This is a genomic window from Actinacidiphila acididurans, assembly GCF_016918855.1.
Classification (GTDB): domain Bacteria; phylum Actinomycetota; class Actinomycetes; order Streptomycetales; family Streptomycetaceae; genus Actinacidiphila; species Actinacidiphila acididurans.
On record NZ_JADKYB010000008.1, the window covers coordinates 1 to 57,671 of the forward strand.

The 57,671-nt window shown below is 73.8% G+C and carries 45 protein-coding genes, 2 rRNA genes and 2 pseudogenes (1 of these 49 running past the window's edge); 38 read left to right on the top strand and 11 right to left on the bottom strand.

The features are described 5' to 3' along the window. The 3 genes and pseudogenes from ITX44_RS16110 to ITX44_RS42615 form a co-directional block, all read left to right on the top strand. Positions 1-1,173 (top strand): 23S ribosomal RNA (locus ITX44_RS16110); the annotation flags it as partial. A gap of 131 nt (positions 1,174-1,304) precedes the next feature. Further along, positions 1,305-1,421, top strand: a 5S ribosomal RNA gene (rrf, locus tag ITX44_RS16115). Positions 1,422-2,749: 1,328 nt separating this feature from the next. Further along, positions 2,750-3,470 (top strand): annotated as a pseudogene (locus ITX44_RS42615) (hypothetical protein); the annotation flags it as partial. 444 nt (positions 3,471-3,914) lie between these two features. Here the strand turns inward: ITX44_RS42615 and ITX44_RS16125 are convergent. Then, positions 3,915-5,254 (bottom strand): annotated as a pseudogene (locus tag ITX44_RS16125) (DUF1015 domain-containing protein). Between the two features lie 85 nt (positions 5,255-5,339). Here ITX44_RS16125 and ITX44_RS16130 point away from each other — a divergent pair. Beyond that, positions 5,340-6,359: an HAD-IIA family hydrolase gene (locus ITX44_RS16130; RefSeq protein ID WP_205357932.1), complete on the top strand. Its 1,020-nt coding sequence runs from the start codon at positions 5,340-5,342 to the stop codon at positions 6,357-6,359. Between the two features lie 183 nt (positions 6,360-6,542). On the opposite strand, the gene ITX44_RS16135 is transcribed toward ITX44_RS16130, so the two are convergent. Continuing rightward, positions 6,543-7,397 carry a siderophore-interacting protein gene (locus tag ITX44_RS16135; RefSeq protein ID WP_205357933.1) on the bottom strand — a complete coding sequence of 285 codons (855 nt, stop codon included), beginning with the start codon at positions 7,395-7,397 and terminating at the stop codon, positions 6,543-6,545. 4 nt (positions 7,398-7,401) lie between these two features. Next, entirely contained in the window at positions 7,402-8,457 is a 1,056-nt protein-coding gene (locus ITX44_RS16140) for an ABC transporter substrate-binding protein (RefSeq protein ID WP_307795294.1), read from the bottom strand. An 81-nt stretch (positions 8,458-8,538) separates the two neighbouring features. Here ITX44_RS16140 and ITX44_RS16145 point away from each other — a divergent pair, with 81 nt between their 5' ends. The 3 genes from ITX44_RS16145 (at position 8,539) to ITX44_RS16155 (ending at position 11,751) form a co-directional block, all read left to right on the top strand. Continuing rightward, positions 8,539-9,594, top strand: a complete 1,056-nt coding sequence (locus tag ITX44_RS16145; protein WP_205357935.1) for a FecCD family ABC transporter permease — start codon at positions 8,539-8,541, stop codon at positions 9,592-9,594. Then, a complete protein-coding gene (locus tag ITX44_RS16150) occupies positions 9,591-10,625 on the top strand; it encodes a FecCD family ABC transporter permease (RefSeq protein ID WP_205357936.1) in 1,035 nt (344 codons plus the stop codon). The genes ITX44_RS16145 and ITX44_RS16150 overlap by 4 nt, the downstream gene beginning before the upstream one ends. 217 nt (positions 10,626-10,842) lie before the next feature. After that, a complete protein-coding gene (locus ITX44_RS16155; RefSeq protein ID WP_205357937.1) occupies positions 10,843-11,751 on the top strand; it encodes an ABC transporter ATP-binding protein in 909 nt (302 codons plus the stop codon). On the opposite strand, the gene ITX44_RS16160 is transcribed toward ITX44_RS16155, so the two are convergent. Then, a complete protein-coding gene (locus tag ITX44_RS16160; protein WP_205357938.1) occupies positions 11,699-12,046 on the bottom strand; it encodes an alkyl sulfatase C-terminal domain-containing protein in 348 nt (115 codons plus the stop codon). The two genes, ITX44_RS16155 and ITX44_RS16160, sit on opposite strands and share 53 nt — an antisense overlap. Before the next feature lie 142 nt (positions 12,047-12,188). Here ITX44_RS16160 and ITX44_RS16165 point away from each other — a divergent pair, with 142 nt between their 5' ends. The 7 genes from ITX44_RS16165 to ITX44_RS16195 all read left to right on the top strand — a co-directional run bounded on the left by ITX44_RS16165 (position 12,189) and on the right by ITX44_RS16195 (position 20,306). Beyond that, positions 12,189-13,514 (top strand): hypothetical protein, encoded by a 1,326-nt coding sequence (locus tag ITX44_RS16165; protein WP_205357939.1) that lies wholly within the window; start codon positions 12,189-12,191, stop codon positions 13,512-13,514. After that, complete coding sequence (locus ITX44_RS16170) at positions 13,507-13,920, top strand: hypothetical protein (RefSeq protein ID WP_236060762.1); 414 nt, start codon at positions 13,507-13,509, stop codon at positions 13,918-13,920. The genes ITX44_RS16165 and ITX44_RS16170 overlap by 8 nt, the downstream gene beginning before the upstream one ends. A 7-nt stretch (positions 13,921-13,927) precedes the next feature. Continuing rightward, on the top strand, positions 13,928-14,734 hold the full coding sequence (locus ITX44_RS16175; protein WP_307795295.1) for a TlyA family RNA methyltransferase: 807 nt from the start codon (positions 13,928-13,930) through the stop codon (positions 14,732-14,734). 59 nt (positions 14,735-14,793) lie between these two features. Continuing rightward, positions 14,794-15,735, top strand: a complete 942-nt coding sequence (locus tag ITX44_RS16180) for an NAD kinase (protein WP_205357941.1) — start codon at positions 14,794-14,796, stop codon at positions 15,733-15,735. Positions 15,736-15,789: 54 nt separating this feature from the next. Then, on the top strand, positions 15,790-17,541 hold the full coding sequence (gene recN, locus ITX44_RS16185; RefSeq protein ID WP_205357942.1) for a DNA repair protein RecN: 1,752 nt from the start codon (positions 15,790-15,792) through the stop codon (positions 17,539-17,541). 296 nt (positions 17,542-17,837) lie between these two features. Next, a complete protein-coding gene (locus ITX44_RS42620) occupies positions 17,838-19,010 on the top strand; it encodes a hypothetical protein (RefSeq protein WP_205357943.1) in 1,173 nt (390 codons plus the stop codon). A 156-nt stretch (positions 19,011-19,166) separates the two neighbouring features. Beyond that, positions 19,167-20,306, top strand: coding sequence for a glycosyltransferase family 4 protein (locus ITX44_RS16195; RefSeq protein WP_205357944.1), 1,140 nt, complete (start codon positions 19,167-19,169; stop codon positions 20,304-20,306). Positions 20,307-20,399: 93 nt separating this feature from the next. Here ITX44_RS16195 and ITX44_RS16200 read toward each other — a convergent pair whose 3' ends face one another. Next, the gene (locus ITX44_RS16200; RefSeq protein WP_265934226.1) at positions 20,400-22,208 is read right to left on the bottom strand and encodes a glycoside hydrolase family 15 protein; all 1,809 of its coding nucleotides are present in this window, start codon (positions 22,206-22,208) and stop codon (positions 20,400-20,402) included. A gap of 463 nt (positions 22,209-22,671) precedes the next feature. Between ITX44_RS16200 and pyrG the strand changes: the two genes are divergently transcribed. From pyrG to ITX44_RS16245, 9 genes are all read left to right on the top strand, one after another. After that, positions 22,672-24,339 carry a CTP synthase gene (pyrG, locus tag ITX44_RS16205; RefSeq protein WP_205357945.1) on the top strand — a complete coding sequence of 556 codons (1,668 nt, stop codon included), beginning with the start codon at positions 22,672-22,674 and terminating at the stop codon, positions 24,337-24,339. 1 nt (position 24,340) lies between these two features. Continuing rightward, complete coding sequence (locus ITX44_RS16210; protein ID WP_205357946.1) at positions 24,341-24,967, top strand: NUDIX domain-containing protein; 627 nt, start codon at positions 24,341-24,343, stop codon at positions 24,965-24,967. Between the two features lie 313 nt (positions 24,968-25,280). Then, positions 25,281-27,641 (top strand): tetratricopeptide repeat protein, encoded by a 2,361-nt coding sequence (locus ITX44_RS16215; RefSeq protein WP_205357947.1) that lies wholly within the window; start codon positions 25,281-25,283, stop codon positions 27,639-27,641. A 297-nt stretch (positions 27,642-27,938) separates the two neighbouring features. Continuing rightward, complete coding sequence (gene ald, locus ITX44_RS16220; RefSeq protein WP_205357948.1) at positions 27,939-29,063, top strand: alanine dehydrogenase; 1,125 nt, start codon at positions 27,939-27,941, stop codon at positions 29,061-29,063. Between the two features lie 348 nt (positions 29,064-29,411). Next, complete coding sequence (locus ITX44_RS16225) at positions 29,412-30,386, top strand: ParA family protein (RefSeq protein WP_205358218.1); 975 nt, start codon at positions 29,412-29,414, stop codon at positions 30,384-30,386. Next, the gene (locus ITX44_RS16230; protein WP_205357949.1) at positions 30,371-31,039 is read left to right on the top strand and encodes a hypothetical protein; all 669 of its coding nucleotides are present in this window, start codon (positions 30,371-30,373) and stop codon (positions 31,037-31,039) included. Before ITX44_RS16225 ends, ITX44_RS16230 begins: the two co-directional genes overlap by 16 nt. Positions 31,040-31,208: 169 nt before the next feature. Then, the gene (locus ITX44_RS16235; RefSeq protein WP_205357950.1) at positions 31,209-32,363 is read left to right on the top strand and encodes a segregation and condensation protein A; all 1,155 of its coding nucleotides are present in this window, start codon (positions 31,209-31,211) and stop codon (positions 32,361-32,363) included. Then, positions 32,360-33,061, top strand: a complete 702-nt coding sequence (gene scpB / locus ITX44_RS16240) for an SMC-Scp complex subunit ScpB (protein ID WP_205357951.1) — start codon at positions 32,360-32,362, stop codon at positions 33,059-33,061. Before ITX44_RS16235 ends, scpB begins: the two co-directional genes overlap by 4 nt. Continuing rightward, a complete protein-coding gene (locus ITX44_RS16245) occupies positions 33,061-34,275 on the top strand; it encodes a pseudouridine synthase (RefSeq protein ID WP_205357952.1) in 1,215 nt (404 codons plus the stop codon). The genes scpB and ITX44_RS16245 overlap by 1 nt, the downstream gene beginning before the upstream one ends. Positions 34,276-34,303: 28 nt before the next feature. Here the strand turns inward: ITX44_RS16245 and ITX44_RS16250 are convergent, their stop codons facing one another. Continuing rightward, positions 34,304-35,104, bottom strand: coding sequence for a nucleotidyltransferase domain-containing protein (locus tag ITX44_RS16250; RefSeq protein ID WP_307795296.1), 801 nt, complete (start codon positions 35,102-35,104; stop codon positions 34,304-34,306). 686 nt (positions 35,105-35,790) lie between these two features. Between ITX44_RS16250 and ITX44_RS16255 the strand changes: the two genes are divergently transcribed. From ITX44_RS16255 to der, 4 genes are all read left to right on the top strand, one after another. Beyond that, positions 35,791-36,876: a prephenate dehydrogenase gene (locus ITX44_RS16255; RefSeq protein ID WP_205357954.1), complete on the top strand. Its 1,086-nt coding sequence runs from the start codon at positions 35,791-35,793 to the stop codon at positions 36,874-36,876. A 185-nt stretch (positions 36,877-37,061) separates the two neighbouring features. After that, positions 37,062-37,739, top strand: a complete 678-nt coding sequence (gene cmk, locus ITX44_RS16260) for a (d)CMP kinase (RefSeq protein ID WP_307795297.1) — start codon at positions 37,062-37,064, stop codon at positions 37,737-37,739. 242 nt (positions 37,740-37,981) lie between these two features. Further along, entirely contained in the window at positions 37,982-38,647 is a 666-nt protein-coding gene (locus tag ITX44_RS16265) for a lysophospholipid acyltransferase family protein (RefSeq protein WP_205358220.1), read from the top strand. Between the two features lie 62 nt (positions 38,648-38,709). Continuing rightward, entirely contained in the window at positions 38,710-40,155 is a 1,446-nt protein-coding gene (der, locus tag ITX44_RS16270) for a ribosome biogenesis GTPase Der (RefSeq protein WP_205357955.1), read from the top strand. Positions 40,156-40,218: 63 nt separating this feature from the next. Here the strand turns inward: der and ITX44_RS16275 are convergent, their stop codons facing one another. Then, a complete protein-coding gene (locus tag ITX44_RS16275) occupies positions 40,219-40,464 on the bottom strand; it encodes a hypothetical protein (RefSeq protein ID WP_236060770.1) in 246 nt (81 codons plus the stop codon). Between the two features lie 314 nt (positions 40,465-40,778). After that, complete coding sequence (locus ITX44_RS16280) at positions 40,779-41,651, bottom strand: DUF8842 C-terminal domain-containing protein (RefSeq protein WP_205357957.1); 873 nt, start codon at positions 41,649-41,651, stop codon at positions 40,779-40,781. A gap of 269 nt (positions 41,652-41,920) precedes the next feature. On the opposite strand from ITX44_RS16280, the gene ITX44_RS42625 reads away from it, so the two are divergent. The 3 genes from ITX44_RS42625 (at position 41,921) to ITX44_RS16295 (ending at position 44,400) form a co-directional block, all read left to right on the top strand. Continuing rightward, the gene (locus ITX44_RS42625) at positions 41,921-42,589 is read left to right on the top strand and encodes a LysM peptidoglycan-binding domain-containing protein (protein WP_205357958.1); all 669 of its coding nucleotides are present in this window, start codon (positions 41,921-41,923) and stop codon (positions 42,587-42,589) included. Positions 42,590-42,810: 221 nt separating this feature from the next. Further along, complete coding sequence (locus ITX44_RS16290; protein ID WP_205357959.1) at positions 42,811-44,091, top strand: glycosyltransferase; 1,281 nt, start codon at positions 42,811-42,813, stop codon at positions 44,089-44,091. A gap of 87 nt (positions 44,092-44,178) precedes the next feature. Next, positions 44,179-44,400 (top strand): proteinase inhibitor I78, encoded by a 222-nt coding sequence (locus ITX44_RS16295; protein WP_205357960.1) that lies wholly within the window; start codon positions 44,179-44,181, stop codon positions 44,398-44,400. 230 nt (positions 44,401-44,630) lie between these two features. On the opposite strand, the gene ITX44_RS16300 is transcribed toward ITX44_RS16295, so the two are convergent. After that, positions 44,631-45,668 carry a phosphatase PAP2 family protein gene (locus tag ITX44_RS16300; RefSeq protein ID WP_307795298.1) on the bottom strand — a complete coding sequence of 346 codons (1,038 nt, stop codon included), beginning with the start codon at positions 45,666-45,668 and terminating at the stop codon, positions 44,631-44,633. Positions 45,669-46,047: 379 nt separating this feature from the next. On the opposite strand from ITX44_RS16300, the gene ITX44_RS16305 reads away from it, so the two are divergent. Continuing rightward, complete coding sequence (locus tag ITX44_RS16305) at positions 46,048-47,241, top strand: acyl-CoA dehydrogenase family protein (RefSeq protein ID WP_205357961.1); 1,194 nt, start codon at positions 46,048-46,050, stop codon at positions 47,239-47,241. 100 nt (positions 47,242-47,341) lie between these two features. On the opposite strand, the gene ITX44_RS16310 is transcribed toward ITX44_RS16305, so the two are convergent. Then, complete coding sequence (locus ITX44_RS16310; RefSeq protein ID WP_205357962.1) at positions 47,342-47,797, bottom strand: cell division protein SepF; 456 nt, start codon at positions 47,795-47,797, stop codon at positions 47,342-47,344. A 478-nt stretch (positions 47,798-48,275) separates the two neighbouring features. Between ITX44_RS16310 and ITX44_RS16315 the strand changes: the two genes are divergently transcribed. From ITX44_RS16315 to ITX44_RS16340, 6 genes are all read left to right on the top strand, one after another. Beyond that, positions 48,276-49,541, top strand: coding sequence for a DUF5685 family protein (locus ITX44_RS16315; RefSeq protein ID WP_205357963.1), 1,266 nt, complete (start codon positions 48,276-48,278; stop codon positions 49,539-49,541). Between the two features lie 621 nt (positions 49,542-50,162). Continuing rightward, positions 50,163-51,320 (top strand): LLM class flavin-dependent oxidoreductase, encoded by a 1,158-nt coding sequence (locus tag ITX44_RS16320; RefSeq protein ID WP_236060772.1) that lies wholly within the window; start codon positions 50,163-50,165, stop codon positions 51,318-51,320. Beyond that, positions 51,317-52,342 carry an LLM class flavin-dependent oxidoreductase gene (locus ITX44_RS42630; RefSeq protein ID WP_307795299.1) on the top strand — a complete coding sequence of 342 codons (1,026 nt, stop codon included), beginning with the start codon at positions 51,317-51,319 and terminating at the stop codon, positions 52,340-52,342. The genes ITX44_RS16320 and ITX44_RS42630 overlap by 4 nt, the downstream gene beginning before the upstream one ends. Positions 52,343-52,442: 100 nt before the next feature. Then, on the top strand, positions 52,443-53,198 hold the full coding sequence (locus ITX44_RS16330; protein WP_205358222.1) for a DUF1684 domain-containing protein: 756 nt from the start codon (positions 52,443-52,445) through the stop codon (positions 53,196-53,198). A 207-nt stretch (positions 53,199-53,405) separates the two neighbouring features. Next, positions 53,406-54,284 carry a S1 family peptidase gene (locus ITX44_RS16335; protein ID WP_205357965.1) on the top strand — a complete coding sequence of 293 codons (879 nt, stop codon included), beginning with the start codon at positions 53,406-53,408 and terminating at the stop codon, positions 54,282-54,284. 128 nt (positions 54,285-54,412) lie between these two features. Beyond that, positions 54,413-55,390 carry a helix-turn-helix transcriptional regulator gene (locus ITX44_RS16340; RefSeq protein WP_205357966.1) on the top strand — a complete coding sequence of 326 codons (978 nt, stop codon included), beginning with the start codon at positions 54,413-54,415 and terminating at the stop codon, positions 55,388-55,390. On the opposite strand, the gene ITX44_RS16345 is transcribed toward ITX44_RS16340, so the two are convergent. Then, positions 55,371-55,835, bottom strand: a complete 465-nt coding sequence (locus tag ITX44_RS16345) for a PPOX class F420-dependent oxidoreductase (protein WP_205357967.1) — start codon at positions 55,833-55,835, stop codon at positions 55,371-55,373. The two genes, ITX44_RS16340 and ITX44_RS16345, sit on opposite strands and share 20 nt — an antisense overlap. A gap of 369 nt (positions 55,836-56,204) precedes the next feature. On the opposite strand from ITX44_RS16345, the gene ITX44_RS16350 reads away from it, so the two are divergent. Beyond that, a protein-coding gene (locus tag ITX44_RS16350) for a DNA polymerase III subunit alpha (RefSeq protein WP_205357968.1) crosses the window boundary here: on the top strand, positions 56,205-57,671 show its 5' portion. Its footprint extends 2,082 nt past the window's final position; 1,467 of the gene's 3,549 nt are visible here — the first part of the coding sequence; the start codon lies at positions 56,205-56,207; its stop codon lies beyond the right edge, outside the window.

The following is a 57,671-nucleotide window of genomic DNA, read 5'->3' on the forward strand; positions in this document are numbered from 1 at the left end:
TGAGCTGGGGGTGGCCGCAGAGACCAGCGAGAAGCGACTGTTTACTAAAAACACAGGTCCGTGCGAAGCCGTAAGGCGATGTATACGGACTGACGCCTGCCCGGTGCTGGAACGTTAAGGGGACCGGTTAGTCCTACTTCGGTGGGGCGAAGCTGAGAACTTAAGCGCCAGTAAACGGCGGTGGTAACTATAACCATCCTAAGGTAGCGAAATTCCTTGTCGGGTAAGTTCCGACCTGCACGAATGGCGTAACGACTTCTCGACTGTCTCAACCACAGGCCCGGTGAAATTGCAGTACGAGTAAAGATGCTCGTTTCGCGCAGCAGGACGGAAAGACCCCGGGACCTTTACTATAGCTTGATATTGGTGTTCGGTTCGGCTTGTGTAGGATAGGTGGGAGACTGTGAATCCCAGGCGCCAGCCTGGGGGGAGTCGTCGTTGAAATACCACTCTGGTCGTGCTGGATGTCTAACCTCGGTCCGTGATCCGGATCAGGGACAGTGTCTGGTGGGTAGTTTAACTGGGGCGGTTGCCTCCTAAAGGGTAACGGAGGCGCCCAAAGGTTCCCTCAGCCTGGTTGGCAATCAGGTGGTGAGTGTAAGTGCACAAGGGAGCTTGACTGTGAGACTGACGGGTCGAGCAGGTACGAAAGTAGGGACTAGTGATCCGGCGGTGGCTTGTGGAAGCGCCGTCGCTCAACGGATAAAAGGTACCCCGGGGATAACAGGCTGATCTTCCCCAAGAGTCCATATCGACGGGATGGTTTGGCACCTCGATGTCGGCTCGTCGCATCCTGGGGCTGGAGTCGGTCCCAAGGGTTGGGCTGTTCGCCCATTAAAGCGGTACGCGAGCTGGGTTTAGAACGTCGTGAGACAGTTCGGTCCCTATCCGCTGTGCGCGTTGGAGTCTTGAGAAGGGCTGTCCCTAGTACGAGAGGACCGGGACGGACGGACCTCTGGTGTGCCAGTTGTTCTGCCAAGGGCATGGCTGGTTGGCTACGTTCGGGAGGGATAACCGCTGAAAGCATCTAAGCGGGAAGCCTGCTTCGAGATGAGGACTCCCACCCCTTTGAGGGGGTAAGGCTCCCGGTAGACGACCGGGTTGATAGGCCGGATGTGGAAGCATCGTAAGGTGTGGAGCTGACCGGTACTAATAGGCCGAGGGCTTGTCCTCAGACGCTCGCGTTCACTGTTTGGTTCCCGGGTTGCGAACAGTCGCACCGGTGAACTGATAGCTCAACTGAAAAGTGTGCTTGTTCGCTCGGACTCTGTCGAAGCCCTGCATTGAGGGCGACCCGATAGCGTTTCGGTGGTCATAGCGAAAGGGAAACGCCCGGTCACATTCCGAACCCGGAAGCTAAGCCTTTCAGCGCCGATGGTACTGCAGGGGGGACCCTGTGGGAGAGTAGGACGCCGCCGAACAATCTTTCTGGACCCTTGGTCCTGGCCTGAGCGCTGGGACCAAGGGTCCTTCTTTTTTCTCCCGAAGCGCACGCAACCCCGCGGCAGCGGGAGACTTGCAGTACAGCAGTACGAAACCGACAGGAGTCATGCCGATGTCCAACTCGCCCGAAGACCGGCCGGAGCGCGGCGGTTACCGTCGCGAGGATCGGCGTGACGATCGTGCCGGCGGCCCGCGCCGTGATGACCGCGGTGGCTCCGGCTTCCGCCGGGACGACCGCCGTGACGGCGACCGGCCACGCTACGACCGCCCTCGTGACGATCGCCAGGGCGGTGGCTTCCGCGGCGGTGACCGTGACCGTCCCCGCTCTGACCGATCTGACCGTCCGCGGGACGACCGGCCTCGTGGGCCGCGTCGTGAGGACGACCGCGGTGGTTCCGGCTTCCGTCGTGACGATCGCCGGGACGACCGCCCCCGTGGCCCCCGCCGCGACGACGACCGTGGCGGATTCCGCCGTGACGACCGCCAGGGTGGCGGTTTCCGGCGTGATGACCGCGGTGGTTCGGGCTTCCGCCGGGACGACCATCGGGATGGGGACCGGCCGCGCTTCGACCGCCCCCGTGAGGACCGGGACTTCCGTGGTGGCGACCGCCCCCGGGACGACCGCCAGGGCGGTGGGTTCCGCGGCGGTGACCGTCCCCGTGACGATCGCCAGGGCGGTGGGTTCCGTCGTGACGACCGTCGTGACGAGCGCCCCCGCTTCGACCGGCCGCGCGACGACCGTCCCCGTGGGCCGCGTCGTGAGGACGACCGTGGTGGTTCCGGCTTCCGTCGTGACGATCGCCGGGACGACCGTCCCCGTTACGACCGGCCGCGCGATGACCGGCCGCGCGACGACCGTGGCGGCTTCCGTCGTGACGACCGGCACCGTGAGGACAGGCACCGTGATGACCGCGGTGGTTCGGGCTTCCGCCGGGACGACCGTCGGGATGGGGACCGGCCGCGCTTCGACCGCCCCCGTGAGGACCGGGACTTCCGCGGTGGCGACCGCCCCCGGGACGACCGCCAGGGCGGTGGGTTCCGTCGTGACGATCGCCGGGACGAGCGCCCCCGCTTCGACCGGCCGCGCGATGACCGTCCCCGCGATGACCGTCCCCGCGATGACCGTCCCCGTGACGACCGGCCGCGCACGCCGCGCCGGGACGACGACCGGGGCGGCTTCCGCCGGGACGACCGCGGGCCGCGGCGCGACGGCGGCCGGCCGTCGTACGGGCGTGGAACGGTGCAGGGACGCGGGCGGTTCGAGCGGCGCGGCGGCCGGGACCAGCGCTCTGACGAGCGGGAGCCGGTGAAGCGGCTGCCGATCCCGGACGAGGTGACCGGGCTGGAGATCGACCCGAGCGTGCGGCAGGAGTTGAGGAGCCTGCCCAAGACGCTCGCCGACGACGTGGCGCGCAACCTGGTGATGGTCGCGCAGTTGCTGGACGAGGACGCCGACCGGGCCTATGCGTACTCCCGGGTGGCGCTGCGCCTGGCGTCCCGTGTCGCGGCCGTACGGGAGGCGGCGGGCTTCGCCTCGTACGCCACCGAGCGGTACGCCGAGGCGCTGGCCGAGTTCCGGGCGAGCCGGCGGATGACCGGCACGGTGGACCTGTGGCCGGTCATGGCCGACTGCGAGCGCGGACTCGGCCGTCCCGAGCGGGCCCTGGAGATGGCGGGCGCGCCCGAGGTGCACAAGCTGGACAAGGCCGGCCAGGTGGAGATGCGCCTGGTCGCCGCCGGAGCCCGGCGGGACCTGGGGCAGGCCGACGCCGCGGTGGTGACCCTGCAGAGCCCGGAGCTCGCGTCCAGCGCGGTGCACCCCTGGACCGCCCGGCTGCGCTACGCCTACGCCGACGCCCTCCTCGCGGTCGGCCGGGAGAACGAGGCGCGCGAGTGGTTCGCCAAGGCCCTGGAGGCCGACCACAACGGCACCACCGACGCCTCCGACCGGCTGGCCCAGCTCGACGGCGTGGAGTTCGTCGACGCCTTCGACGAGGAGGAGGCCGAGGCCGCCGAGGCGGAGGAGCGCGTCGAGCCGCACAAGGACGACGTGGACGACGACCGGGACGATGACGCCGACGACTCGTACGACGACTTCGACGATGACGACGAGGACGAGGACGAGGACGCGGAAGACGCGGCCGACTCCTACGACGACGAGGACGAGGAAGACGAAGAAGACGATGACGCGGACGACGCGCGTCACGACCGGCCGCTGCGTGCCGAGGACGTACCGGGCGCCGACGACCTGACCGATGAGGCCGACCCGACCTCGTTCCTGGACGCGCCGTTCCGTGAGCCCGCCCACCGCGACGCCCGTGACAAGGACGGCGACAAGGACAGCGGCAAGGACGCCCCCGACGCGGGCGCCGACGACTGATCCGTAACGGCCGGAACACCCGGTCGTGAATCGCCTCCGGGGCGGTATCCGCGTGACATCGCGGATGCTGCCCCGCGGCGTTGGCGGGTGCTCAGCCCGGCTCCAGGCTCCGCATCACCAGCCCGGTGGCCGGTTTGGGGCCGAAGGAGGTGGACTTGCGCGGCATCATCACGCCCTGCCGGGCCAGGTCGAGGACGACCTGCTCGGCCACCGGGTGCATCAGGACCGCGGTGCCGCCGTGGCGTTCGGCCAGGGCGACGGCGGCGGTGGCGTCGTGGATGTAGCGGATGTGCTCGCCGTCGTCCGGGACCTGCCAGAGGTGGTCCAGCAGCAGGCCATGCAGGACCGTCGCGTCCAGCCGGCGCCAGGGGTCGGGGCGGCCGGCGGGCAGACGGGCGGCGAGGGCCGCCGGGTCGGGGCGGTCGAGCAGGTGGTAGCCGTCGCCCGCCAGCAGGAAGGCGTTGCTCTCGGCCGCGGCCTCGGCGAGGGTGACCAGCGCGCGGTCGAGCGATTCGGCGAGCGGGCGGACCCGGAAGACCGTACGGGCCGCCTCCAGCGCGGTGTGCGGAGGCAGCGCGGGCAGCACCCGGTGGATGGCGCGCACCCGCAGCGGATAGCGGGCGGTGTCCACCAGCAGCACCAGGCCGTAGTCCCACGGGGTGCCGGCCGGGTGGTCGGCCTGGAGCCGGCGGTAGGTGGCCCAGCGGTGGTGGCCGTCGGCGATCAGCGCCTGGCGGTGGGTGAGGTCGGCGCCGATCGCGGCCAGGTCGGCAGGGTCGGTCAGCGCCCACAGCCGGTGCCGTACCCCGTCGTCGGTGGTGGTGGACAGCAGCGGCGCGGCGGCGCCGGCGGTGCGGTCGACGATGCGGGCGGTCGCGTCGCCGTCGCGGTAGGCCAGCAGCAGGGGCTCCAGGTTGGCCGCGGTGGCCCGCATCAGGGCGGCGCGGTCGGCGACCGGGCCGGGCATCACGTCCTCGTGCGGGAGGACGACGCCCTCCTCGGGGGCGGTCAGCCGCAGGGCGCCGATCACGCCGCGCTGGAGGTGCTCGCCGTCGAGCTGTTCGTAGACGTAGAGCGCGGGCGACGGGTCCGTGGCCAGGACGCCCTCGCGGCGCCAGCGGGCGAGGGTGCGGGCGGCGGCTCGGTGCCGGTCGCCGGGCGCGCCGGTGCCGGCGGTGGCCGGGGCGGCTTCCGGGGTGCCGTTGTCGGGCGGATCAGCCGGACCACGTTGTACGGGTCGGCGGTCGCCAGCCGGCGCCGGCCCTCGGGGCGTACGACCACGTCGTACGGCGGGGAGGTGACCGCGGCGAGGCTGCCGATGCGATCGGGCACGTAGCGCAGGCCGCGGAACGGGACGAGGCGCAGACCGCCGGCGCGGGGTGGGCTGCCGGGGAATTCCGGTCCGCTCGGGTCAGGAGCTTGTGTGCTCATCCGCGCATGTTATGTCCGGGTCGGGCGCGGCGGCGGGCATGGGGGATGATCGATCGAGCGACGAGACCTGAGGAGCGAGTCCCCGATGACCCTGCGGACCAGTCCGAGCGGCAGTGACCGAGCGCCGGCCGAGCGGTACGACACGGCGCTGCTCGACCTCGACGGCGTGGTGTACGCCGGCGGCGACGCGATCGACCACGCCGTCGATTCCCTGGCGGCGGCGCGCGAGCGCGGGATGCGGCTGGCCTACGTGACGAACAACGCGTCCCGTACGCCGGACACGGTCGCCGCGCATCTGAGTGAGCTGGGTGTGCCGGCCGAGCCGAGCGAGGTGGTGACCTCGGCGCAGGCGGTGGCGCGGCTGATCGCCGAGGACGTGCCCGCCGGGTCGAAGGTGCTGGTGATCGGCGGGGACGGGCTGGTCGAAGCGGTGCGCGAGCGCGGCCTGGAGCCGGTCTTCTCCGCCGACGACGCGCCGGTCGCGGCGGTGCAGGGCTTCTCGCCGGACCTGCGCTGGGCGCAACTGGCGGAGATCTCCTACGCGGTGCAGCGCGGGGTGCCGTGGTACGCGTCGAACACCGACCTGACCATTCCCAGCGGGCGGGGCATCTCGCCGGGCAACGGGGCCGCGGTGGAGGTGGTGCGCTTTGCCACCGGCGGCAGCCCGAAGGTGGCGGGCAAGCCGCTGCCGCCGATGCACCGGGAGAGCGTGCTGCGGACCGGGGCGCGTACGCCGCTGGTGGTCGGCGACCGGCTGGACACCGATATCGAGGGGGCATACGCAGGCGGGGTGGACTCGCTGCTGGTGCTCACCGGCGTGACCCGGCCGGCCGCGCTGCTGGCCGCCGAGCCGCGGCACCGGCCCACGTACGTGTCGGCCGACCTGCGCGGCCTGCTCGCGCCGCACCCGCCGGTCGAGGCGGAGGACGGGTCCTTCCGGTGCGGGGGGTGGACAGCGGCGGCCGACGACGACGGGCTGACGGTCGACGGTTCGGGCGACGCCCTCGACGGGCTGCGGGCGCTGTGCGCGGCGGCCTGGACGTACGCCGGAGAGGGCACGTGCACGCTGGACGCAGGGCCGGCGCTGGGGAAGCTGGGCTGGTGAGCCGGTCGTAGCGGGCAACCCCGGCGCAATGGCGTCGCCGTTGGACGAGGCATTGCCGACGCAATGGAACTGCGCGGTCAACGGCCGACGCAATGCCGACGCAACAGTGCCGTGGTCAACGGCCGACGCAATGGCGACGGGTTGCGTCGGCCGGCCCCGTCGCCCGGTGCGGCGCCCCGGCCGTCAGGCGCGTGCGGCCCGGGCCGCTTCAGCCAGCAACTGGTCCTCTGTGGTGCCCTGCCGCCAGTAACCCGTGAAGGTGACGGCGGGGCGCCGGAAGCCGCGGTCGCCCAGCAGGTGGCGGCGCTGGGCGCGGACCGCGGCGGCCTCGCCGGCCAGCCAGGCGTAGGGGGCGCCGGCGGTCAGGTCGGCCGCGGCGAGGGCGGACAGCGGGCGGCCGGTGCGGTCGGTGCCGTGCGGGGGGCGGATCAGCCAGTGCAGTTCGGCGTCGGCCTCGGTGGGCAGCGGCAGGCGGTCGTCGGGGTGGGCGACCTCCAGGAAGGCGCGTACGGGCAGGTCCGCGGGCAGTGCGGCGAGGATGCCGGCGACGGCGGGCAGCGCGGTCTCGTCGCCGGTGAGCACCACCAGGTCGGTGCCGGGCGGCGGGCGGAAGTCGACGCCGCCGTTGTCGGTGCGGACCGGGGCCAGGACGCTGACCTTGTCGCCGGGCCGGGCGCGGTGGGCCCAGGCGGAGGCGGGGCCGAGGTCGCCGTGCAGGGCGATGTCGAGGTCGAGTTCGGGCGGGTCGGCGCGCAGGCCGCGCAGGGTGTAGGTGCGCATGACGGCACGGACGGCGGGGTCCATGGCGCGCCAGCGGGAGTACCAGTCGGTGTCCAGCGGCTCGGGCAGCACGGGCGTGTTGTCCTGGCCGGGGCGGGGCAGGAAGAGCTTGAGGCGCTGGTCGTGCCCGCCGCTGACCACGCGGGTCAGCGACGGGTCGCCGAGGACGATCCGGACCAGCGAGGGGGACAGGTGCCGGACGCGGACGACGGTGGGGTGGAAGAAGGCGTAGGGCGGCTCCGGGGCGGTGTCCGTCACGGCGTCAGCTCACCTTCTTCGCGGCGGACAGCGCCTTGGTGAGCGCCTCGATCCGGTCGGCGCACTTGGCGTACGAGAAGATCGGCTCGCTGGGCCAGCCGGTGACCTGGCCTGCGGCGACCGCGGGCAGCCGGTTCCAGGTGGGTTTGCCGGTCAGGTCCTTGGGCTGGAGGGTGGCCGTGCGGTTGTCGAGCATGATGACGTCGGCCTTGTACTTGTCGGCGGTCTCCCAGCTCAGCGTCTCGAAGAAGCCGCCCTGCACCTTGTTCGGCACGACGAAGTCCACGCCGAGGCCGCGGTAGTAGGTCAGGTCCGCGGCCGAGGAGGGGGTGGAGACGTAGAAGGAGTCGGCCGCGGCGGAGGCGGCCATGACCTTGATGCCGGCGGCCCGGGCGGTCTTCGCGGCGCTGCGCAGGGCGGCGGAGGCGGTGTCGAAGCGGGTCTTCTGGGCGGCGTTGGCGGTGGAGGCGAGGTCGGCGCCGAGCGCGGCGGCCAGGTCGGCGTAGCGGCGCAGCGGGGTGGTCAGCGGCACTCCGGCGACGTCGATGCCGACGCTGGGGGCGATGGCGAGGACCTTCTTGGCGCTCTGGTCGGGGACGTACCACAGGGTGGGCGGCTGGTAGATGTGGCTGATGAGCAGGCCGGGGGACAGGGCCGCGTACTTCTCGACGCCGAACTCGCCCCAGGTGTTGCCGAGGACGGTGAGCTTGGTGACGTCCAGGTCACCGGCCTGCGCGTCGGCGCCGCCGCCGGCCAGGGTGGTGGGGCCGAAGACGCCCGCGCATTCGACGCCGTAGTCGTGCAGTGCGGCGGCGGCGCCGACGTAGGCGACGAGGTTCGCGGGCCGGTGGGGCAGCCGTACGGTCTGCTTGCGGTCGTCGGTGAAGGTCCAGGGGCCGGTGGCGGTGTCCTTGGCGGGGGCCGCGGTGGGGGCGGGGCCGTCGGAGGAGGAGCCGCAGGCGGACAGGAGCGCGCCGAGGCCGAGGGTGCCGCCGGCCGCGAGGAGTCCGCGGCGGGACAGGGGCAGTCCGGGTGCCGGAGTGGATCGGGGGGAGCGCACGGGAGTGGATCGGGAGGAGTGCATGGCGAATTGCCGCTCTGCTCGGAGTGGTCAAAGCTAGGTTAGGCTAACCTAAGTCGCGTGCTGGTCGATCACAACTCCCCGCCCGTGCCGCAGGAAGGCGCCGCGCCGCCCGCCGCCCCCTCTCCGAACGCCCGCCGGGCCGCCGGACTCCTGCTGGCCGTCGCCCTGCTGGTCCTGGTCACCGCCGCGAGTGTCGCCTTCGGCGCCCGGACCGTCCCGCCCGGCCATGTGCTGCACGGCCTGTTCCACTCCACCGGCACCGACGACGACGTGGTGATCCGCGATCTGCGGGTGCCGCGGACGCTGCTGGGCCTGCTCGCCGGCGCTGCACTCGGCATGGCCGGCGCCTGCATGCAGGCCCTGACCCGCAATCCGCTGGCCGACCCCGGGCTGCTCGGCGTCAACGCCGGCGCCGCCGCGGCCGTCGTCACCGCCATCGGCTTTTTCGGCGTCACCTCCCTGACCGGCTATGTGTGGTTCGCGCTCGCCGGGGCCGCCGCCGTCTCGGTGCTGGTGTACGTGATCGGTGGCAGCCGCTCGGCCACTCCGGTCCGGCTCGCGCTGGCCGGCACCGCGGTCACCGCCCTGCTCCAGGGCTGGACCAGCGCCGTCGAACTCACCCATGGCGCCGCCCTGGACCGCATCCGGTTCTGGCAGGTCGGCTCGCTGGCCGCCGCCGACGTCGGCACGGTGCGGCACATGGCGCCCTTCGTCGCGGCCGGCGTCCTGCTCGCCCTGGCCGTCGCCAGGCCGCTGGGCGCCCTCGCGCTCGGCGAGGACACCGCGCGCGGCCTGGGCGCCCGCCCCGCCCTCACCCGCCTCGCCGCCATGGCCGCGGTCACGCTGCTGTGCGGGGCCGCCACCGCCGCCTGCGGGCCCATCGTCTTCATCGGGCTGGTCGTGCCGCACGCCGTGCGCCGGATCACCGGGCCCGACATGCGGTGGGTCCTGCCGTACGCGGCGGTGCTCGCGCCGGTGCTGCTGCTCGGCGCCGACGTGATCGGCCGCCTGGTCACCCGGCCCGCCGAGCTCCAAGTGGGCATCGTCACCGCGGTCCTGGGCGGCCCGGTGTTCGTCGCACTGGTGCGCCGCGGCAAGGTGGCCGCCCTGTGACCGCCCGCGTCCTGCGCGCCCGCCGCCTGTCGGTGCGCGTCGAGCCGCGTACGGTCCTGGTCTGTGCGGTCCTGCTGCTGGCCACGCTCGCCGTGTCCGTCGCCCTGGTCGGCACTGGTGACTACCGCATCGCGCCCGCCGACGTGCTGCGGGCCGTGATCGGCGGCGGCACCCCAGGACAGCGCTTCGTGGTCCGCGAACTGCGGCTGCCGCGCGTGGCGGTGGCGCTGCTGGCCGGCGCCGCGCTCGGCACGGCCGGCGCCGCCTTCCAGACCGTCAGCCGCAACCCGCTGGGCAGCCCCGACGTCATCGGCTTCGGACAGGGCTCGGCCGCCGGCGCCCTGGTCGTCATCGTGCTGATCCACGGCTCCTCGGCGAACACCATCGCGGCGGGCGCGGTGGTGGGCGGGCTGCTCACCGGTATCGTCGTCTACCTGCTGGCCTGGCGCGGCGGCGTGCACGGCTACCGGCTCGTCCTCGTCGGCATCGGCGTCTCCGCGGTACTGGCGGCCGTCAACAGCTACCTGCTGGTCAAGGCGGACTTCGTGGACGCCGCCCGGGCCGTGGTGTGGCTCACCGGCTCCCTCGACGGCCGCGACTGGACGCAAGTGAGGCCCCTGCTGGCCGCCTGCGCGCTGCTGCTGCCCGTGCTGCTCGCCCAGAGCCGCGCCCTGCGCCTGACCGAGATGGGCGACGACACCGCGTCCGCGCTGGGCGTGCGCGTCGAACGGGTGCGGCTGGTCACGGTCCTGGCCGCCGTGCTGCTCACCGCGGCCGCCACGGCCGCCTGCGGTCCGGTGCCCTTCGTCGCCCTCACCGCGCCGCAATTGGTCCGGCGCCTCACCCGTACCCCTGGTGTCGCGTTGGTGCCGTCCGCGCTCATGGGCGCGGCCCTGCTGGTCACCGCCGACTTCGCCGCCCAGCGCGTCTTCGGCTCCGGCCGTCTCCCGGTCGGCGTCGCCACCGGCGTCCTGGGCGGCGGCTATCTGCTGTGGCTCCTGGTCGCCGAACGACGGGCGGGCCGCACATGAGACCCGGCCGGCACATCGCCGAACCGCTTTGCCGATACGTCGTCGCGTACGGCGACCTTTATGCCGGACGGCACCTCTGCCGGATTGCGGTCGCGTACGGCCGTACGTCGCTGTGCCGACACATCGACTCGGCCGGCCCCCGCGGCGCCGGCCACTCCACCGGCCCCGGTACGCCAACCCCCGCCGTCCAGACGGCCCGACCGCACGGGAGCACCGTATGACCCCCGGAATCCAGCCACCGGCCGACAGTGCCGGACCGTCCGGTCCGGGCCTTGCTTCCGGACCGGAAGTGGACTCCGGGCGGCTGCGGGCCGAGGCCGTCACCCTGGCGTACGACCGGCGCGTCGTCGCCGAGGACCTGTCGGTGACCGTGCCCGACGGGTCCTTCACGGTGGTCGTCGGCCCCAACGCGTGCGGCAAATCGACATTGCTGCGTGCCCTGGCCCGGCTGCTGCGGCCCGAGCGCGGCCGGGTGCTGCTGGACGGGCAGGCCATCGGCTCGCTGCCGGCCAAGCAGGTCGCGCGGACCCTGGGGCTGCTGCCGCAGACGTCCGTGGCGCCGGACGGCATCACCGTGGCCGACCTGGTGGCCCGCGGCCGTTATCCGCACCAGGGGCTGCTGCGGCAGTGGTCGCGTCACGACGAGCGGGTCGTCGCCGAGTCGATGGCCGCGACCGGGGTGAGTGCGCTCGCCGGCCGCCCGGTCGACGAACTGTCCGGCGGGCAGCGGCAACGGGTGTGGATCGCCATGGCGCTGGCCCAGCAGACACCCTTGCTGCTGCTGGACGAGCCGACCACGTACCTGGACATCCAGCACCAGATCGAGGTGCTGGAGCTGTGCGCCGACCTGCACGAGCGGGGCGTCACCCTGGTCGCGGTGCTGCACGACCTCAACCAGGCCGCCCGGTACGCCACCCACCTGATCGCCATGCGGGACGGGCGGATCGAGGCACAGGGGCCGCCCGCGGCGATCCTCACCGCCGACCTGGTCGAGCGGGTCTTCGGCATACGCTGCCGGGTCATCGAGGACCCGGAGAGCGGTACCCCTCTGGTGGTGCCGGCCGCCCGCCGCCCTACAGGAGCGAACGCAGCCGCAGCGCGTCCCGCAGACTCGCCTGCACCTTGACCCGTCCGGCCGCCCACGCCTTGGCGAAGGACAACTCGCCCGCCACCAGGGCCACCAGGTCGTCGCCGGTCATCGACAGCCGGATCTGCGCCTTGTCCACGGGCGTGCCGGGCACCTCGATCACGTCCTGGATGCCGCCGTCGGCCAGCCGGCCGGTGAAGGTGATGTCCAGGTCGGTGATCCGGCAGCTCAGCGAGCGGTCCAGGGCGGCCGCCGCCTTCGCGTCGCCCTCCGCCCGGGCCAGTCCGGCGGAGAACCGGTCGAGCGCGCTGCGGCACTCCTCGACGGTGGCCATGGCGTGCGTTCTCCCCGGGTCGTGCGGTGCGTTCGGATGACGGTACCGCAGGGCCCAGTCATGGGGGTGCCACGGCGGGAAGGGGTAGCGTCGTGACCACAAGGTCACCATGACGTCAACGGCGAGGCGAGGAGTGAGAGCGATGCGGGACGCCCTGCGTACCTGCCTGCAGATCGCGGGCGGTCTGACCGAGGCCGCCCGGCGCCGCACCACCGAGGCGGCCCGTGACCTGCTGGACCAGGCCGGGATCGATGTGGACGCGCTCCAGCAGCGGATCGGCTCGGCGGTCCCCGCCGAGGTGCAGACCCTCGCCGACGAGGTGGTCGCCTCCGGGCGCGCCAACCGCGACCTGCTGGTCGGCCTGGTCCGCGAGGAGGTCGACAAGACGATGACCCGGGTCGGCAAGCTCGCCGACGAGGTCACCAAGGTCGGCGTCGTCCTGGAGATGCTGGAGCGGCGAATTCGCGGCACGGAGGCGGGCGGCGCCGAGGAGAAGCAGCCGCCCGCCGAACCCGGGCCGGCCCTGCGCGTCCAGCACGTGGCGGTCGAACCCGAGCCGGAGCCCGAGCCGAAGGAGCGCCCGGCCCCCGCCAAGCGCGCCGCGTCCGCGCCCAGGCCCGCGGCGGCCACCACGACCGCCAACCCTCGGCGTACGACCGCGACCAAGGCGACGAAGCGCACCCCGGCCGCCGCCCCCGGCACGGCCGGCGTCGAGGCCACCGGCGCCGGGGCCACCGTACGGAAGGCGACGCCCGCCCGCGCTCCCAAGCGGACCACCTCCGCGCCGGGCACCACCGCGACCAAGCGGGCGGCCGCCGCCAAGAAGGCGCCCAGGACGGCGAAGGCCGCGAAGTCCGCGACCGCCGCAAAGGCGGCGGCCACGACCCCGGCGAAGAAGGCGGCGCCCGCGAAGAAGGCCGCGGCCAGGGCCGCGGCGAAGAAAGCCGCGCCCGAGGCGGCGGTCACCGCTCCCGCCAAGAGCGCGGCAGCGCCCACCAAGAAGACGGCAGCCACGTCGGGCGCGGCGAAAACCGCCGCCAAGAAGACGGCTACCGGTTCCGCGACAGCGACCCCCGCCGAGAAAACCGCGGCCAAAAAGGCGGCTCCGACGGCTCCGGCGAAGAAGGCCGCCGCCAAGAGGGCCACCGCGCAGAAGACGGCGGCGAAGAAGACCGCCACGGGCGAGGCGCCGGCCAGGAAGACGGCCGCCAAGAAGACGGCCGCGAGTGGAGCCGGGAGCAACCCGGGCACGGGAAACAGCAGCAGCGGCAGCAGCGGCACCGCGCCGGCGAAGACCGCCGCCAGGAAATCCGCCGCCAAGAAGACGGCTACGGGCGGCGCCGGGAACGGCGCGGGCACGGGAAACAGCGACACCAGCCCCAACACCGACGGCTCCGGCACCGCCACCGCGCCCGCGAAGGCCGCCGCCAAGAAGACCGCACCGAGTCCGGGGAACGGCGATGAGTGAGCCCTACGACCTGCTGTCCGGCCGCGAGGCGTCTGTCCCGCACCCCGGACGTCCCGGGCCGGCCCCCGAGGCGGCGCTGGTGCCCGGCGCGCGGCCGGCGCCCGGCAGCGGGGCCGGACCCGACGCCGTACCGCGGCCCGCGACCGCACCCGAGGAGCCGGGGGAGCCCGCCGAGAGCGCCGCCGGAACGGGCGCGGCGGCGGACGCGGACGCCGTGCCCGGGCAGGCGGCGCCGGAGCCGCTGGGGGTGGCGCTGGGGGCGACGGGGAACGCCGAGGTGGACCTCGCCGTTGAGCGGTTGCGGGACGCCGACCGGCTGCCCGTCGACGGGCACATCGAGGTGTACGAGGATGTGCACCGGGGGCTGCGGGACGTGCTCGCGGCCCTGGACGAGAACAGGGGCTGACACGCAGGTGGCACGACGCCGACTCGACGCCGAGCTGGTGCGCCGGAACCTGGCCAGATCGCGGGAGCACGCGAGCCAGCTGATCGCCGCGGGCCGGGTGACCGTGGGCGGGTCGACCGCCACGAAGGCGGCGACCCAGGTGGAGACCGGCGCGGCCCTGGTCGTGACCCGGGACGAGGCCGAACCGGAATACGTATCACGCGGCGGGCACAAGCTGGCCGGCGCGCTGGCCGCGTTCGTCCCGCGCGGCCTGACGGTCGAGGGGCGCACCGCGCTGGACGCGGGCGCCTCCACCGGGGGCTTCACCGACGTGCTGCTGCGGGCCGGCGCCGCCGGGGTGATCGCGGTGGACGTCGGCTACGGCCAGCTCGCCTGGTCGCTGCAGAACGATCCGCGGGTCACCATTAAGGACCGCACCAACGTACGCGAGTTGACGCCCGAGGCGATCGACGGCCGACTGGCGGACCTGGTGGTCGGCGACCTGTCGTTCATCCCGCTGGGTCTGGTGCTGCCCGCGCTGGTGCGGTGCGCGGCGCCGGACGCGGACCTGCTGCTCATGGTCAAGCCGCAGTTCGAGGTGGGCCGGGAGCGCCTGGGCAGCGGCGGGGTGGTGCGCAGCACGGCGCTGCGCGCGGAGAGTGTGCGCAAGGTGGCCGGGCAGGCCGCCGAGCTGGGCCTGGGGGTGCTGGGGGTCACCGCCAGTCCGCTGCCCGGTCCGTCCGGGAACGTGGAGTACTTTCTGTGGCTGCGCGCCGGCGCGCCCGCGCTGGACCCGGCCGACGTGGACCGAGCTGTGGCGGAGGGGCCCCGTTGACGAACGTGACCGACGTGACCGAGGCGACTGAGGTGCCTGAGCCGACTGGGGTGTCCGAGATGTCCGAGGCGCCGGCCCCGGTGGAGCTGGCCGAGGGCTGCGAGCCGCAGGACCGCACCGTCTTCCTCCTCGCCCACACCGGGCGGCCCGCGGCCGTCCGCAGCGCCGAGCGGGTCGTGCTCGGCCTGATGCGGTGCGGCATCGGGGTGCGGCTGCTGGCCGGCGAGGCCGCCGACCTGCCGCTGCCGGACAAGGTGGAGCTGGTCGAGGAGATCGGCCCGGCGGCGGTCGAGGGCTGCGAACTGATCATCGTCCTGGGCGGCGACGGCACCCTGCTGCGCGGCGCGGAGTTCGCCCGCGCCTCCGGGGTGCCGATGCTCGGCGTCAACCTCGGCCGGGTCGGCTTCCTCGCCGAGGCCGAGCGCGACGACCTCGACAAGGTGGTGGACCGCGTCGTCACCAAGGAGTACGAGGTCGAGGAACGCATGACACTCGATGTGCTGGTCCGCACCGACGGGCGGATCGTGCACACCGACTGGGCGCTGAACGAGGCGTCGGTGGAGAAGGCGTCCCGGGAGCGGATGCTCGAGGTCGTCACCGAGGTCGACGGCCGGCCGGTCTCGCGCTTCGGCTGCGACGGCGTGGTGTGCGCCACTCCCACCGGCTCCACCGCCTACGCCTTCTCCGCCGGCGGCCCGGTGGTCTGGCCGGAGGTGGAGGCGCTGCTGATGGTGCCGATCAGCGCGCACGCCCTGTTCGCCAAGCCGCTGCTCACCTCGCCGCGCTCGGTGCTGGCCGTCGAGGTGCAGCCGGAGACCCCGCACGGCGTGCTGTGGTGCGACGGCCGCCGCACCGTGGAACTGCCGGCCGGCGCCCGCGTCGAGGTGCGCCGCGGCGCGGTCCCGGTCCGGCTGGCCAGGCTCCACCACGCCTCCTTCACCGACCGCCTGGTGGCGAAGTTCGCCCTGCCCGTGGCGGGCTGGCGCGGCGCGCCCGTATAGGCCGGCGGCGGATCCGCGGGGGACGGCCGTCGCGCCGGGCGCCGCAAACCTCGTATGGTCGTATCCGTGTTGGAGGAAATGCGGATCCGGTCGCTGGGAGTCATCGAGGACGCCGTGGTGGAACTGTCACCCGGGTTCACGGCGGTGACCGGTGAGACCGGTGCGGGCAAGACCATGGTCGTCACCAGCCTGGGCCTGCTGCTCGGCGGGCGGGCCGACCCCGCCCTCGTGCGGATCGGCCAGAAGCAGGCCGTGGTCGAGGGCCGGATCGTCCTCGACCAGGGCGCGCGCGCCCTGGTGCGGGCCGAGGAGGCGGGCGCGGAGCTGGACGAGGGCACGCTGCTGATCAGCCGCACCGTCTCCGCCGAGGGCCGCTCCCGCGCCCATGTCGGCGGGCGCGGGGTGCCGGTCGGGCTGCTCGGCGAACTCGCCGACGACCTGGTCGCCGTGCACGGCCAGACCGACCAGCAGGGCCTGCTGCGCCCGGCCCGGCAGCGCGAGGCGCTGGACCGGTACGCCGGGGACGCGGTCGCGGCGCCGCTGGCCAAGTACGCCGCCGCCTACCGGCGGCTGCGCACGGTCGCCGCCGACTTGGACGAGCTGACCACCCGGGCCCGGGAACGCGCCCAGGAGGCGGATCTGCTGCGGTTCGGCGTCGAGGAGGTCGCGGCGGCCGAGCCGCAGCCCGGCGAGGACGCGGAACTGGCCGCGGAAGCCGAGCGGCTCGGCCACGCCGAGGCGCTGGCCGCCGCAGCCACGGCCGCGCACGCCGCCATGGCGGGCAACCCCGAGGACCCCGAGGGAGTGGACGCCGGCACCCTGGTGGCCGGCGCCCAGCGTGCCCTGGACGCGGTCAGCGCCCACGACCCGGTGCTGTCCGCGCTGGCCGGCCGGCTCGGCGAGATCGGCATCCTGCTCGCCGACGTGGCCGGTGAACTGGCCGGATACGCCGACAACCTGGACGCCGACCCGCTGCGGCTGGCCGCGGTCGAGGAGCGCCGGGCCCAGCTCTCGCACCTGGTGCGCAAATACGGCCAGGACATCGACGCGGTGCTGGCCTGGGCCCAGCAGAGCGCCACCAGGCTGCTGGAACTGGAGGGCGACGACGACCGGATCGCCGAGCTGACCGCCGAACGCGACGCGCTGCGCGGCGAACTCGGCACCCTCGCCCAGGAGCTGAGCGACGCCCGGGCCGAGGCCGCCGATCGGTTCGCGGCCGCCGTCACCGCCGAACTCGCCGAACTCGCCATGCCGCACGCCCGGGTCACCGTCGCGCTGCGGCAGACCGAGTCGCCGGAGCCCGAGCACGGCATCGAAGTCGGCGGGCGCGCGGTGGTCTTCGGGCTGGCAGGCGCCGACGAGGTCGAGCTGCTGCTCGCCCCGCACCCCGGCTCCCCGGCCCGGCCCATCGCCAAGGGCGCGTCCGGCGGCGAGCTGTCCCGGGTCATGCTCGCCGTCGAGGTGGTCTTCGCCGGCTCCGACCCGGTGCCCACCTACCTCTTCGACGAGGTCGACGCCGGTGTCGGCGGCAAGGCCGCGGTCGAGGTCGGCCGGCGGCTGGCCCGGCTGGCCCGCACCGCCCAGGTCGTGGTCGTCACCCACCTCCCGCAGGTGGCCGCCTTCGCCGACCGGCAGTTGCTGGTGGAGAAGACCAACGACGGCTCGGTCACCCGCAGCGGCGTCACCGTCCTGGAAGGCGAGGCCCGGGTCCGGGAACTCTCCCGCATGCTCGCGGGGTTGGAGGATTCGGAACTGGGCCGGGCCCACGCGGAGGAACTGCTGGAGGCCGCGAAGGCAGCACGCTGAGCCGGAGCGGAAATCCGTCGCCATGACGGCGCGAAAGGCGCCGGGGCGGTGGGCGGGCGACGCGTACGAAGCGGCGGTCGCGCGAACGTGCCGGTGGCGCGGGCGGGCGGGTACGCCGCGTCGCGCATGTCGTACGCCAGCCGCGGGCGGTGCCGCCGCCCGCGGGCCGGGAACAGCCGGGCCACCGGCGGAACCCGTGGCCCCGGTCGCCCGTCCTGGAGGCGGGAAGGCCCGCCCTGGCGGCGGGAAGAGCCGTGCGTCCCGGCCGGGGCGCACCACCTCGGGGAGGCAGACGGGTGAGCAGAGGGCGGCGGTGGACCCGCCGGGCCGGGCGGATCTCGGTGGGCCTGGCCGCGGCGGGGGCGACCCGGGCCGCGTACCGATCGCTGCGCAGGAGGCCGCCGGCCGAAACCGGCGCCTGGCTGCGGGTGAGCGACGCCGGGCGCGGCGTGGAGCTGTTCGGCGGGCTGGCCGTGGCCGGTGGCGCCGCGGCCGCGATCGGCGGGGCCGGCGGGGTGAGCGTGCGGGCCCGGCTGGCCGCCACCGGCGCTGCCCTGGTGGCCGGCCTGTGCGGCGCCTATGGCGATCACCGTGCCGCCGCGGACTCCTCCGGCGATCACGACGGCCACGGGTCGGGCGGCCTCGGCACCTACAGCGGCGGAGGCACCGATGGGCGCGGCAATTACGGGGGGCAGCGGTCCGGCGTTTCCGGCGCCCATGGCGGCGGGTTCGGCGGGTTCCCCGGGTTCGGCACGTCCGGCGGTTCCCGCTGGGGCAGCCGCAAGGGCGGCCGACGCGGTGCCGTCTTCCTGCGCCCGCCCGGCGGCCCGTACGCCTCCTTCGTCACCGGTTACGCGCCACCCTTCGGGCAGGGCGGGTACGGCCGCCGACGCAGCCGTGCGTACGCCGCGCGCGGCGGCTCCGGATCCCCGGCGGGGCTGCGGGCGCAGCTCACCGCGCTGGGGGAGGGGCGGCTGACGTCCGGCGGGGTGAAACTGCTCGGCATCGGGGCGGCCGGGCTGGTCGCCGGCACGGTGCTCAAGGCGAGCCCGCTGGACCAGGTGCTGACCGCGGTGGTGATCGCGGGCGCCGCGCACGGGGTGAGCCTGCTGGACGGCTCGCCCGGCCGGGCCGCCAAGGCGGTGATCGCGGCCGGGGCACCCGGCCTGCTGCGGCACGGCCCCGGGGCGGTCCTCGCCGCGGCCCCGGTCGGCGCTGCGGCGGCGGCCCTGCGCGACGGGCTGACCGAACGCACCCGGCTCGGCCAGGCCGGCGCCCACGCGCTCGGCGCCGCCCTGGGCGCGGCCATCGCCGTCGCCAACGGCCGCCCCGGACTGCTGCTGCACGCCACGGGCGTGGTCGCCCTCACCGCGGCCGGCGACCGGATCGCCACCCGAGGCAAGTTGTGGAATGCCCCCGTCTTCCGGCAGGTTGGTCCCACAGGCCTCTCTGCTCACCCGTTCGGGTGATCCCTGTTCCGGGTGGGCGGGCCCGAGCGCGCCCGCGACCGCGGGGCCCCGCCCACGACCTGGCATTCTTGACGGGACGTCGCAGGCCCCGGCCGGTGCCGGCGGTCGGCCGGCGCCGGACCCGCACCCGTCGCACACTCAGGAGCCGAACCCCGCGTGAGCAGCAGTACCCCGACCCCGCCGCACCTGTCGCACGGACCGCTGCACACGGTCCATGTGCTGGGCGCGGCTGCCGGAGCGCACGTCAGCTCGCTGGCCGGGGGCCTGGTCGCCCGCGGAGTCGAGGTCACCGTCTGCGGTCCGGCCCTGGCCGGACGCGACTACGCCATCCCCGCCACCGGGGCGCGGTTCCTGGCGGTGGACATCGGCCGCCGGGGCGCGGCCGACGCGCCCGCGATCGCCGCGCTGCGAGCCGCGTTCACCGGCGCCGCGGTGGTGCACGCCCATGGGCTGCGGGCCGGGCTGCTCGCCGCCATGGCGCTCGGCGGCCGCCGCACCCCGCTGGTGGTCACCTGGCACGGCGCGGAGCCCCCCGCCGACGGCCGCAAGGGCATGATGCTGCGCTGGCTGGAGCGGCGGTCGGTGCGCGGCGCCACCGTGGTGCTGGGCGTCTCCTCGGACCTGGTGGACCGGGCCCGCGGGCACGGCGCCCGGGACGCGCGGCTGGCCCCGGTGTCAGTGCCGCGCCCGTCCGCCCCGCCCCGCCCGCCGGCCGACACCGACCGGCTGATCCACAAGATCCGCGCCGACGTCGGCGCGGTGGACCGCCCCCTGGTGCTGTCCGTGGGCCGGCTGGAGCGCGACGCGGGCCACGAGGTGCTGCTCGACGCGGCCGGCCGCTGGGCCGGGCTGGACCACCGGCCGCTGGTCGTCATCGCCGGCGAGGGCGGGGAACGCGCCGAATTGGAGCGCAGGATCGCCACCGAGCACCTGCCGGTGCTGCTGCTGGGCCGCCGCGACGACGTACCGGAACTGCTGGCCGCCGCGGATCTCGCGGTGCTGCCCAGCCGCTGGGAGGCACGCTCGCTGCTCGCCCAGGAGGCGCTGTTCGCCGGGGTGCCGCTGGTCGCCACCGCCGTCGGCGGCACCCCCGAACTCGTCGGTGACGCCGCCGTCCTGGTGCCGTACGGCGACCCGGTCGCGCTGTCCCGCGCGGTCACCGGGCTGCTCGCCGACCCCGCCCGCCGTACCGCCCTGGCCGCGGCCGGCCGTGCCCAGGCAGCGACCTGGCCCACCGAGGACGACACGGTCGCCCAGGTGCTCAGCGTCTACGACGAGCTGATGCAGCGCGGCTGAACCAGGCGCCCGGGCGCCCGGTCCGATCGCAGCATCGCCGCGGCCCGCAGGACCGTTCCGGCGCCGGGCGGACCGCAAGCGGCGCGCGCCGGGTCAGGAGCGGAACGCCCCGGCCGCCGTCAGCCGCAGTGCGGTGTCGATCAGCGGCACATGGCTGAACGCCTGCGGGAAGTTGCCCACCTGCCGCTTCAGCCGCGGGTCCCACTCCTCGGCCAGCAGCCCCAGGTCGTTGCGCAGCGCCAGCAGCTTCTCGAACAGCTTGCGGGCCTCCTCCACCCGGCCGATCATCGCCAGGTCGTCCGCCAGCCAGAACGAGCAGGCCAGGAAGGCCCCCTCGTCGCCCGGCAGCCCGTCCACGTTGTCCTCGCCGCTGGTGGTGGGGTAGCGCAGCACGAAGCCGTCGGGAGTGGACAGCTCCCGCTGGATCGCCTCGATGGTCCCTATCACCCGCTTGTCGTCCGGCGGCAGGAAGCCCATCTGCGGGATCAGCAGCAGCGAGGCGTCCAGCTCCTTGGAGCCGTACGACTGGGTGAAGGTGTTGCGCTCCTTGTCGTAGCCCTTCTCGCACACGTCGTAGTGGATCTCGTCCCGCAGGTCCTTCAGCCGCTCCAGCGGGCCGTCCGCCTCGCCGGACTCGATCAGCTTGACCGTGCGGTCCACCGCCACCCAGGCCATCACCTTGGAGTGCACGAAATGGCGGCGCGGGCCGCGCACCTCCCAGATGCCCTCGTCCGGCTCGTTCCAGTGCTTCTCCAGGTACTGGATCAGCTTCAGCTGCAGGATGCTCGCGTAGTCGCTGCGGGCCAGGCCGGTCATGTGGCCCAGGTGCAGCGCCTCGGTGACCTCGCCGTACACGTCGAGCTGGAGCTGGTGGGCGGCGCCGTTGCCGATCCGCACCGGGCGGGAGTTCTCGTACCCGGGCAGCCACTCCAGATCGTTCTCGCCCAGCTCGCGTTCGCCCGCGATGCCGTACATGATCTGCAGGTTCTCCGGGTCGCCGGCCACCGCGCGCAGCAGCCACTCGCGCCAGGCGCGGGCCTCCTCGCGGTAGCCGGTGCGCAGCAGCGAGGACAGGGTGATCGCCGCGTCCCGCAGCCAGGTGAAGCGGTAGTCCCAGTTGCGCACGCCGCCGATGTCCTCCGGCAACGATGTCGTCGGGGCCGCAACGATGCCGCCGGTCGGCGCGTACGTCAGGGCCTTCAGGGTGATCAGCGAACGGACCACGGCCTCGCGGTACGGGCCGGTGTACGTGCACTGCTCCACCCACTCGCGCCAGAACGCCTCGGTGTTGGCGAGCGCCACCTCCGGCTCCGGCAGCGACGGCTGCGGCTTGTGCGAGGGCTCCCAGCTGATGGTGAACGCCACCCGGTCGCCGGGCGCCACGGTGAACTCGGAGTACGTGGTCAGGTCCTGCCCGTAGGTCTCCACCTCGGTGTCCAGCCAGACCGAGTCCGGGCCGGCCACCGCCACCGTACGGTCGCCGACCTTGTGCACCCACGGGGTGACCTTGCCGTACGCGAACCGCATCCGCAGCGTGGAGCACATCGGCACCCGGCCGCTGACCCCTTCCACTATCCGGACGAGCTGCGGTGCGCCGTCGCGCGGCGGCATGAAGTCGATCACGCGGACCGTGCCGCGCCAGGTGTCCCACTCCGACTCCAGCACCAGGGAGTCGCCGCGGTACCTGCGGCGGGTCGCCCGCGGGGGCTCGGTGCCCTTGCGGTGCGCCGGCCCCAGCCGCCAGAAACCGTGCTCCTCGGTGCCGAGCAGCCCCGCGAAGATCGCCGGGGAATCGAAGCGCGGCAGGCACAGCCAGTCGACAGTGCCGTTGTTGCAGACCAGCGCTGCGGTCTGCATGTCACCGATGAGTGCGTAGTCCTCGATACGCCCTGCCACGTGCAACTCCAGTCGAACACGGCCCGCCCCCCACGGGACGGTCTAGCGGTCTGGGATCTGTGACGAGCTCAGGATCCGGAGGAGGGCGGGGATGGTGCCATGCCGGTCGGCTCGCGCAATGCGTTCGAGCAGGATACGTCGTCGGCGCACGCCGTGCGCGCGTCATTGCGATCTTCGCTGGGCCGGTCGGGTGTACCCACTGCACGGCCCGCACGTACCCCCATGCCGTGCTCGTATCCTTGCCGCCGACAACGCGGCGGGCCGCTCCCGCGCGCCCCTCACCCGCCCGCTGCGTGCCTCCGCACACCCCTGCGAGCAGGCACGGGCCCCGTGCCGCCCGGCCGGGTCAGGTGACGTCGCTGATACCCTGGTAGCCCGTGGGCCGGTGGGATGAACCACTGAACCGCCGCGACGGCGCTCCCGGCAGGGACAGCGCCCGACCTCACCTGACGACCACGGGAGCCCCCTCTTGGCACTTGCGCCGAAATCCACGACGACCAAGCACATCTTCGTCACCGGTGGCGTGGCCTCCTCGCTCGGCAAGGGGCTGACCGCGTCCAGCCTCGGCGCGCTGCTGAAGGCACGCGGCCTTCGGGTCACCATGCAGAAGCTCGACCCGTACCTGAACGTCGACCCCGGCACCATGAACCCGTTCCAGCACGGTGAGGTCTTCGTCACCGACGACGGTGCCGAGACCGACCTCGACATCGGCCACTACGAGCGCTTCCTGGACGTCAACCTGGCCGGCTCGGCCAACGTCACCACCGGCCAGGTGTACTCCACGGTCATCGCCAAGGAGCGGCGCGGCGAGTACCTGGGCGACACCGTGCAGGTCATCCCGCACATCACCAACGAGATCAAGTCGCGGATCCGGCGGATGGCCACCGACGACGTGGACGTGGTGATCACCGAGGTCGGCGGCACCGTCGGCGACATCGAGTCGCTGCCGTTCCTGGAATCGGTGCGCCAGGTGCGGCACGAGGTGGGCCGCGACAACGTGTTCGTGGTGCACATCTCGCTGCTGCCCTACATCGGCCCCTCCGGCGAGCTCAAGACCAAGCCCACCCAGCACTCGGTGGCCGCCCTGCGCAGCATCGGCATCCAGCCCGACGCCATTGTGCTGCGCGCCGACCGCGAGGTGCCCTCCGCGATCAAGCGCAAGATCTCGCTGATGTGCGACGTGGACGAGGACGCGGTGGTCGCCGCCATCGACGCGCCGTCCATCTACGACATCCCCAAGGTGCTGCACGCCGAGGGCCTGGACGCCTACGTGGTCCGCCGGCTGGACCTGCCGTTCCGCGACGTGGACTGGTCCCGCTGGGACGACCTGCTCAAGCGGGTGCACGAGCCCGAGCACGAGGTCACCGTCGCCCTGGTCGGCAAGTACATCGACCTGCCCGACGCCTATCTGTCGGTCACCGAGGCGCTGCGGGCCGGCGGTTTCGCCAACCTGGCCAAGGTCAACATCAAGTGGGTCACCTCCGACGACTGCAAGACCCCGGCAGGGGCCGCCGTGCAGCTCGGCGACGTGGACGGGATCTGCGTGCCCGGCGGCTTCGGCGAGCGCGGCGTGGAGGGCAAGGTGATGGCGATCACCTACGCCCGCGAGCAGGGCATTCCGCTGCTCGGCCTGTGTCTGGGCCTGCAGTGCATCGTGATCGAGGCCGCCCGCAACCTGGCCGGCATCGACGACGCCAACTCCACCGAGTTCGACCCGGCCACCGCCCACCCGGTGATCTCCACCATGGCCGAGCAGCTCGACATCGTCGGCGGCAAGGGCGACCTCGGCGGCACCATGCGGCTGGGCACCTATCCCGCCAAGCTCGCCGAGGGCTCCATCGTCCGCGAGGTCTACGGCGACCAGCCCTATGTCGAGGAACGCCACCGGCACCGCTACGAGGTGAACAACACCTACCGGGCCGAGCTGGAGAAGAAGACCGGAATCGTCTTCTCCGGGACATCCCCCGACAACACTCTGGTGGAATACGTGGAGTATCCCCGGGAGGTGCACCCGTACCTGGTGGCGACCCAGGCGCACCCCGAACTGAAGTCCCGCCCCACCCGCCCCCACCCGCTGTTCGCCGGGCTGGTCAAGGCGGCGGTGGCGGTGCAGGCCGCCAAGCGGCAGGAAGGCTGACATGCTCAAGGACACCCCGGAGGAGTGGCCGGTCACCGAGACCGGCACCCCCTTCACCGGCCGCAAGACCGGCGTCCGCAGCGACCACGTGGTGATGCCCGACGGCTCCACCGCCACCCGGGACTACCAGGTCCACCCCGGCTCGGTGGCCGTCCTGGCCCTCGACGAGGAAGGCCGCGTGCTGGTGCTGCGGCAGTACCGGCACCCGGTCCGGCACAAGCTGTGGGAGATCCCGGCGGGCCTGCTCGACGTCCCCGGCGAGAACCCGCTGCACGCCGCCCAGCGCGAGCTGTACGAGGAGGCGCACGTCAAGGCCGAGGACTGGCGGGTGCTGACCGACGTCTACACCAGCCCGGGCGGCAGCGACGAGGCGGTACGGATCTTCCTGGCCCGCGAGCTGTCCGAGGCGGACGGCGAGCGCTTCGAGGTCTCCGAGGAGGAGGCCGACATGGAGGTGGCCCGGGCTTCGCTGGCCGACCTGGTCCGCGGCGCGCTTGCCGGTGACCTGCACAACACCTGCCTGGTGGTCGGCGTGCTCGCCGTCCAGGCCGCACTCGCCGCCGACGGCGGCCTCGATGCGCTGCGCCCCGCCGAGGCGCCGTGGCCGGCCCGGCCCTTCGCGGCATAGGCGGTAAGAGAGCGGGGAGCGTACGGCTGGGCTGCCGCCCGGCCCGAAAGGGCCGGGCGTGCCGGTCCGGCGTCCTGTCTGCCTGAAATCTGCCCGGCGCCTGCCCGACCTCCTGGTGACGCTCGTTCGGCCTCGCCGGGGCCCGGGCAGGGCTGTGCGGCGGGCTCGTCAACCGTGCCGGACCGATGATCCGATGGAGTGATCATTTGCCGGTGGCGGGCCGCGTCATGGCCGGGAACCGGGGGCCGCGGGTGAACTAGGCTCGACGGGCCAGCCACTCGTCAGCCACTCGACGTGCCCGGAGCGTGACCCCGTGACGGACCAGGCGCTCAACGCCTCCCCGGCGGAGGACCCCGCGACAGCGGAGCCCACCGGCGCGGAGCGGGACGCCGGGACCGTCCCCCGGGCCGCGTGGGCGCTGCCCGCGCCCCCGGCCCATTTCGTCGGCCGCACCCGGGAACTGGCCCAACTGCGCGCCGACATCGCCCGCCCCGGCCTCACCACCCCCGGCGGCCCCGCCGAGCCCCGGGCCCGGGTCCTCCTGGTCGTCGGCCGCCCCGGCACCGGCCGCACCGCCCTCGCCCTGCGCCTGGCCCGGGAAGTCGCCGCCGACTACCCCGACGGCGCCTTCTTCGTCACCCTCACCGCGCCCTCCGGCGCCCCCCTTTCCCCGGACCGGGTCGCCCGCGCCCTGCTGGCCGCACCGGCCCCGGCACGGCAGCCGTCCCCGCCCGGCGCACCGGCGACGGACCGTACGTCCGCTACGTCCGCGTCCGCCGTACGGTCTTCCGCCGCGTCTGCGTCCGCGTCCGCGTCCACGTCCGTGCCCGCGCCCCCGGCGGCCGGAGGGTCCGCGACCGCCGCCGCCGTACCGACCGCGACGGATCGGCCGGACCCGAAGCCGTCCGAGGGTCCGCAGGCGGCGTCCGGGCAGGAAGCCGCGGGCGGCCCTGTCGCGCAGTGGCGGGCCCGGACGGAGGGGCGGCGGGTGCTCGTCGTGCTGGACGGGGCCCGGGGGGCCGACCAGGTGGCGGAGCTGTTGCCGCGGGCGGCGGGCAGCCTGGTGGTGGTCACCTCGGACGGGCCGCTGTTCGGCGTGCCCGATGTGCGGCCGTGCACGCTGGGCGGCCTCGACACGCCCGCGGGGGTCGCGCTGCTGGCCCGTACGATCGGCCCGACCCGGGTGACCAATGACCCGCGCGCCGCCGAGGCCCTGGTGCAGGAGACCGCCGGTCACCCCACCGCGCTGCGCCTGGTCGGCGCCTGGCTCGCCGAACGCCCCCGCACCTCGATGGCCGACGCCGTCAAAAGGCTGCGGGAAACGCCGGACACACCGGTCACCGCCGCCGCCCCGGACCGCGCCGAACACGACGGCGCAGGTGAGGGGGACGGCAAGGACACCCGGGACGACACCGAGACCGCAGATCCCGCCCCGAAGCCCCCCGCCCCCGGCGAACTGGTCCGGGCCTTCCGGCTGGTGCACCAGGATCTGCCGGCCGTCGCCGCCCGGATGCTGCGGCTGCTGGTGCTGGCCCCGGCCGGCGTGGTGGACGCGCAGGTCGCCTCCGCGCTGGTCGGCTGCTCGGTGGCGGCCGCGGAGGCCACGCTCTCCGACTTCACCGCCGGCGGCCTGCTCGGCGGCGCCGACGGGCGCTACGCCGTACCCGACTGCCTGGCGCCGCTGCTGCGGGCCGAACTGGCCGCCCGGGACCGCCCGGAGGACGTGCAACTGGCCCGGGCCCGGATGCTGGAGCGCACCGTACGGCTGCTGCAGTCGTGCCGGGCCGCGCTGGCCGGGGAGTCGCCGGCCGACGGGCTGCCCCCTGCCCTCAGGTTCGCCTCCGCCGCGGCCGCCGCCCAGTGGCTGCGGGAGAAGCGGCCGGCGCTGATGGCCGCGGCCCGCTCGGCCGTCACGGACGGCGACCTGGACACCCTGGCCCGGCGGCTGATCGCCGCGTTGGTCCGTACCCTGGCCGCCTGGCCCGGCGGGGCCGGGGCCACCGCGGCCGAGCGGTACGAACTGCACCGCCTGGTGCTCGACGTCGCCCGTCGGCGCGGCCTGCACCGGGAGACCGCGGCCGCCCTGATCAACATCGCCGACCTCGACGCGGAGGCCGGCCGCCCGCAGAGGGCGCTGGAGACGTACCGCAGGGCACTGGACGCGGCCCGGGCCGGCGACGACACCGAAGCGGAGGGCCGCGCGCTGGAGGCCCTGGGCGGCACCTACCTGGAACTCCAGGACCTGCCGCGGGCCACCGACTGGTTCGGCCGGGCCCTCGCACTGCGCCAGGCCCGCGGTGAACTTCCCCACCAGGCCCGGCTGCACGCCCGGATCGGCGCGGTGCTCACGTATCTGGGCCGTTACGGGCCCGCGCTGCGCGAATGGCGCTCGGCCGCCGGGGTGCACCGACGGCTCGGTGACCTCGGCGCGCAGGCCCGCGCGCTCACCGAGGTGGCCCGGGTGCAGGAGTACGCGGGCCACCCCGAGGACGCCCTGCGCACCTGCCGCGACGCCCTGTACTGGGCCCGGCAGGCCGGCGAGCGGCGACTGGAGGCGGCCGTGCTGCTGCGGCTGGCCGACACCCTGGGCCGGCTCGGCGACCCGGCCGGCTCCCGGCTGCACCGCGCGGCGGCCGCGAAGCTGCTGCGGCCCGGCGAACTGCCGCCCTTCTGAGCGTCCGTTCCGCTCGACCTTCCCGAGCGGCCCCCCCGGGGGCCCTTCCGGCGGTCCTCCGGCAGGCCTTCCACCTGGTCGGGGCCGTCCGCGCCGTCCGCCCGGCTTCATGCGGTTTCGGCCACCAGCCTACGAAACTGCCAACGCTCTCCGCTGAACCCACCACTTTGTAAGGCTGGACAGCGGCTCCTCCTTCACTAGACTGGGCCTCGCCGCACACAACGCGGTCAGGTCCGACGTGTCGTGCCTTCTCGCACCATGTCTGGACAACCTCCAGTACCCCTGAGTGCAAGGACCGTGATCGACGTGAAGGTGGGCATCCCCCGCGAGGTCAAGAACAACGAGTTCCGCGTGGCCATCACCCCGGCCGGAGTGCACGAACTCGTTCGCAACGGACACCAGGTCGTCGTCGAACAGGGCGCGGGCACGGGCTCCTCCATCCCCGACGCGGAGTACACCGCGGCCGGCGCCGCCGTCCTGCCCACCGCCGACGAGGTGTGGGCGACCGCGGACCTGCTGCTGAAGGTCAAGGAGCCGGTCGCCGAGGAGTACCACCGGCTGCGCAAGGACCAGGTCCTCTTCACCTACCTGCACCTGGCCGCCTCCCGCGAGTGCACCACCGCACTGCTGGAGTCAGGCACCACCGCGATCGCCTACGAGACGGTCGAGACCGCCGGCCGCCACCTGCCGCTGCTGGCCCCGATGTCCGAGGTGGCCGGCCGGCTCGCCCCGCAGGTCGGCGCCTACCACCTGATGCGCTCGCACGGCGGCCGCGGCGTGCTGCCGGGCGGCGTGCCCGGCGTGAAGTCCGGCATCGCCGTCGTCATCGGCGCCGGCGTCTCGGGCTGGCACGCGGCCACCATCGCGCTGGGTCTCGGCTTCCACGTCACCCTGCTCGACAAGGACGTCAACAAGCTGCGCGAGGCCGACAAGGTGTTCGGCAACCGGGTGCAGACCCTGGCGTCCAACTCGCTGTCCCTGGAGCAGGCCGTCCTGGAGGCGGACCTGGTCATCGGCGCGGTGCTGATCCCCGGCGCAAAGGCGCCCAAGCTGGTGAGCAACGAGCTGGTGTCGCGGATGAAGCCCGGCTCGGTGCTGGTCGACATCGCCATCGACCAGGGCGGCTGCTTCGAGGACTCGCGCCCCACCACGCACGCCGAACCCACCTTCACGGTGCACGACTCGGTGTTCTACTGCGTGGCCAACATGCCCGGCGCGGTGCCCAACACCTCCACCTATGCGCTGACCAACGCGACCCTGCCCTACGTCGTGGAACTGGCCAACCTCGGCTGGCAGGAGGCACTGCGGCGTGACGCGGCACTCGCCCGCGGACTCAACACCCATGAGGGACAGGTGGTTTACGGTCCGGTGGCCGAGGCGCACGGCCTCACCTCCGTGGACCTGCACACTCTGCTCGGCTGAATTGCCGGGCCGCGTCAACTGCGCGCCAACGGCCGGGTCTTGACCAATGAGACCCGGCCGTTCGTCTGCTTGCACCCTTGACAGAAGGGCGTTCCGTTATCGACACATCGTGCCGTGTCCGGCGGATTGTGTTGCTGCGAACCGCCGACACGCCATAGAGTCGCGGAACGTCGGCTGTGTCACCACGCTGACCTGTCTAGAAATTTCCTGGTCACCAAGGAGGTAAGACGACTTGTGAACGAGTCGACATTTGCTCCCGGAGGTGGTCAACCAGGAATGACCGCTGGTTCCGTCGCGGTTCGTACCTTTGAGTCCCGGCGGTCCGAACCGTCCACCGAGGCCCGGAACATCTACGACTCGGGTCCGTTCGACAACGACGACGACCTGCAGGACGGTCAGTTCTACGACCCGGACGCCGAGTACGAGCCGGACCCCGAGTACGCCGCCACCCTCGCCCCGGACGCGGCGCGGCAGCGGCGCGAGCGCGTCGGCCCCACCGGCCGGCCCCTGCCGTACTTCCCGATCCCCAACCCGCTCACCGACCACGGCCCCGCCAAGATCGTGGCGATGTGCAACCAGAAGGGCGGGGTCGGCAAGACCACCTCCACCATCAACCTGGGCGCCGCGCTGGCCGAGTACGGCCGCCGGGTGCTGCTGGTCGACTTCGACCCGCAGGGCGCGCTGTCGGTGGGCCTCGGCGTCAACCCGATGGAACTCGACATCACGGTCTACAACCTGCTGATGGAACGCGGTCTCGCCGCCGACGAGGTGCTGCTGAAGACCGCCGTGCCCGGCATGGACCTGCTGCCCAGCAACATCGACCTGTCCGCCGCCGAGGTCCAGCTGGTCAGCGAGGTGGCCCGGGAGTCCGCGCTCCAGCGCGCCCTGAAGCCGCTCATGGCCGACTACGACTACATCGTCATCGACTGCCAGCCCTCGCTCGGCCTGCTCACCGTCAACGCCCTCACCGCGGCGCACTCGGTGATCGTCCCGCTGGAGTGCGAGTTCTTCGCGCTGCGCGGTGTCGCCCTGCTCACCGAGACCATCGAGAAGGTCCGCGAGCGGCTCAACCCCGAGCTGGAGCTCGACGGCATCCTCGCCACGATGTACGACTCCAGGACCGTGCACAGCCGCGAGGTGCTGGCCCGCGTGGTCGAGGCCTTCGACGACCACGTCTTCCACACCGTGATCGGCCGGACCGTACGGTTCCCCGAGACCACCGTGGCCGGCGAGCCGATCACCACCTACGCCTCCAACTCCGTCGGCGCCGCCGCCTATCGCCAGCTCGCCAGGGAGGTGCTCGCCCGGTGCCACGCCGAGTGAGTCTGCCGGGCGCCGACGAACTGTTCCGGACCACCGGGGGAGCCGCACTCCAGGCACCGACACCGCGGCAGCACACCAGTGGCGAGGACAACGGCGCGGCACAGGGCGAAGCACGGCTGCGGCCCGTCCCCGACGAGGACGACGACAGCCGGTCACAGGGCGCGGACGGCGAGGCGGGACCGCGGGCCGCCGCAGAAGCCGGCCGCGACACCTCCACGCACGCCCGCCGCCCGCTCACCGGGGACCGCTCCGGTGTGCCCACGGCCGCCGCGGGCGCCCCCACCGTGACCGCCACCGTCACCCCCCAGGTCCCGCCCGTCACCCCCGCCGTCCCTTCGCAGGACCGCCCGGACCGCGCCCCCGTCCCGCCCCCGATCACCGCCAACCCGCAGGCCCCCGCCCCCGCCCGCCGCAAGGCCCCCCGCCAGAACCGCCGCCCAAGCGGACGCGAGCGCCACGACGAGAAGATCACCGTCTACGTCTCCGCCGAGGAACTCATGGACCTCGAGCACGCCCGCCTTGTCCTTCGCGGCGAGCACGGCCTGGCCATCGACCGCGGCCGCATCGTCCGCGAAGCCGTCGCCGTCGTCCTCGCCGACCTCGAATCCCGCGGCGACGCGAGCATCCTGGTCCGCCGCCTCAGGGGCCGCTGACCACTGCGTGGGGCTCGCCGGGAGTAGCCCTGGGCCCGCCTGGCGACGGGCGGTTCGCCGGGAGCGCCCCTGATGGTTGCCCCGCGGCGCATGCGCAGCCCCGGGTACTCCGGCCGCGCCCGGGCGCGCGATAGCCTGCCGTGTCAGAGCCCCCGCACCCTGGACCGCCATGTCGACCACCTCCGACGACTCCGTCGCCCCGCGTCGCCGCACGCTCGGCCGTGGCGCGGCAGCGCAACCGGAACCCATGGCGAAGCCCGAACCCACGGTGGAACCGGAACCGGCACCGACCCCCGTACAGGCACCGGAACAGGAACCGGCACCCGTACCGGAACCGGCACCAGAATCCGTAACGGCGGCGCCCGAGCCGGAACCGGAACCCGCTGAGGCCGGTCCCGACGTGCGGGAGGCAGCGGAAGAGGCGACTGAACCGACAAACAGATTCACCGTGCGGCTCGCCAACTTCGAGGGCCCCTTCGACCTGCTGCTGCAACTGATCTCGAAGCACAAGCTGGACGTCACCGAGGTCGCGCTGTCGAAGGTCACGAACGAGTTCATGGCGTACATCAACGCGATGGGCCCGGACTGGGACCTGGACCAGACGACGGAGTTCCTGGTGGTGGCGGCCACGCTGCTCGACCTGAAGGCGGCCCGGCTGCTGCCCGCAGCGGAAGTGGAGGACGAGGCGGACCTCGCGCTGCTGGAGGCCAGGGACCTGCTCTTCGCGCGGCTCCTGCAATACCGCGCGTTCAAGCAGATCGCCGCGATCTTCGCCGAGCGGCTGGAGAACGAGACGCTGAGCCACCCGCGGACGGTGGGCCTGGAGCCCCAGCACGCGGAGTTGCTGCCCGAGGTCGTGCTGAGCATCGGCCCGGAGCGGTTCGCCCGCCTCGCGGTGAAGGCGATGCAGCCCAAGCCGAAGCCGCAGGTGTACGTCGACCACATCCACGCGCCGCTGGTGAGCGTCAGGGAGCAGGCCGAGCACGTGATCGCGCTGCTGCGGGAGCGGGGCGCGGCCAGCTTCGTGGAACTCACCGAGGACGCGCCCGACACCCTCACCGTCGTCGCCCGCTTCCTTGCCCTGCTGGAGCTCTACCGGGAGAAGGCCGTCGCGCTGGACCAGGAGGAGGCGCTGGGCGCCCTCCAGGTCCGCTGGACCGGCGCCGCCGAGGACACCGGCGCCCCGCTGGTCACCGACGAGTTCGACCGCGAGGCCGCCCCCGACGCAGGCAAGGACGCCAAGGACGGCAAGAGCGACAAGGGCAGTACGAACGGCACGCAGGACTCGCAGGACCCGCACCGCACGAACGGAGCGCAGGAATGACCGACCTCGCCGACCTCACCGCGAAGGCCGCCGGCCTGGACCCGGGCACCCCGGAAGGCACCGCCGAGGCGCCCGCCGGCCTGCTCGCCGCGGCGACCGCCGAGCTGGAGCTCAAGCCCGCCCTGGAGGCCGTGCTGATGGTGGTGGACGAGCCCGCCACCGAGGATCACCTGGCCAAGGTGCTGGACCGGCCGCGCAGGGCGGTGGCCAAGGCGCTGCGCGAGCTGTCCGAGGACTACACCCGCGAGGGCCGCGGCTTCGACCTGCGGCTGGTGGCCGGCGGCTGGCGGTTCTACACCCGGCCCGCCTTCGCCCCGGCCGTGGAGAAGTTCGTCCTGGACGGCCAGCAGGCCCGGCTCACCCAGGCCGCGCTGGAGACGCTGGCCGTGGTCGCCTACCGACAGCCGGTCAGCCGGTCCCGGGTCTCCGCGGTGCGCGGCGTCAACTGCGACGGCGTCATGCGCACCCTGCTCCAGCGCGGGCTGATCGAAGAAGGTGGGACGGAACCCGAGACAGGTGCGATCCTGTACAGGACGACGAACTACTTCCTGGAACGTATGGGCCTGCGCAGCCTCGACGAGCTGCCCGAGCTCGCCCCGTTCCTGCCGGAGGCGGACGCGGTCGAGGCGGAGTCCCAGGAGGGGCTGCCGTCGTTCGACCCGGACGCTCCGGACGACACCTCGACTACGGAATCTTGATGCGAAGCAGTGACAGGAACAGCGGCGGCGACCGGACCCCCCGCGGGAGCGGCGGCGACCGGCGCGGCGGCGGCACGCCCGGCGGGCGGCGGTCCGGCGGCGGCTCCCCGGAGCGCCGTGGCGGTGCCCCCGACCGGAGCGGCAGCGGGCAGGACCGGCGGTCCGGCACGCCGGACCGCCGCGGATCGGCCCCGGAGCGGCGCGGATCGGCCCCGGAGCGGCGCGAGGGCGCTCCCGACGGGCCGGCGCGCCCGCGTCGGCCGCGCCCCGAGGAGCGCCGATACGACGTAGGCAGCACCGGCCAGTCCGGCGCCAACCGTCCCGGCGGCATGCCCCGTACCAAGGGCACAACTCCCAAGGCCACCGGCAACCGCGGGAAGGGCACCGTGCCCGCGGTGCCGCGTGAGCTGGAGGCACAGATCGAAGAGCGCAACCGGCAGCGGCACGACAAGGCCCGGCCCGCGCTCCCCAAGACCTTCCCCGGCGCCGAGCAGGAGGGCGAGCGGCTGCAGAAGGTGCTGGCACGGGCCGGCATGGGCTCGCGGCGGGCCTGCGAGGAGCTGATCGAGCAGCGGCGCGTCGAGGTCAACGGCAGGATCGTCACGGAGCAGGGCCTGCGGGTCGACCCGGCCCACGACGAGGTCAAGGTGGACGGGCTGACCGTCGCCACCCAGTCGTATCTGTTCTTCGCGCTCAACAAGCCGGCCGGCGTGGTGTCCACCATGGAGGACCCGGACGGGCGGCAGTGCCTGGGCGACTACGTCACCAACCGGGAGACCCGGCTGTTCCACGTCGGGCGGCTGGACACCGAGACCGAGGGCATCATCCTGCTCACCAACCACGGCGAGCTGGCCCACCGCCTCACCCACCCCCGCTACGGCGTGAAGAAGACCTACCTCGCCGCGATCCAGGGCCCGCTGCCCCGCGACCTGGGCAAGCAGCTCAAGAACGGCATCGAGCTGGAGGACGGCTGGGCCCGCGCCGACCACTTCCGGGTGGTCCAGAACACCGGCAAGAACTACCTCGTCGAGGTCACCCTGCACGAGGGCCGCAAGCACATCGTGCGCCGCATGCTCGCCGAGGCCGGCTTCCCGGTCGACAAGCTGGTCCGCACCGGCTTCGGCCCCATCCCCCTCGGCGACCAGAAGTCCGGCTGGCTGCGCCGGCTGACCAACACCGAGGTCGGCATGCTCATGCGTGAGGTGGACCTGTAGGAGCGGGGGCGCGGCCCGGGACCGTACGTCAGCCGGCCGGCGCGACCAGAGCGGCCCCGGGGCCCGCGCTCGTACCGGTGCCGGACACCGTACGGGCGGCGGCCGCGGTGGTGACCGCCTCGGCGCCGATCGGCTCGCCGACCGCCGAGGCCCGCCGCACCCGCCGCAGGAAGTCCTCGACCCGGGCCCGGTCCGGCTCGGTCGGCAGCGGGCTTCCGCCGGCCGCCGCGTCCACCTCCTCGCGCAGGGTACGGGCCCAGGCCCGTACCTCCTCCCAGGTCCGCTCCCCCCTCCGCACCGCGAGCAGCCGCTCCCGGTGCGGCCCCGCGTCCACCGCCAAGCTCCCGGTGCGCAGCAGATCACGGCACTCCAGCATCAGCCGCAGATGATGCATCCCCTGGCCCCACCCCGGCACCCCACGTTCTCGCAGCTCCGCCTCGGCCCGCCCCCAATACCGGTCCGCCTGCTCCCGGAACGTCTCCCGTACCCGCCGGGACAAAAACGCGTCCCGCACCTCGAGCAACTCCCGCCCCACCGCCTCCACCCGCTCCACCACCGGCGAGTACAAACACTCCAGCACCCCGGGCCCCGCCCCGAGCCCCAGCACACACACCCGCTCCACCTCCCACACCACCTCCCCCTCCCGCGCCCCCCTCACCTGCTCCGGCGGCTTCTCCAACCCCCAGAACAACTCCGTCGGCGCCACATAAACCCCCCGCCGTTCCCCCTCCCCACCCCCCAACCCATACGCCCGTAACCCCACCACGCACCCCAACACCGTGTGCTCCCGCACCAATTTTTCTTCCACCGACTCCCGCATGGCCCGCATTATTGCCGGGCCACGCGGGACGGCCCGCACCAACCAGGGGCGCGGGGCTGTATTCGATATGCGGCTGGCGCCGCGGGGCGCGACAAGCCCACCACGGACCGCAGGTCCGGAGACGGGCAGCAAGGGTCACCCTGGACGGGCCGGGGTCCGCGGGGCGACCGGCACCATTCAGGGGCGCGGGGCTCTGTTTGATGTGCGGCTGGCGCCGCCCGTGACAAGCCACAACGGACCGCAGGTCCGGGACGGGTAGCAAGGGTCACCCTGGACGGGTCGGGGTCCGCGGGGCGACCGGCACCATTCGGGGGCGCGGGGCTGTATTTGTTATGCGGCTGGCGCCGCGGGGCGCGACATGCCGCCACGGACCGCAAGGGTCACCCCGGACGGGCCGGGTACCGCGGGACGGCCCGCACCATTCAGGGGCGCGAGGAACTGCGCGACAAGCCGCAACGGACCGCAAGGTCCGGAGCCGGACAGCAAGGGGCACCCCAGGGGGCCAAGCCCCCCACGGACCGCAAGGTCCGGAGCCGGACAGCAAGGGGCACCCCGGAGGGCCAAGCCCCCCACGGACCGCAAGGTCCGGAGCCGGACAGCAAGGGGCACCCGGGACGGTCAAGAATGACTACGCTGAACGCACCTGCAAGCCCAGTCCGCCCCTACCCGCACCCACCCCCTACGTGAGGTACCCCGTGAGGACCGCCCTGGTCATCGGAACCGGCCTGATGGGCACGTCCGCCGCACTCGCCCTGAGCGCCCGCGGCGTGGACGTGCACCTCGTCGACCACGACGACTCGGCCGTACGGACCGCCGCCGCGCTGGGCGCGGGTACCGCGGGCGAGCCCGGGGAACAGGTGGACCTGGTGATCGTCGCCGTGCCGCCGGCCCACGTCGCGACGACCTTGGCCGACGCCTTCGCGCGGGGCCTGGGCCGCGGCTATCTGGACGTGGCGAGCGTCAAGGGCGGTCCGCGCCGCGAGCTGGAAGCGCTGGGCTGCGACCTGACCTCGTACATCGGCACCCATCCGATGGCGGGCCGCGAGCGCTCGGGGCCGCTGGCCGCCACGGCGGACCTGTTCGAGGGCCGCCCCTGGGTGCTCACCCCCACCGCGGAGACCGAGACCGAGGTGCTGAACCTCGCGCTGGAGCTGGTCGCGCTGTGCCGGGCCATGCCCGTGGTGATGGACGCCGACGCGCACGACCGCGCGGTGGCCCTGGTCTCGCACACCCCGCACCTGGTCTCCAGCATGGTCGCCGCCCGCCTGGAGCACGCCGAGGACACCGCGGTACGCCTGTGCGGGCCGGGGATACTCGACGTCACCCGGATCGCCGGGTCCGCGCCCGGGATGTGGATGGACATCCTCGCCGCCAACCCCGGCCCGGTCGCCGACGTCCTCGCCGACCTCGCGGCCGACCTGACCGGCGCGGTGGCCGCGCTGCGCGCCCTGCAGAGCTCGGACGACGACAAGCGGCGGGAGGGCGCGGCCGGCATCGAGGACCTGCTGCGGCGCGGCAACACCGGCCGCGCCAAGGTCCCCGGCAAGCACGGCGCCGCCCCGAAGAGCTACGAGGTCGTCGCCGTCCTCATCGGCGACCAGCCCGGCGAGCTGGCCCGCCTCTTCGCCGACGCCGGAGCGGCCGGCGTCAACATCGAGGACGTCCGGATCGAGCACTCCACCGCCCAGCAGGCCGGTCTGGTCCAGCTCATGGTGGAGCCGCGCACCGCCCCGACCCTGACCGCCGCCCTGCGCGAGCGCGGCTGGGCGCTGCGGCAGTAGGCGGCGCGCAGCGGGCCCGGCGTGCCCCGGGCGCCCCGGGCGCCCGGGACACCGCGGCGGCACCGCGGGCGCTGCGGCAAACGGGTGGCAAGGCGCTCCCCGGATGGCCGGTAACCTTGGGGGATGGCATACGGCGACCCGCCGGTCCCACCCCCGCTCCCGCGCTCCGAGGAAGGCTCTCCGCTGTGGCACATCCGGTGATCGTCGCAATCGACGGACCCTCCGGCACGGGCAAGTCGAGCACGTCAAGGGCGGTCGCCGCCAAGCTCGGACTGAGCTACCTCGACACGGGCGCGCAGTACCGGGCGGTCACCTGGTGGATGCTGCGCAACGGGGTGGACGTGAACGACCCGCTCGCCGTCGCCGACTGCGCCGGCAAGCCGGTGATCGTCTCCGGCACCGACCCGGCCGCCCCGGCCATCAGCGTGGACGGCGAGGACGTGACCGGGCCGATCCGTACCCAGGAGGTCACCGCCGCGGTCAGCGCCGTCAGCGCGGTGCCCGAGGTCCGCACCCGGATGGTCGAGGTCCAGCGGGCCGCGGCCGCCGCCGCCGGGGCCGGAATAGTGGTCGAGGGCCGCGACATCGGCACCACCGTCTTCCCGCGGGCCACCGTCAAGATCTTCCTCACCGCCTCCGCGGAGGCCCGGGCCGCGCGCCGCAGCGGTGAGCTGGGCGGCACCCAGAGCGTCGCCGTCACCCAGGCCGCCTTGGCCAAGCGGGACGCCGCCGACTCCGGCCGGACCACCTCCCCGCTGGCCAAGGCCGACGACGCGATCGAGGTGGACACCACCGACCTCACCCTGGAGCAGGTCGTCGAGCGCGTCGTGAACCTGGTCGAGGAGAAGCGGACGGCGTTGTGACCGAGGGCGGCTCCGCGATCGAGGGCGGCACTGCGGCGGACGGCGCCGCGGCGGCCCACGGTCGTACGCCTGCCGACGCACGTACGCCTGCGCAGGCTCGTACGGCGGCGGACGGCGGCGCTGTGAGCGACAGTGGTGCCGTGACCGACGCTGATGCGGCGACCACGGACAGTGCCTCCGCCGAGCGCGCGGTGCCCGGCGAGGCCGCCGCGCCCGGGGGCAGCTCCGCCCCCGGCGCCCGGGTGACCGAGCGGCGCGGCGCCGCGCCCGCGGTGCCGACCGGACGCGGTGTCGCCTTCGGGCGCCGGACCGCGATAAGCCTGGTGCACAGCCTGTACCGGCCGCGGGTGCTGGGTGCCTGGAAGGTGCCCGCGCAGGGGCCGGTCATCCTCGCCGTGAACCACAGCCACAACGTGGACGGCCCGGTGCTGCTCGGCACCTCGCCGCGGCCGGTGCACTTCCTGGTGAAGAAAGAGGCGTTCATCGGCCCGCTCGACCCGTTCCTGCGCGCTATCGGCCAGATCCGGATCGACCGTACCGCCGCGGACCGCGCCGCGATCACCGGGGCGCTCGGCGTCCTGGCCGCCGGGGGAGTGCTCGGCATCTTCCCCGAGGGCACCCGCGGCGAGGGCGACTTCGCCGAACTGCGCGGCGGCCTGGCCTACTTCGCGGTGCGTTCCGGCGCCCCGGTGGTGCCGGTCGCCGTCCTCGGCACCGCCCGCCGCGGCCGTGCAGTGCCCGCGCTGCCGCCGCTGCGCGCCCGGATCGACGTCGTCTTCGGCGAGCCGTTCACGGCCGGTGACGGCAGCGGGCGGCGCACCCGCAGCGTCATGGACGAGGCGACCGCCCGGATCCGCGAACGGCTGAGCGCGCACCTGGCCGAGGCCCGGCAGGCCACTGGCCGCTGAACCACCCGGCTGCCCCCACACTGGGTACCGGCAGCCCCCTGTCGACGTACGGAGAGAACCTCATGGACCAGCACGACGAGCACGGCGATCTCGGCACGGCCGAATACGCCGAGTTCATGGAGATGGCCGCCGAGGAGGGCTTCGACCTCGACGAGGTGGCCGAGGACCTGGCGGAGGCCGGACACGGTCCGCTGCCGGTGCTCGCCGTCGTGGGCCGTCCCAATGTCGGCAAGTCGACCTTGGTGAACCGGATCATCGGCCGCCGCGAGGCGGTGGTCGAGGACCGCCCCGGCGTCACCCGCGACCGGGTGGCGTACGAGGCCGACTGGAACGGCCGCCGCTTCAAGGTGGTGGACACCGGCGGCTGGGAGCAGGACGTGCTCGGCATCGACGCGTCCGTCGCCGCCCAGGCCGAGTTCGCCATCGAGGCCGCCGACGCCGTGGTGTTCGTGGTGGACGCCACCGTGGGCGCCACCGACACCGACGAGGCCGTGGTCAAGCTGCTGCGCCGGGCCGGCAAGCCGGTGGTGCTGGCCGCCAACAAAGTGGACGGCCCGTCCGGCGAGGCGGACGCGTACGCGCTGTGGAACCTCGGTCTCGGCGAGCCCTACCCGGTCTCCTCGCTGCACGGCCGCGGCACCGGCGACCTGCTGGACGCCATCATCGAGGTGCTGCCCGAGGCCCCGGCGGTCACCTTCGGCGACAGGGTCGGCGGCCCGCGCCGGATCGCGCTGATCGGCCGGCCGAATGTCGGCAAGTCGTCCCTGCTGAACCGGGTCGCCGGCGAGGACCGGGTGGTGGTCGACCCGACGGCCGGCACCACCCGCGACCCGGTGGACGAGCTGATCGAACTCGGCGGGATCACCTGGAAGTTCATCGACACCGCGGGCATCCGCCGCCGGGTCCACCTCACCGAGGGCGCCGACTACTACGCCTCGCTGCGTACGGCCGCGGCCCTGGAGAAGGCCGAGGTCGCGGTGGTGCTGATCGACGCCGGCGAGTCCCTGGCCGAGCAGGACACCCGGATCGTGTCGATGGCGGTCGACGCCGGCCGCGCGGTGGTGATCGCGTACAACAAGTGGGACATGCTGGACGAGGAGCGCCGCCACTACCTCGAGCGCGAGATCGAGCGGGACCTCGTGCAGGTGCAGTGGGCGCCGCGGGTGAACGTGTCGGCCCGCACCGGACGCCACATGGAGAAGCTGGTCCCGGCGATCCAGACCGCGCTGGCCGGCTGGGAGACCCGGGTGCCCACCGGGCGGTTGAACGCCTTCCTCGGCGAACTGGTGGCCGCCCACCCACACCCGATCCGGGGCGGCAAGCAGCCGCGCATCCTGTTCGGCACCCAGGCCGGGACCAAGCCGCCGCGCTTCGTGCTCTTCGCCTCCGGCTTCCTGGAGGCGGGCTACCGGCGGTTCATCGAGCGGCGGCTGCGCGAGGAGTTCGGCTTCGAAGGGACGCCCATCCAGGTGTCGGTCCGGGTCCGGGAGAAGCGCCGCCGCAAGTAGCGCCCGTCCCCGCGGCAGGTCGGCGTGCCTGCCCGGGCGGTGGTGGCCCGTGCGACCCGGCGGTCAGTGCAGCCGGTTGTCGGGGCGGCCCGGTGGCAGCGCCGCCGGGCCGTTCGAGCGGTGCCGGCCCTCGCCGTCGAACGGCGTGTGCTGCGTGTGCCACGACGCGAAGGCGGTGAACTCCCACCCCTCCTCGCCGCTGCGGTCGCCGGGCAGGTTACGGAAGAGCCGGCGGTACTCCGCGTACAGCGCGTCGTAGATCGGCGTGCCGCTGCCACCCGCTCGCGCGGGCTCCTGCGCGGAGCGCATCGGCGGGATGTAGCGCTGATAGGGAGACCGGGCAGAGGGGTCAAAGGTGTGCACGTAACTGCAAACGACACCAAGTGCGGCGGGATGCGGTCCGTACGGTCTCATTCAGATCTTTGACCCCGGCGCAGGCCGGTGCGTGGAAGCATCGGTCGGGCGCGGACGTGCCAGAGGGCGCGTACGCCGCCACGTACGCGCCCCCTGGAGCCACGCCCCCGGACCGTCCGACTCGGACCGCCGACCCGGACCTCTGTTCCGGGCCCTGCCGTGAACCGCCGCCGGGCCGGTCCTGCCTCGTGGCCGGTCCGGCCGCCCGGTCAGGTCCCGGCCAGCGGCATGGTCGCCGCCACCAGCAGGCCCCGGGAACTCGCGCGGATCAGCGCGTCCCGCATCAGGTCCTCGCGCGGCTGGCGGCCGATGGAGCCGGCCGGGCCGGCGTACACGTACACCTCGTTGCCGCGCGCTGCCGCCGCCCGCCAGCCGTCGCTCACCTGGAGCGGCTGGTGCGCCTGCCACCAGGCGACCGGCTGCATCCCGCCGTCGCCGGGCTGGAGCACCGCGTGCAGCTTTCCCATCGCCAGCAGCACCGACCAGCCGTGCAGCGGCGACGGCCGCCGGTCCAGGTCGAGCTGCGGCATGAAGCCCTGCTCGATCAGCAGCGGCAGGAAGTCGTCGCCGCTCCCGCTGGTGCCCACCCGGGCGATCGGGCCGGTCGGCTCCACCACCAGCGCCGGGTGCACCTGCTGCTCCACCAGGATCAGCCCGCACGTGATGCCCAGCACCGCCTGGCGCGGCGTCGGGTCCAGCCCGGCCCCCTGACCCGGCTGCGATCCGCCCGGGTACGGGCCGCCCGGATCACCCGCGACGTTCACTCCGTACGGATCGTACGCACGCCCCTGCTGCCCGGCCTCGGCACCGATCGAGATGCTGCGCACCGCTCCCTGCAACTGCTCCTCGGAGACCGGCACCACCTGGGAGGGGATGCAGGTGGCGTGCGCGAAGGCCAGCACCGCGGTCTCGCCGCCCACGAACAGCACCGTGCTGGTCCGCTCCTGCCCGGTGTCGCCGGGAGTGCGGCACGACGTGCAGTCGTACGTCCCCGGCGCGTTCTCGCCGTTGAGGAGGCGCGCGGTCTCCTCGTCGCCGATCTCGGCTCGTACCTCGTCACTCACGTCGAGCATGGGCGCCACGGGAGTCTCCTTGGAAATGCGATGGTGCGTCACGAATGCGTCACGAAGCCCGAATGCCGGGCCTGCCCCGGCGCACAGTGACAACGGGCCGTCCGCGGCGGGAGTCACGGTTTGTGTCGGAAACCGTTGGCGCGCCTCCCGGACCGCGCGGGCAGCGCAGTCGGGCCCGGCGGACGACCCGGCCGGGGATAGTCCACCAGGGTGGCACGCGGGACGCGGGTGGACGTGTCGCAAGGGATCAAGGGGGCGGGTGTGCTTAGCGTGGCCCGATGATCGAACTGTCGAACAATCGTCACGCGGCCGCACGTGCCGCCACCGCCCTCGTCGCGCTGGGTGCCGCCACGCTGCTGCCGTTCTTCGCGCACCCCGCCCACGCGGCGGCGGCTCGACCGCGCGAAGCCGAGGCCCCTCCGCTCCATGCCGTCGGGGCGGCCGCTGCCGTCACGGCCCGCCCTGCGGGCACCCCCGGCCGCGACTCCTCCGCCGACCCTTCCGTGTGGGACGACCTCGCGATGTGCGAGAGCAGTGGCGACTGGCACATCAACACCGGAAACGGCTTCTACGGCGGGCTGCAGTTCTACCAGCCCACCTGGGAGCGGTTCGGCGGGCGGCAATACGCCCGGCGCGCGGATCTGGCGAGCCCCGGTGCCCAGATCACGATCGCCCGCAGCGTCCAGCGCGAGCAGGGCTGGGGCGCCTGGCCGTCCTGCGCCGACCGGCTCGGACTGAACGGCCGGGCGGCCGCCGCCGGGCAGAGCACGTACGGTGGGGCCGCCGTGCAGACCACGTACACCGTCCAGGCGGGGGAGAACCTGTCCTCCATCGCCGCCGACCACCACATCGACGGCGGCTGGGTCACGCTGTACCGGGCCAACAGGCGGACGGTCGGCGCCGACCCGGACACCCTGGGCATCGGTGCCGAACTGACCCTGCCCTGACCGTTCGCTGAACCGCGCTTGACCGCACCCTTGCGTCCGCGTCCGTCCCCGCCCGTCCCCGCCCGTCCCCGCGTCCAGGGGATGGGCGGGGACGCTCCGTGACGGGAAGGCCCTTGCTAGGGTCGGCGGAAAGCCCGCCGCCCCACGGCACGGTGAACCGTCGGTGACGGCCCGGTGCCGGCCGGGGTCCGGCGGGGACCAGGCCGGGCACGGGGACACGTATGCGCATCGCCTTTCTGCTCCACACCGCCTACGGCATCGGCGGCACCATCCGCACCACCTTCAACCTGGCCGGGCAGCTCGCCGGCGAGCACGAGGTGGAGATCGTCTCGGTGCTCCGGGACCGCGACCGGCCGCAGTTCGAGCTGGACCCCCGGGTGCGCCTGCGGCCGCTGGCCGACCTGCGCAAGGACAGCCCCGACAGAGTCCTGGCCGACCCGCGCCGCCGCCTGCCGTCCGCGGTCTTCCCGGTCGGCGACCGGCGCCACGGCGAGTACAGCGCCCTCACCGACGAACTGATCGGCGCGTGCCTGGCCGGGCTCGACGCGGACGTGGTGGTCGGCACCCGGCCCGGGCTCAACGTCCATCTCGCCCGCCAGGCGCCGCGCCGCATGGTCAGGGTGGCGCAGGAGCACCTGACGCTGGACACCCACTCCACCCGCCTGGTGCTCGAACTGCGCCGCCGCTACCCCGGCCTGGACGCGGTGACCACCACCACCGAGGCCGACGCGGCCGTCTACCGCCGCCGCCTGCCCGGCCTGCGGGTGACCGCCGTCCCCAACAGCGTGCCGCCCGCCCGGGTCGCCCCTTCCGACTGCTCGGCCCCGGTCGTGGTCGCGGCCGGCCGGCTCGCCGAGGCCAAGCGGTACGACGACCTGATCCGCGCCTTCGCCAAGGTCGCCGCCGCCCGCCCGGACTGGTCGCTGCGGCTGTACGGCACCGGCCCCAAGCGCGCCGAACTCCAGACGCTGATCGGCGAACTCGGCGCCGGCGCACAGGTGACGCTGATGGGCCCGGCCGCCCCGCTGGAGCCCGAACTCGCCAAGGCGTCGGTCCTGGCCGTCACCTCCACCATGGAGTCCTTCGGGATGACCATCGTGGAAGGAATGCGGGTCGGCCTGCCGGTGGTGGCCACGGACTGCCCGCTGGGCCCGCGCGAAATCGTCCGGGACGGCGTCACCGGACTCCTTGTGCCGCCCCGCGACATCGACGCCATTGCGGCGGCTTTGCTGTCGCTGGCCGAGGACGACGAGCGGCGGGCCGCCATGGGCCGCGCCGCCCTGGCCGCGTCCGAGCGATACGATCCGGCCGCGATCGCCGGGCGCCATGTCGCCCTGTTCGAGGACCTGCTGGCCGCCCGGAACCGCCCCGCGGCCCGGGCGCGGGCCGCGACCCGCGCCGGAATGAGCCGTGCAGGCGGCACCTTTCTGTCGGCCACGGATGTTCTGGGCGCCGCTGTCCGAAAAGCCCGGCGCCGTATTGCACCGGCCGGTCGGAGGTGACGGCGGGCATTGCGCAGAAGATGTGCGGGAGTTGTGTGCACAGCAAATTCAGCGCGAGGCCGGTAATCGCCGGAATACCGTGGCTGCATGGCATCGCACACCGACGTGCCGCCCGGCGGCAATCCGCATGACGACCTGAACGCGTACCTCGGCCTCACCCCTGAGCAGGCCGAGCGGCGGGCCCGCGAACACGGCTGGAGCACCGTCCGCAGCCTCCCACCGGACGCCGTGGTCACCATGGAGTACGTGGTGGGCCGGCTGAACTTCACGGTTTCCGGCGACTCCGTAACGCGCTGCTGGATGGGCTGATCGCGGCGCCGTACGCAGCCCGTGCGGGGCGGGCCCTGGGCTCCGGATCAGGCCCTGAGCTCCGGACGGGTCCTGAGCTGCGGACGGGTCCTGAGCTGCGAACCGAGCCGGGAACGCCGAACGGGTCCGGCCCCCTCGAGGACCGGACCCGTCACAGGGATGCGGGTTTCGCGGCATCGGGCCTGGTCGCGGCTCGCGGCTATGGAACGAGGGGCGGCGGCACCCTGCCCTCAGCCGGCGATGCCCCGGCCGCGGACCTGCTGGTGGACCAGCGGTGTCGGCCGGACCAGCCGGTCGACCGGCGGGCGGCGGCTGCCGACCGGGGTGATCGGGGTGCGCTCGTTGCGGCCGGTGGGCGGGCGGCTCGGCGCGTGCGGGCCGTTGGCCGTCGCGGCGGCGGTGCCGACCGCGCCCCGGGGGCCCGCGGCGACCGGCTCCAGGTCGCCGACCTGCGTACCGGAGGACCGCTTGCCGTCCTGCGGGCCGCGCTGCGGCACCAGTGCGGCCGCGCCCGCGGCCCGCGCACGGCGGCGCGCCCAGCGCTCGCGCAGCAGTCCCCAGCCGGCCGTGATGAGTTCCTCGGCGCGGGCCATCGCGGGCTCGAACCAGGGCAGGGCCAGCAGGATCAGCAACCCGGCCGCCCAGCCGAGCAGCACGTCGCTGACCCAGTGCGTACCGAGATAGACCGTGGTCGCGCCGACCCCGAGGGCCAGCAGCGCGCTGATCACCGAGCCCAGCCGCCGGGCCCGCGGAGTGGTGGCCAGATACGCCAGCACCCCCCATGTCACCACCGCGTTGGCGGTGTGACCCGAAGGGAATATATCGCCGCCCGCGAACATCTCCGCCGAACCGACAGTCGTCGCGTAATGCGGCCCGAGTCGGCCGAGACCGTATTTCACCGCGCCCACCGTGCAGTTCAGCAGCAGCAGCGATGTCCCCAGCACCAGCAGCGGATGCAGTGTGCGATGACGCCATGCCCGCCAGCCCAGCCAGGCCAGCACCAGCACCGCGGTCGGGCCGCGCTGACCGAGAACCACGAAATAGTCCAGAAATGCGTGGATCTGCGGCCACTGCTTGTACGGACGCCAGAGCATGACCTGCCAGTCGAGCGTCACCAGCTTGGAGGTGGTGACGACGCCCACGACGATGGCCACGTAGACCGCCAGGGTCAGGCCGAACAGCCAGATCCGGGTCCGGCTCATCCGCGGCAGATCGCGGACGGGCGGGTGGCGCTCCGCCGTGCGGTGGAGACTCTCATCGGTACGCACTCAAACGACGCTACAGCGTGTGATGGCATAGATCGGCCGAACGGGCTGCTTTGTAATGACGATGTGATGTGGAGTGCGTCTCACCACCCCATTGGCGGCGGCCCTTTGGGGTGAATGCGGGAACAGATGGAGTTTATGTTCGGGCCCCGATAGCCGCTGCGCCGTGTTCTTATTTATCGCTTATTTCTTTGTCCTTTCCCTGATGTTTCCCCGCAGCCCACCCAGGCGTCGCTTCGGCGGCCGGGGCCCGCCGTGACCTGGGACACGTCGCGGCCGGCCGCCGGACGGGCGGCGCGGACTTCGTACATTCGGCGCGATCGCCGCAGGTACGGCTTGCCCCGGGTACGGCCCGCGTCCGGGGCGGCTGTACGGTCTGGTCATGTCCGCCGCCAAGGCCACCGTGCCCTTCGACCCGCGCGACCCGCTGGGCCTGGACGACCTGCTCGACCCGGAGGACCGCGCGGTCCGTGACACCGTGCGGACCTTCGCCGCCGAGCGGGTGCTGCCGTACGTCGCCGACTGGTACGAACGCGGCGAGCTGCCGGTGATCCGCGAACTCGCCCGCGAACTCGGCGCGATCGGGGCGCTGGGCATGTCGCTGACCGGCTACGGCTGCGCCGGCGCGAGCGCCGTCCAGTACGGCCTGGCCTGCCTGGAGCTGGAGGCCGCCGACTCCGGCATCCGCTCCCTGGTGTCCGTCCAGGGCTCGCTGGCGATGTACGCGATCCACCGCTACGGCTCGCCGGAGCAGAAGGAGCAGTGGCTGCCGCGGATGGCGGCCGGCGAGGTGATCGGCTGCTTCGGCCTGACCGAGCCCGACCACGGCTCCGACCCGGCGGGCATGCGCACCCGCGCGGTGCGCGACGGCTCCGACTGGGTGCTGACCGGTCGCAAGATGTGGATCACCAACGGCTCGGTGGCCGGTGTCGCCGTGGTGTGGGCCCGCACCGAGGACGGCGTGCGCGGCTTCCTGGTCCCCGCGGACGCGCCGGGCTTCTCAGCGCCGGAGATCCGGCACAAGTGGAGCCTGCGCGCCTCGGTCACCAGCGAACTCGTCCTGGACGGGGTGCGGCTGCCCGCCGACGCGGCACTGCCCGGCGCCACCGGTCTGGGCGGTCCGCTGAGCTGCCTGAACCACGCGCGGTACGGGATCGTGTGGGGCGCCATGGGCGCGGCGCGGGCCAGCTTCGAGGCGGCGCTCGACTACGCGACGAGCCGGGAGCAGTTCGGCCGGCCGATCGGGGGCTTCCAGCTCACCCAGGCCAAACTCGCCGACATGGCGGTGGAACTGCACAAGGGGATCTTGCTCGCCCACCACCTCGGGCGCCGGATGGACGCCGGGACGCTGCGGCCGGAACAGGTCAGCTTCGGCAAGCTCAACAACGTCAGGGAGGCGATCGGGATCTGCCGCACCGCGCGCACGATCCTCGGCGCCAACGGGATCTCCCTGGAGTACCCGGTGATGCGGCACGCGACCAACCTGGAGTCCGTGCTCACGTACGAGGGCACGGTGGAGATGCACCAGCTCGTGCTGGGCAAGGCGCTCACCGGACTCGACGCCTTCCGCGGCTGAGGGCGCGCAGGGTCGTACCGGGGCTCGTACCGGCCGTGCGTCCGGACCCGGGCCGGGGCCCGAGCCGCCCGCGCGGGCGTGCGCCGGCGGGAGGCCCGGGTCAGCTCTGGTTGAAGAAGCCGTCGCCACCGCGGCGGGCGTCGGCGTTCATGATCGAGTAGTCCGCCGGGGTGAGCAGGAAGACGCGGTTGGCGACCCGCTCGATGGACCCGCGCAGCCCGAACGTCAGGCCCGCGGCGAAGTCCACCACGCGCTTGGCGTCGGACGGGTCCATGGCGGTGAGGTTGACGATGACCGGCACACCGTCCCGGAACAGCTCGCCGATGCCGCGCGCGTCCCGGAAGCCGTCCGGGGTCACCGTGGCGATCCGGTTGCCCTGCTCGTGCGCCGCCTCGCTGGCCACCCGCACCCGCGGGTCGGTGACCCACACGTCGGCGGTTCGCTGACGCCCGGAGTTCTCGCCGTAGTCGGCGTACTCCTCGTCGTAGTAACCCTCGCCGCCGCCGTTGTCGTCGACGAGGCCCAGCCAGGCACTCGCCCGTCGAACCGATCCCATGGACGCCTCCTCTCTCGCACGCGGTCAGTACCGTCCGCTTGTCATATCGTCATCCATGAGATGGGGGGCGCGCCAAGCGGTTAGCCGCCGCACGGGCGACTTGTGACGGTACTGGCACACACGATAGTGGCGCACCGTCAGCCGGACACAGAGGTACGCAAGGTGACGCACCGATGGTTGAGCCCCTCCACGTCCGGGTGAAAACCACGGCCGTACGGCCGTACGAACACCCTGCCCCATGGGTACGACACCATGCGCGTGAACGTCTGCGGCGGACGGTACGGCGGGGGCACGGGAGACCGGGCGAGCGACCGTACGGGCACGGTTGACGGGCCTGCGCGGGGCCTGCGCGGGGCCTGCGAGGCGCATCGAGGGGCCCGGCAAGTCGGTGTGACGGGCCGATAACATGACCGGCAATCGCGGCAATGGTGGCGGCCGCGGTCATGGCAACCATGGCACGTATCACGGGGGATTCACCATGTTCGGCATCATCAGGCCCTGTCGGCACCGCATGTCCGAAGGGATGGCCGCCTCCTGGCTGGCCCACCTGTGCGGGCTGTGCCTGGCACTGCGCGACGGCCATGGGCAGCTGGCCCGCGTCGCGACCAATTACGACGGGCTGGTCATCTCCGTCCTCGTGGAGGCGCAGTCCACGCCCGCGGACGACGCGCGCCGCACGGCAGGGCCCTGCCCGCTGCGCGGCATGCGCACCGCCCCGGTCGCCACCGGCGAGGGCGCCCGGCTGGCCGCCGCGGTCTCGCTGGCGCTCGCCTCGGCGAAGGTCCGCGACCATGTCGAGGACGCCGACGGCGCCTTCGGCCGGCGGCCGGTCGCCGCGGCGGCCCGGCAGGTGGCCCGCCGCTGGGACCGGGCGGGCGCGCGGACCGGCGGATCGGTCGGCTTCGACACCGCGGTGCTGCTCGACGCGGTCGAGCGGCAGGGCGGTATCGAGGCCGTCGCCGGGCCGGGCACCTCGCTGCTCGCCGTCACCGAGCCCACCGAGACCGCGACCGCCGCCGCCTTCGGCCACACCGCGGTGCTCGCCGGCCGGCCCGGCAACAAGGAGCCGCTGGAGGAGGCCGGCCGCCTCTTCGGCCGCCTCGCCCACCTGCTGGACGCCGTCGAGGACCTGGCGGAGGACACCCGCTCGGGCGCCTGGAACCCGCTGACCGCGACCGGCACCGGACTCGACGAGGCCCGCCGGCTGTGCGACGACGCGGTGCACGGCGTCCATCTCGCACTGCGGGACGTGGAGTTCACGGACACGGTCAGCGGCAAGCTCGCGCACCTGCTGCTCGTGCACGAACTGGGCCGCTCGGTGGACCGGGCGTTCGGCGGGGGCGTGTGCGCGCACGGGCACGGCGGCGGCCACGGCCACGCGTCCGGCGCCGCGCAGATGCCGCCGCCGGGCAACCCGTTCCGGAACAACCCGTACACCGAAAGCCCTTACGCGCCCGGCGGTCCGTACGGCCCGGGCAACCCCTACGCGCCCGGGGGGCCGGGCGGCCACGGCGGTTTCCCGCCGCCCGAGCCGCCGCGCCGCAGGGGTCTGCTGGCCGGCTGCGCGGTGTGGGCCGGCCTGTGCTGCACCTGCCAGTTGTGCTGCCGGGACCACGACGACCCGTGGACCGGTCGGCGGCGCGAGGCCTGGTGCGACGACTGCGACTGCGACTGCTGTGACTGCGACGCCTGTGAGTGCTGCGAATGCTGCGAGTGCGCGGGGTGCTGCGACTGCGGTTGCTGAGGGGCGAGGGCGTTACGGCCGCGCGCGGTGCGGGCGCGGCCGTACGAACGTCAATGATGCTGCGTTGCCGCTTCACTAGCGCGGACGGCGGGTTCGGAGGCGGCGCGGTGGCGCCGTACGTGCGCTGGGGCCCGAGGGAGGGGCCGGGGCGAGCTGGATCAGGCGTGTGTGAGGACGGGACGATCCGTCGGGCGCCGCTGTACGGCACCACCGGGGACGGTCAGCGGCGACAACACGAGGACGACCACACCCGACCGAAGTCGATGTGGCCGCGGATGACCAGCTCAGCGCTGCGCATGGGCCCAGTGGAGCAGTCGCGCGGGCGATCCGTCAACCGGCGTCCGCTGGATATGAGACGCGCTGTCCACCTGTCGGACATGCTTGACAGTTGGTGACCGCCCCGGCTTAGCCTCGTGTCAAGCCCTTGGAGGCCCAGCCGCGTTGAGGGACGCGGCGGCTGTGTGAAGGCGACCCCCCGCCTCGTCCGCGTGTCCACGGAGCCTTCGCATGCCTGCCGATCATCATTCCGCCGCGCCTTTGCCGTCCACCGCCGGGCCGTCAGGGCCTTCCCGGCCTTCTCCGCCTTCGCTGCCTTCCCGGCCTTCTCCGCCTTCCGGCGGGTTGCGTCGCGCCCGCGCCCTCCACCTGGCCGCCGCCATTGACGGCGGTACGCCGTTCGACGCGTCCCATGTCGTGGACCTGGCCCGGCTCGCCGAGAGCGGAGCGCTGGACTTCGTCACGCTGGGCCTGCCGGAGCAGGGGTCCGGTGGCCCCGGGCCGGCGGGTCCCGACGCGCTCGACGCCCTGGCCGCCCTCGCCCGGGTCGCCCCCGCCACCGACCGGATCGGCCTCGTTCCGGCCGTGTCCGTACCGTCCGCCGGGACCGAGCCGTTCGAGGTCGCGCTCGCCGTGGCCACGCTGGACTGGGTGAGCCGGGGGCGGGCCGGCTGGACGCTCGCGGTCCCGGCGGACGACCCGGGCGGGAACGGGAGCGGCGTGCGTACGGATACGGATAAGGGCACGCGGCGGATGCGGGGCGGCACCGCGGCGGCCCGGCGCCGGGCCGCGGAGCGGGTGGCCGAACGGGCCGCCGAGCGCGCGGCTTTCCGGTGGCGGAACGCGGCGCGCACCGCGGCGGCGCTGGCCCGGGCGTGGGAGGACGGCGGGCCGCTGCCCGGGGCCTCGGCCCGGCCGGTCACCGCGGTCGACGCCACCGAACCGGCCGCCCGCCCCGTCGCGGCCCGCCACGCCGACCTGGTCCTGGTCCGGGCCACCGGGCCCGAGGAAGCCGCTGCGGTGGCGGCCGAGGTACGGCGGCTCGTCGCCGAGGCCGGCCGCGACCCGGACCGGCTGCTGGTGCTCGGTGAACTCCGCGTCGACCTCGGCGGCGGCGAACTCGGCGCCGAAACGGGGGCGGAGGCCGCGCCGACCTCCGACGGCGCCGACGGCGTCCTCTTTCGCGGCGGCCCGGTCGACCTGGCCGACCTCGTCACCCGCTGGCACCGCTCGGGCGCGGTCGACGGCTTCCACATCCGACCGGTGCGGCCGCTTCGCGACCTGGAACGCTTCGTCAACGGTACGGTCGCCCTCCTCCAGCACCGCGGCCTGTTCCGCTCCTTCCACCCGGGGACGGCGCTGCGCGACCACCTGGGGCTGCGCGGGACGCCGGGGCGGGCGGAGGAGGGGGCCGCGGTGACCGCTTCGGACGCGAATCCGGCCGTCGCGGCGAACGGGGCGGGCCCGGACCGCCTCGCCGTCACCGGCGGGACCGCCTCGTGACCGGCTCTTACGGAGCGGCGCAGGCGGATCGGCCCGGTGGCGGCCGGCCCGGGCGGCGCGCGGACGCCCACGACGGCGGCCCCGTACGGGAGATGCACCTGGCCGTGGAACTGCCCGGGCCGGGCACGGCCGGGACCTGGCCGGAGGACGGGCGGGCGGCGGACTTCGCGGCGTACGTACGGCTCGCCCGGGCCGCCGAACGCGGACGGTTCGACTTCCTGCTGCTGGGCGACGGCGGGCCCCCTCGGGAAGGGCAGCCGGGCTTCGGGGCCGGCACCCGGGCCGGGCCGGCAGCCGGGGCACTGGCCGGACCTGAGCCGAGCAGCCGGGACGCGCGGAACTGGCCGGAACCCTTCACCGTGCTCAACGCCCTTGCCGCGGTCACCGAACGGATCGGGCTGGCCGCCGCCGTCGACCCCGGCGGCCGCGACCCGTACGGCCTGGCCCGGCGCCTTGCCGCCCTCGACCGGCTCAGCGCGGGACGCGCGGCCGGACCCGCCCTGGCCGTACCGGAGTTCACCGCACCGACCGGCCCGCAAAGCAGGCCCGTGACGATCGGCGGCCCTGCGGACGCGGCCGCCCCCGAGGTGGTACTGCTCGACCGGCCGTGCGACGGCGGCGCGGTGGTGGTGCCCGGCGCGGGGGAGCGCACGCCCCCCGGCGCGAAGATCCTGGCCCGCATCGACATCACCCTCGCCGCACGCGCCGAACCGCCGGCCGAATCCGGCGGGGCGAACGGGCCGGCCGGACTCCCCGGCGAGCCCGAGGCGCTGGCCGCCCGGCTCGTCGCGCGGTTCCGCTCCGGTGCGGTCGACGGCTTCCTGCTGCGCCCCGCCCCGCTTCCCGGCGGCCACGGGCTCGATCTCTTCGTCGAGCGGGTCGTTCCACTGCTCCAGGCGCGGGGAGCGCTGCGCACCGCCTACCGCGGCAGCACACTGCGGGACCATCTCGGGCTGCCCACTCCGGCACCCCCGGTACCACCGCAGGTGACGACCGGCGACGATTTACCACGGCTCCGATAGCTCCGCCGGCTCCACACGGCCGGCATTTTCAGCACTTTCGGCACCTTCTACAACTGCTGGACCTTCGACAACTTTCCCCGGAAGGCGTGAATCCATGAGCATGCAGACGGCAGCCGCGACGGGCGAGGCCGACTGGACGCGGTGGCGCGAGCAGCGCGCCGCGACGGTCTCCGCGCCGCACGGCACGCTGGCCCTGACCGGCACCCACTGGCTGGACGACCTGGCCGACGACGGCGCGATCCCCGGACTCCCGGGCACGTGGCGGCAGGTGGACGGCCAGGTGGTGCGCGAGGTGGACGGCGCGACGACCGTCCTGGAACCCGAGGGCCGGCCGCTGGTGCTGTCCGACGGCCGCAAGGTCCAGGCCCTGGTCCGCGAGGGCCTGCTCGCGGTGCGGGTCTGGGACCCCGAGGCCCCGGCGCGGCAGGCGTTCACCGGCATCGACGCCTTCGGGTGGGACACGCGCTGGGTGGTGCCCGGCGTGTTCCGGCCGTACGAAACCGGCCCGCAGACCGTCCGCGTGCCCAACGCCGACGGCCGCGCCCGCGATCTGGGCCTGCGCGGCGACCTCGTGTTCACCGTCGACGGCGAGGAGCACACCCTGGCCGTCGCGGTCGAGGACGACGGCCGGCTGTGGGCCGTGGTCGCCGACCTGACCAGCGGGAAGACCAGCTTCCGGTTCCGGTTCCTGCACACCGCGCCGCCGGCCGCCGACGGTTCGGTGACGGTGGACCTCAACCGTACGGCGCTGCCGCCGTGCGCCTTCGGGGACGGATACCTGTGCCCCTTCCCGCCGCCCGGCAACACCCTGCCGTTCGCGCTCGAGGCGGGGGAGCGCGCGGTTCTCAGCCACTGAGACGGGTTCACTTCCCGCGCCCCGGCGGTCACTTCGGCCGCCGGGGCGCCGCTGGGCGCGCATATTCCGGTCCGGAAAGCCCTCTTGTGTGTTCCCTGTGAGACCTGAATACTCCCGAGTACTTGTCAGACGCATGTTGCGTTCGGTTATCGGAGTGCGTCTGACAGTGCATCGACAAGTCAGCCTCCACCCCCACGGGAGGAACGTGTGAAGTCATCCCGCCGCATACAGCTGCTCGCTGTTGCGTCCGGCCTGCTGGCCGCCACGGCATTCGCTCTCCCCTCGGCCTCCGCCGCCGCCTCGGCGCCGGCCGTACCCGCCGCCACCCTTGCCGCTCAGGTGGCGCAGGCGAGCACCGCCGTCAAGACCGCGGACATCGCGGGCACCGCCTGGGCGGTCGACCCCAGCAGCCACACCCTCAACGTCAGCGTCGACGACCGGGTGACGTCCGCCCAGCTCGCCGAGCTGAAGCAGTCCACCGCGGGCTACGGCAGCGCGGTGCACATCACGCACGTCAACGGCACCTTCAGCAAGCTGCTTTCCGGCGGCGACCCGATCCTCACCAGCCAGTGGCGCTGCTCCCTGGGCTTCAACGTCCGCAGCGGCAGCACCTACTACTTCCTGACCGCCGGTCACTGCACCGAGGGCTACCCGGACTACTACACCAGCTCCGGCAGCTACATCGGCCCCACGGTCGGCACCTCCTTCCCCGGCAACGACTACGGCATCGTCCGCTACGACTCCTCGATCGCCCACGACGGCACGGTCGGCAGCCAGGACATCACCAGTGCCGCCAACGCCACCGTCGGTGAGCACGTCACCCGCCGCGGTTCCACCACCGGCGTGCACAGCGGCACCGTCCAGGCCCTCAACGCCACCGTCAACTACGGCAGCGGCGAGATCGTCTCCGGTCTGATCCAGACCAACGTCTGCGCCGAGCCCGGCGACAGCGGCGGCCCGCTGTACGACGGCACCAAGGCCATCGGCCTGACCTCCGGCGGCAGCGGCAACTGCTCCTCCGGCGGCACGACCTTCTTCCAGCCGGTCACCGAGGCGCTCAGCGCCTACGGCGTGAGCGTCTACTGACGGTCGTTCACCAGCGTCCCCGGCGCCCCCGCCGCACCCTGCGCGGCGGGGGCGCCGGTGCGTGGCGGGCCCGGCTGCGGCCGGCCTCGTGGCCGGTGACCGTCCGAGGCCGCTGGCACACTGGGCGCATGCTGGAAACGTCGGCGCGGCTGCTGCGCCTGCTCTCCCTGCTCCAGTCCCGCCGCGACTGGTCCGGGCCGGAACTGGCCGCCCGGCTGGACGTCACCCCGCGCACGGTCCGGCGCGACGTGGACCGGCTGCGGGCGCTGGGCTATCCCGTGCACGCGGCCCCCGGTACCACCGGCGGCTACCGGCTCGGCGCGGGCGCCGCCCTTCCGCCGCTGCTGCTGGACGACGAGGAGGCGGTGGCCGTGGCGCTGTGCCTGCGCACCGGCGCAGGCGGCAGCGTGGCGGGCATCGAGGAGACCTCGGTACGCGCCCTGACCAAGCTGGAACAGGTGCTCCCGGCCCGGCTCCGGCACCGGGTCCAGGCGATGCAGGCCGTCACCGTCCGCCCGCGCACCGCCGGTCCCGTGGTGGCCCAGGAGGTGCTCACCGTCATCGGCGCCGCCTGCCGCGACCACGAGCAACTGCGCTTCGACTACCTCGACCACGACGGCGCCGCCAGTCGGCGGACCGTCGAACCGTACCGGCTGGTCCACCACGCCCGGCGTTGGTACCTGCTCGCCCATGACGTCGAGCGCGCCGACTGGCGGACCTTCCGGGTGGACCGGATCGAGCCCAAGGCGCCCACCGGACCCCGCTTCACCCCGCGCGAACTGCCCGAGGACGCCGCCGAATACGTCGCCAAGGGCGTCACCTCCCGCGCCTACCGCTTCCAGGCCGGCATCCTCGTGCACGCTCCCGCCCACGCGGTCGTCACCTGGGACGGCTTCGCCACCGTCACGGAACTCGGCGAGGACCTGTGCGAACTGCGGACCGGATTCGAGTCGCTGGAGTCACTCGCCGTGTACGCCGGACTGCTCGGAGTGGAGTTCGAGGTCATGGAACCGCCGGAGCTGGCCGACGTGCTCGCGGCCGCCGCCGCCCGGCTGATCCGGGCGGCGGGCCGTACCGGACCGCGGGTCAGTCCAGCGAGCCGCTGACCAGCCCCTGCTCGGGCGCGAAGCCGTACACCCGGTCCGCGCGCAGCCGCACGACCAGCCGCTGGTTGGCGACCATGGCCGCCCGGTACTCGTCCCAGTCCGGGTGCTCGCCGGCGATCGCCCGGTACACCTGTATGAGCTCCTCGACGGTCGCGTCGTGGGGATCGGCCGCCACCGGGGACAGCTCGGCATCCCCCTCCACCACCAGGTAGGCGCCGAAGCTCGGGGTCGTCACGTAGAAGCTGGCCCGCGGGTCCCGGCGCAGATTCCGGGTCTTCACGCGGGTGTCGGTCACCGAGATGCGGATGATCCGCGTCGCCTCGTCGTAGGTGAACGACACGTTGGACAGCTGGGGCCTGCCGTCCTTCTTCATGGTGGCGAGCACCCCGTTGCGGTGGTCCTTCAGCAGGCCCAGCAGTGGGCTGTCGGCGGTCGGCGGGGTCATGGCGGCGGCTCCTGTCTGTCCGGTCGGGCGGGTGCGATTCGTTCTGGCGTACGGGCCAACGCGTGCCGTCCGGCCCGTGTTCCGCCCCTCCCGACCTTCACCCGCAAGGGTGGCCTCCTTCATTCCTGGGCGTGGCAAAGCCGTCTCGCGTTGACGCGCCGCCTCCCGTCCGGCAGTTGCCCGCGCCCGCCCGTACCCCGCCCGTACCCGGCTGCGCCGCCGGGGCCGCGGGACCGTGTTCGCGCAGGTCCGACACCATGACGGGGTCACCGAGCTGATCGTACGCACGTTCGAAGTCTGGTCTATGGTGGGGGGAGGAGAGAGGGGGCGACGGTCGGACCGGGGGTGGGCGGGCAGCGGGAGGCACGGATGGGCGCAGGCGGGTTCACGCACCTGCACGCGGTCTCCGGGTTCTCGCTGCGGTACGGAGCGGGGCACGCGCAGGACCTGGCGGAGCGGGCGGCCGAGCGCGGCCTGGACGCGCTGGCGCTGACCGACCGGGACACCGTGGCCGGGGTGGTCCGCTTCGCCAAGGCGTGCGAGCGCGTCGGGGTGCGGCCCCTGTTCGGCGCGGACCTGGCCGTGCCCGGGTACGAGGACGGCCCTGGCGAGCGCCCGGACGGCCGTACGGGCACCCGGCGCGGACCTGTGCGTGGCGGCGCCTTCGTGGACGAGAGCGCTCCCCGGGCCGTCTTCCTCGCCCGGGACCGGGCGGGCTGGGCCGCGCTGTGCCGGCTGATCTCGGCCGCGCACCGCGGCGCGGACCGGTCCTCGCCGGGCGGACCCCGCCCCCGCCTGGATTGGGCCGACCTGACCGCGGACCCCCGGACCGTACCGGGCCTGTTCGTCCTGCTCGGCCCGGATTCCGAGGCCGGCCGCGCACTGTCGGCCGGCCGCCCCGACCGGGCCGCCCGCCTCCTCGCGCCCTGGCGGGAGCTGTTCGGCGCCGCGCTGCGGCTGGAGGTCGTCTGCCACAACCGGCAGGGCACCGGTCCCGGCTCGCTGCGGCTGGCCGCCCGTACCCTCGCCTTCGCCGCCGACCAGGGCGTCACCGCGGTGCTCAGCAACGCCGTGCGCTACCCCGACCCGGACCAGGGCGAGGTCGCCGATGTCCTGGACGCCGCCCGCCGGCTGATCCCCATCGACGTGCGCCGGCCCGAGCGCCTGGACAACGGCGAGCGCTGGCTCAAGGGCGCCACCGACATGGCCAGGATCGCCGAGCGGATCGCCGAGGCCGCGGGGCAGGGGCGGGCCGCCGCGCACCAGCTGCTGCGCGCGACCGAGGAGACCGCCGCGGCCTGCGCGGTGGAACCCGGCGACGACCTGGGCATCGGCCGCCCGCACTTCCCCGAGCCCGACACCGTGGGCGGCGGCGTCCGCGACGCCGACCGGGTGCTGCACGCCCGCTGCACGGCCGGCCTGATCCGCCGGGGTCACGCCCACCGGGGCCGTTACTGGCGGCGCATGGAGGCCGAGCTCGACGTCATCCGCCGGCTGGACTACGCCCCGTACTTCCTCACCGTCGGCCAGGTCGTCGAGGACATCCGGACGCTGGGGGTACGGGTGGCCGCCCGCGGCTCGGGCGCCGGCTCGCTGGTCAACCACCTGCTCGGCATCGCCACCGCCGACCCCGTCGAGCACGGCCTGCTCATGGAGCGCTTCCTGTCCGTCCGCCGCAGGGAGCTGCCCGACATCGACATCGACGTGGAGTCCGCCCGCCGGATCGAGGTCTACCACGCGATCTTCGAGCGGTTCGGCGCCGAACGCGTCGCCACTGTGGCGATGCCCGAGACCTACCGGGTCCGGCACGCCATCCGCGACGTGGGCGCCGCCCTC

Excerpts from the sequence above, each read along its gene's own strand:
- ITX44_RS16130 (WP_205357932.1), top strand. The coding sequence starts at position 5,340 with ATGACCCTGCGGACCAGTCCGAGCGGCAGTGACCGAGCGCCGGCCGAG.
- ITX44_RS16155 (WP_205357937.1), top strand. The coding sequence starts at position 10,843 with ATGACCCCCGGAATCCAGCCACCGGCCGACAGTGCCGGACCGTCCGGT.
- ITX44_RS16160 (WP_205357938.1), bottom strand. The coding sequence starts at position 12,046 with ATGGCCACCGTCGAGGAGTGCCGCAGCGCGCTCGACCGGTTCTCCGCC.
- ITX44_RS16165 (WP_205357939.1), top strand. The coding sequence starts at position 12,189 with ATGCGGGACGCCCTGCGTACCTGCCTGCAGATCGCGGGCGGTCTGACC.
- ITX44_RS16170 (WP_236060762.1), top strand. The coding sequence starts at position 13,507 with ATGAGTGAGCCCTACGACCTGCTGTCCGGCCGCGAGGCGTCTGTCCCG.
- ITX44_RS16180 (WP_205357941.1), top strand. The coding sequence starts at position 14,794 with ATGTCCGAGGCGCCGGCCCCGGTGGAGCTGGCCGAGGGCTGCGAGCCG.
- recN (WP_205357942.1), top strand. The coding sequence starts at position 15,790 with ATGGTCGTATCCGTGTTGGAGGAAATGCGGATCCGGTCGCTGGGAGTC.
- ITX44_RS16210 (WP_205357946.1), top strand. The coding sequence starts at position 24,341 with ATGCTCAAGGACACCCCGGAGGAGTGGCCGGTCACCGAGACCGGCACC.
- ITX44_RS16235 (WP_205357950.1), top strand. The coding sequence starts at position 31,209 with ATGTCGACCACCTCCGACGACTCCGTCGCCCCGCGTCGCCGCACGCTC.
- scpB (WP_205357951.1), top strand. The coding sequence starts at position 32,360 with ATGACCGACCTCGCCGACCTCACCGCGAAGGCCGCCGGCCTGGACCCG.
- ITX44_RS16245 (WP_205357952.1), top strand. The coding sequence starts at position 33,061 with ATGCGAAGCAGTGACAGGAACAGCGGCGGCGACCGGACCCCCCGCGGG.
- ITX44_RS16250 (WP_307795296.1), bottom strand. The coding sequence starts at position 35,104 with ATGCGGGCCATGCGGGAGTCGGTGGAAGAAAAATTGGTGCGGGAGCAC.
- der (WP_205357955.1), top strand. The coding sequence starts at position 38,710 with ATGGACCAGCACGACGAGCACGGCGATCTCGGCACGGCCGAATACGCC.
- ITX44_RS16275 (WP_236060770.1), bottom strand. The coding sequence starts at position 40,464 with ATGCGCTCCGCGCAGGAGCCCGCGCGAGCGGGTGGCAGCGGCACGCCG.
- ITX44_RS42625 (WP_205357958.1), top strand. The coding sequence starts at position 41,921 with ATGATCGAACTGTCGAACAATCGTCACGCGGCCGCACGTGCCGCCACC.
- ITX44_RS16290 (WP_205357959.1), top strand. The coding sequence starts at position 42,811 with ATGCGCATCGCCTTTCTGCTCCACACCGCCTACGGCATCGGCGGCACC.
- ITX44_RS16295 (WP_205357960.1), top strand. The coding sequence starts at position 44,179 with ATGGCATCGCACACCGACGTGCCGCCCGGCGGCAATCCGCATGACGAC.
- ITX44_RS16305 (WP_205357961.1), top strand. The coding sequence starts at position 46,048 with ATGTCCGCCGCCAAGGCCACCGTGCCCTTCGACCCGCGCGACCCGCTG.
- ITX44_RS16310 (WP_205357962.1), bottom strand. The coding sequence starts at position 47,797 with ATGGGATCGGTTCGACGGGCGAGTGCCTGGCTGGGCCTCGTCGACGAC.
- ITX44_RS16315 (WP_205357963.1), top strand. The coding sequence starts at position 48,276 with ATGTTCGGCATCATCAGGCCCTGTCGGCACCGCATGTCCGAAGGGATG.
- ITX44_RS16330 (WP_205358222.1), top strand. The coding sequence starts at position 52,443 with ATGCAGACGGCAGCCGCGACGGGCGAGGCCGACTGGACGCGGTGGCGC.
- ITX44_RS16340 (WP_205357966.1), top strand. The coding sequence starts at position 54,413 with ATGCTGGAAACGTCGGCGCGGCTGCTGCGCCTGCTCTCCCTGCTCCAG.
- ITX44_RS16345 (WP_205357967.1), bottom strand. The coding sequence starts at position 55,835 with ATGACCCCGCCGACCGCCGACAGCCCACTGCTGGGCCTGCTGAAGGAC.